A 57,671-nucleotide genomic window follows, 5' to 3' on the forward strand; every position below is an offset into this window, starting at 1 on the left:
TCGCTGCCGGTCTCGGCACTGCGGCTGCGAATTGCCGCCATCTTCAGTACGCCGCTAATCAGTTTGGCGACCGTCTGTCCGAAGCTGTCCTCCACTTTTTTCAGCGGCAGCCGTTTCTCCCGCACAGCGCGATAAAGTATCGCGGCGCACAGGGCCTCACCATCGATTTGCAGATCGGCGAGAATCTCTGCCATTTCCAGGCCGGTGGCAAAACTGCTGGCACCTTCCGCCCAGATATTCTCCGCCGCTATCGCCCGCTTCTCCGCCTCGGCACTCACTTCCGCGGCCCGGCGCAGAGTAACCAGAGTCCCGCCATCCAGCTGCGCCAGCCGCTGCATGTGACGCAACCAGGATTCCAGGTCCAGGGTCCCGTCGCCATCGACTGAATGGTGTTTTCTGACCTGTACCATCTAGTCCCCAATTTATTGCGGCGCTTACTCGTTAAAAAGCCCGGATGAAAGGTACCTGTCGCCGCGGTCACAAACGATGGCGACGATGGTGGCATTCTCCAGCTCTGACGACAACCGCAGTGCAGCGGCCACCGCCCCCCCGGAGGAGACACCGCAGAAAATGCCTTCGTCACGGGCCAGCTGTCTCGCCATCTGTTCGGCCTGGCGCTGATCCATGTCGATCACCCTGTCCACCTCTTCGGGCACAAAGATACTGGGCAGATAAGCCTGGGGCCAGCGCCGGATTCCGGGGATACTCGAGCCTTCGGTAGGCTGAAGCCCGACAATCTCTATCCCGGGATTGCACTCTTTCAAATAGCGTCCACAGCCCATAATGGTGCCTGTGGTGCCCATGGATGAAACCAAATGGGTAATACGGCCGCCTGTCTGATGCCAGAGCTCCGGTCCGGTGCCCTCATAGTGCGCCCGGGGGTTGTCGTCGTTGGAGAATTGGTTCAGCACCAGTCCCCTGCCATCGGCCTGCATTTGCAGGGCCAGGTCCCGCGCTCCCTCCATACCCTCTTCAGCACTGACCAGCACCAGCTCGGCGCCATAGGCCGACATGGCCGCCTTGCGCTCATCGGTGGCGCTTTCGGGCATGATCAGGATCATGCGATAGCCCTTGATGGCGGCGGCCATGGCAAGTGCTATGCCAGTGTTGCCACTGGTGGCTTCGATCAGCGTATCGCCGGGCGCTATCTGACCCCGGGCCTCGGCCTGATTGACCATCGATAGAGCCGGGCGGTCCTTGACCGAACCGGCCGGGTTGTTTCCCTCCAGCTTCAGTAAAATCGTGTTGCTCGTCTCCCCCTGCAGGCGTTGCAGTCTGACCAGCGGAGTCGCGCCGACACAGTCAGCAATAGTGGGATAGTCCATGGTACTCCAGTCCCCGGCAAATTGCGGAGCGACATTCTACCTATCCGGCCGCGCTCCTGCGAGCTTCGACCGGACCGCTGCGCAATAGTGCCATATGCCCCCGACAGCGCTAAAATCGCGTTAAAAAATAGAATCCCAATTGGGCTCCACACCATGGCCGTACCCAAACCAACAGGGCTGCCGGCGGGCTCGCCGCGCAAGATAAGGTCCCTTCGGGCGATACTGTTCAGATTCACTCTCACGCCGGCGATAGCACTAGCGCTGTTGCTGGCACTGGTGTTCGCCCTGCAGCAAATGGAGGACCGCCGCCAGTTACTGCTCAGTCACGGTCGCGCCAGCGCCGAGCAATTAGCCGAATTGATCGAACTGAGCGGTGGCCAGCCACTGGAGCTGCGCCTCGAATGGCTGCGCCGCAGCCTGCTGGCGCTGATGCTGGAAAAGGACATGGTGCGTTCAGTTCAGATTTATTCAAGGGAGGGGGAAATCGACCCCGACACCGGCCTGCGTCTGCTGGCCAGCGCCGGTCCGCGCGCGCGGGCTGCGGTAACCGCCGAGGACCTGCATACCCAGCAGCCGTTCATTCAGGAAACCGACAGCAACCTGGCGGTGCTCTATCCCCTCAATGGTGAAGACATCACCTGCTGGATCGCCATTGAGCTCCACCGGCCCTATTTTACCGTCGGTACCTATCAGGTAATGCTGGCAGGTTTACTGGGCCTCATATTTTGCGCCCCGGCCGCATTGATCTGGTCGGCTTTTCTGGCCGAGCGCTTCGCGCAGCGGCTCTCCCGTATCGGCGACAGCCTGGACGAGCTGGGACAGGGACGTTTCACAACCCGGGTGGCGCGCAGCCAGGTTCGCGAACTGGACTGGCTGGGTAAACGGGTCAACAAAATGGCCGCTGGTCTGGCTGACCATCGGGTCGATTTCGAGACTTCGTTAAAACAGTCGATGGAGGACTTGAGGGAATCCCTCGACAGCATGGAAGAGCAGAATGTCGCGATGGACCTGGCCCGGAAAAAGGCGGTGGAGGCGAGCCGGATCAAGTCGGCATTTTTGGCCAATACCAGCCACGAAATCCGCACACCTCTGAACGGCATTATCGGGTTTACCAATCTGCTGCTGAAAACCGATGTCAACGAGCTGCAACAGGATTATCTGCGCACCATTTTGCGGTCATCGGAAAACCTCTTGACCACAATCAACGATATCCTCGATTTTTCACGCATCGAATCCGGCAATCTGGTCCTCGACCATATTCCCATGAACCTGGGCCAGCTGCTTGAGGAGACACTGCAGATCCTTGCCCCATTCGCGTATGAACACAACCTGGAGCTGGTGCCTCTGATCGACAACCAGCTGCCGCACACGCAGATCGGCGATCCACTGCGTATCAAGCAGATTCTCACCAATCTGGTCGGCAACGCCGTGCGCAGTTCCAAGAACGGCAATATACCTGTGCATATCGGCGTGCAAAATGTCAGGGAGTCGGAGCTGGTGGTTCAGATCAGTGTGAGCGACCTGGGCAATCGCATCGACGACCGGGCGCGGCGCGAACAGCGGCAACTGCTGGAGAATTCGGCCCCGGCACAGGGGCAACAGATCAACAGCAGCAACCTGGGCCTGGCCATAGCGCGCAGCCTTCTGGACCGCATGCGCGGCTCTATTGGCTTCGACGATACCAATGGCGCTGGCTCCACTCTTTCCGTGCAGATACCTTTACGCCTGGAGCGAAACAGCACGCCGCCCGTGCGGGAGGGGTTTCCGCACTGCCGGCTGCTGATCGCCGATCCCAACCCTATGACCCGGACACAGGTCGCACAATTACTGGCGCACTGGCAGGTGGAACCGATCGAACTTGGGGACACGGCGACACTGGAACCCGCTATCGAACAGATGTGGCGACACGATGCGCTGCCGGATGCAATCATCGTCGACACCGGGATTGCAAACCGGGAGTTCGACCCTTTTATCGCCACGGTACAGCAACTTGTGGACACTTATCAGTGCCGTATCATTCTACAGGGGTCGCCGGTGGAACTGCGGCGTTGCTACGAATCGCTGCGCACCCGGGTGCTTTCTTTTCTGGGCAAGCCGGTGGCCCGTGACAACCTCCTGCGGGCACTGCGACGGACCCTTCCGCAGCAAAATCAGGCTCGCGTCAACGGCGACTCCCCACCTCTGCCCTGGCCCAGCACACCCAGGGTTCTGGCGGTAGACGACTACGAAGCCAACCGCACCCTGGTCGCCGAACTGCTGCGCACCCAGGGCATCGAACCGGTGGTCGCAGCCAGTGGAGAGGAGGCTATCGATTTGTGCCACCAGCAGACTTTCGACCTGATTTTCATGGATATCCAGATGCCGGGCATAAACGGGATTGAAGCCACCAGCCGGATTCGCAAACGGGAAACCAGCGGGCGCACACCGATCATTGCGTTAACCGCCCACGCAGGCAGCGAGGAAAAAGCGCGATTGCTGTCCGCCGGCCTGGACGACTATATGAGTAAACCGGTCACCGAGGCTCAGCTCACCCATACCATCAAACGCTGGATGAATATCCTGGTGCCGCAAAGCCCTAACGGTGAACTCCTGTGCGATCCACATCTGGTGGATATTGCGGAAAGTCTCAGTCTCAGTAATAACGATGCTGGCCTGGCCAGGGATATGCTGCAGATGCTGATCAAGGGTCTGGTGGAGGACGAGCAGGAACTGCACCGTCTGCGCAGTGCCGGCGACCACCGCGGTCTGTTTGAATTAATCCACCGCCTGCATGGCGGTTGCTGCTACTGCGGGGTTTCACGCTTGCGAGAGGCCACACGCCTGCTGCAGGAACACCTGCGCCCACTGCAAGAGCAGCCGGAATCCACTATCGACGCCGGCAAAATCGAGATAGTAGCGCGGGAGATCCGCGCCCTGCGGGAATGGGCCTCGGAACAAAACCTGGATGCTCTATTTGGGCTGCAGGAGACCACTGGCTAACGGTAATCCCGCCCCTGGCCCTCAAACACCACAAACGCCAGGGCGAAATCTTTTTCGTCCGACAGCGTCAGGTGAATCCGCTCTACGCCCATTCGGTCTGCGCGGCTGCGCGCCTGCCCCGACAGATACACCTCCGGGGCCTTGCCACAGCGGCGGCGAACCTCGATGTGCTGCCAGGAAATCCCCGCACCGATACCGCTACCCAGCGCTTTGCCCAACGCCTCCTTGGCTGCGAATCGCTTACACAGATAGGCGGCGCGGTTGGAGACCGCCAGCGCTGAAAAAGCCGCCCGCTCCCCGGGGCAGAGTACTCGCGCGACAAAACGATCGCCAAAACGATGCCAGGACGCCTCTATCCGGGCCAGACTGCAGATGTCCGTGCCGATACTAATGATCATGGTAAACCTGCCTGAACAATTCGCGACTGCGCAGCGGCTTTTCCCCCAGCAGTGGGGTTAGTAACAGGCGCGTGAGCTGCCTGGCGGATGCCGGCAGCTCGCAACCGCTAGCGCCGCCGCGCATCAGCAGGTCCATTGCCAGGAGATCGGCACCGGTAAAAACACCCGCTGGCAGGCGCCGTGCAGCGCTTTGAACAACCGGCACCAGTCCGGTTTCATTCTCCAGCCGATACAGACCCGCCGCATCAACTTCCCCCCCGCTGTGGGTACAGTGATTCAGCGGCGGGCAGCTGCCAAGCTCGCTCAGCAGTTGCAGTTCAAAACGCCGCAGGGGTGCCTCCAGCGGTGCGGCAGAGCCCCCGTCGAGCTGTGCCAGCGACTGCAGTAACGTCTGGTAGCCGGCAAAAGCCCTGTAGTGGGTTTCACCCGCCGGCAACAGGCGCACCAGCAATTCGTTGGCGTAGAACCCCGCGTAAACCGCCCGCCCCTGCAGGCGCAGAGCCGCACCGGCGCTCTCCACGGCCCCGAGGTTCTTCAGCTCACCCCGCCCCAGCAGCGAAACCAGCAGCGGGGTAAACGGCTGCAAAGCCCGCTGGCGGCGCTGCTTGCTACGCCTGGCCCCCCGGGCGACACAGGCGATCCGCCCCCACTCCGGCGTCAGGAGATCCAGTAGGAGGCTCGAATCCCTAAAAGGTCGCGTGTGCAGTATGTACGCCGGCTGGGGGGGCTGTGGTGTCATAAGGTCAGTGAGTATAAGGGTTGCCACGACTAGTCGTCTCGGTAGCCGAGACTGCGCAGTGCGCGCTCGTCGTCGGACCAGCCGGATTTCACTTTCACCCACAGGTTGAGCATCACTTTGCTGTCCAGCAACCGTTCGATATCCTCCCGCGCCTGGCTGCCAATCTGTTTGATGCGCTCACCCTTGTTGCCGATGATAATCCGCTTCTGTCCGGAACGCTCCACCAGAATGGCGGCGCTGATGTGCAGGATATTACCTTCCTGAACGAACTCTTCCACTTCCACGTTCACCTGGTAGGGAATTTCTGCACCCAACTGCCGGGTAACCTTTTCCCGCACTATTTCCGCGGCCAGAAAACGGGAACTGCGGTCAGTAATCTGATCTGCGGGGAAAAAATGCTGCCCCTGGGGCAGATGCCGCACTATCACACTTTCCAGGGCGTCCAGATTGACACCGCGCAGGGCGGAAACCGGCACGATCTCGGCATTCGGGTGCCGGTCGGCCAGTGCCTGCAGCTGCGGTAGTAGCTCGGCCTTGTCCTCGAGCTGGTCCACTTTGTTGACGGCTATCACCAGCGGACACTTGAGCCCCTGTAATCTATCCGCGACCAGCTGGTCTCCCTCGGTCCAGCGAGCGCGTTCCACAACGAACACCACCAGATCCACATCCCGCACCGCGCCACTCGCGGCCCGGTTCATGTAACGGTTGATCGCCCTGTCGGCATCCGCGTGCAGTCCCGGTGTGTCGACAAAAATAATCTGGTCGCTGCCCACGGTTTTGATACCCAGCATATTGTGCCGGGTCGTCTGCGGCTTGCGCGACGTGATCGCCAGCTTCTGGCCCAGCAGGTGGTTTAGCAGCGTGGACTTGCCCACATTGGGGCGGCCCACTATGGCCACATAGCCACAGCGGTGGGGTTGAGAGGAAACCGTGTCGTTCAAATACTTTCTCCAGATAGGCGAATGTCTGCCTCGACGTTTGCAGTTTAAGCTGTAATGGCACCGATGGCGCCCTGAATGTACAAAGGTTGTGGCACCGCTAGGTGGGGGTCAGGCGCCGCCGGTCAGGCGCCGATAGGCCACTGATGCGGCGAGTTTTTCCGCTGCCCGGCGACTGCCGGCCTCGCCTCTCGCCGGTTCCGACAGGCCGTTGACTCGACACTCCACGATAAATCGCTGGGCGTGTTCCTCTCCGGCGATATTGACCACCCTGTATTCGGGCAGTGGCCGCTTGCGGGCCTGCAGCCATTCCTGCAGCTGCGTCTTGGCATCCTTGGTATTTTCTGGGGACAGTGACTGCAGACGGGAGGCAAACCAGATCAGTACCCGCTCCCGCGCCCTCTCCAGCCCCGCGTCCAGGTAGATGGCACCGATCAAAGCTTCCAGCGCGTCGGCGAGGATGGACGCACGGCGAAAGCCGCCACTTTTCATTTCCCCATCCCCTAGGCGCAGGCACTCGCCCACTTCCATCTCCCTGGCCAGATCCGCCAATGTCTCACCGCTGACCAGCTGCGCACGCAGCCGGCTGAGCTGCCCCTCCCGCCCCTGGGGAAACTGCTCAAACAGTGCCGCACCGATGATGAAGCCGAGAATGGAATCGCCGAGAAATTCCAGCCGCTCATTGTTGCGACTACCGTGGGAACGGTGGGTGAGCGCCAGCTCCAGCAGATCCCGGCGCGCAAAGGAGTGTCCCAGCCGCTGACTGAGACGGTCGAGTAATAGGTCAGTCACTTTTGCGAAATTGCTTCAGGTCCACCAGGGGCTCGCAGCAGAGGTCCGCCTTGGCGGTATTCAACTGTTTATTGAATTTCATCACCACATCGACATTGTAGATCAGCGGCTGGCGCAGTTCGTACTCAACGCTCACCAATTTACTGTCGGCGCCACTGATCACCCGCAACGCCTTGGTGGGCTCGCCACGGACATTATTGAGGAGGAAAAAGCGATCCAATTCAGTTCTGATCTGACCCTTGGTCATAGTCTCCAGGTCCGGGTTTTGCGCCAGTTTGCGCAGTCCTTCATCGACATAATAAGCGTCGATGTATGCGGGCCCCATCCGGGAGACGCAGGTCAGTACAAACCCAAACACCGCTATTACCAGTAGCAGCCCCCAGTAACTCAAGCCGCGCTGCTGCCGCAGGGAAACCCTTAACTGCTTGCCCATTGCCAAATCCTCGACTGATTTTAATTATTGGATCGAGCCCACGCGTTTAAAACTCGGCAGGCTAAACAGATTGTCCCAGTGCATCCAGATCGCGAACGCCTTGCCGACCACATCCTGCTCGGGCACGAAACCCCACTTGCGGCTGTCGAGGCTGTTGTCGCGGTTGTCCCCCATCATAAAGTAGTGACCCTCGGGCACCACTCCGCTGTAGTTGCTGTACAGACTGGGAGCCACATGCCGCGCCATCAGGTGGCGGCGACCGTAGATCTCCTCCCACTTGACCTCCAGCTGCGGATTCCCCGGGGGCAACGCCTGGATCAGTTCCTGTGGCGCCCGCTCACCATTGATAAACAATACATTGTCCCTGAGCTCCACTTTATCGCCGGGCAGACCGATAACCCGCTTGATGAAGTAAGTGTCGTTCATGTGCGGGGGGAAAAACACCATCACATCGCCGCGCTGGGGCTCGCCGATATCGATCACCTTGGTGCGCGCGACCGGCAGGCGCAGGCCGTAGGCGTATTTGTTCACCAGAATAAAGTCCCCCACCTGCAGTGTCGGCACCATCGACCGGGATGGAATCTGAAAAGGCTCCACCACAAAGGAGCGCAGAATAAAGATAATCGCCAGTACGGGGAAAAAAGACTTGGCGTACTCCACGACCAGGGGCTCAGCGGCATCCTGAGCGCGGCGACGGGCAAAAAACAGACTGTCCACCAGCCAGATACCGCCGCTGCCGACTACCAACCACAGGAGGATCAGGGGAAAGTTAATATCCATGCTCGTTTCTCTAGCTTCGTTTGCACAACCGGCGGGACCGCCCTACTGATCCACCTTGAGTACCGCCAGAAATGCCTCCTGCGGCACTTCGACCCGACCCAACTGTTTCATGCGGCGCTTGCCCTCTTTCTGTTTCTCCAGCAGCTTCTTTTTCCGCGTCACATCACCGCCGTAACACTTGGCGGTAACATTCTTGCGCAGTGCCTTCACTGTGGTGCGCGCTACCACCTGGCCCCCTATAGCCGCCTGTATGGCTACGTCGAACATTTGCCGCGGGATCAATTCTTTCATCTTCTCCGCCATAGCGCGGCCCTTGTGGTGGGCATTGTCGCGGTGCACGATCAACGCCAGCGCATCCACCCGGTCGCCGTTGATAAGGATATCGAGGCGAACCAGCTTTGCCGCGTCGAAGCGCACAAATCCGTAATCCAGCGATGCAAAGCCCCGGCTCACGGACTTGAGGCGGTCGAAAAAGTCCATCACCACTTCGCTCATGGGCAGCTCGTAGCGCAGGGACACCTGGTTGCCCAGGTACTGCATATCCCTCTGCACCCCCCTTTTTTCCACACACAGGGTAATCACGTTACCCAGGTACTCCTGCGGCACCAGAATATTGACCTCGGCGATGGGCTCGCGCATTTCGGCGATGGAGCCGAGGTCCGGCAACCGCGAGGGGTTGTCCACGGTGACCACACTACCATCGTTCAGCGCCACTTCGTAGACCACAGTGGGCGCCGTGGTAATCAGATCCAGGTCGTACTCGCGCTCCAATCGCTCCTGAATGATTTCCATATGCAGCATGCCGAGAAAGCCACAGCGGAAACCGAAACCGAGCGCATCGGAGGTCTCGGGCTCATAGAACAGGGAGGCATCATTCAGGGACAGCTTCTCCAGCGCATCGCGAAACGCCTCATAGTCGTCGGAGCTGACCGGAAACAGGCCTGCGTACACCTGTGGCTTGACCCGCTGGAAACCCGGCAGCATGTCCACCTCTTGCGCACCCTTGGCATGGGTCAGCGTATCCCCCACCGGTGCGCCGTGGATATCCTTGATACCCGCCACCACAAAGCCCACTTCACCAGCGCGCAATACACCGGTTTCATTGCGCTTGGGGGTAAAGGTGCCGACACTGTCCACCACATGGGCACGGCCAATGGACTTGGTCACTATCTTGTCTTTTACCTTGAGGGTGCCCTGCACCACGCGTACCAGAGAGACCACCCCCAGATAGCTGTCGAACCAGGAATCGATAATCAGTGCCTGCAGCGGCGCATCCACATCGCCCTGGGGTGGCGGCACCCGGCGCACCAGATCCTCCAGGACATCTTCGACAGCGAGTCCGGACTTGGCGCTGCAACGTGTCGCTTCAGTGGCATCTATGCCGATAATGTCCTCGATCTCCTCCGCCACCTTGTCCGGATCCGCCTGGGGCAGATCCATCTTGTTGAGTACCGGAATCACCTCCAAGCCCTGCTCGATGGCGGTGTAGCAGTTGGCCACCGACTGGGCTTCCACCCCCTGGGCCGCATCCACCACCAGCAGGGCGCCCTCACAGGCGGCGAGGGAACGGGATACCTCGTAGGAGAAATCCACGTGGCCCGGGGTATCGATGAAGTTCAACTGGTAGGTCTCACCGTCTCGGGCCGTATAATCCAGGGTCACGCTCTGGGCCTTGATGGTGATACCGCGCTCCCGCTCTAGGTCCATACTATCGAGCACCTGCTCGGCCATTTCGCGATCACTGAGGCCGCCACACACCTGGATAAAGCGGTCGGCCAGGGTCGATTTGCCGTGATCGATATGGGCAATGATGGAAAAGTTGCGGATATGGGACAGATCTGTTGCCACTGGGGAATAGAAACCCTTGCAAAATCAAAATGTTAACCAGGCCCGGGGCCTGCGGCGAGGCGCAAGTCTAGCAGAAGGCGGCGGCTGCTGGGCAGTACCGAGCTGATAAAACGACAGCGGCGGCCGGTTTTCACCGGCCGCCGCCAGGGCTAATGTCCGGGGCCGATTTCTCAGCCGTCTATCTGGATAGTGCGGAAAGTGGGCTGTCCACCGCGGAAGAAGCGGATCGGCAGCAACTCTCCCTGGGGCAGGTCCTTGGAAATCTTGACGTAGTCTTTCAGGTTGCGCACTTCGTCAAACCCCAGCTGCGCCACTATATCGCCACTCCGCAGGCCAGCCTTGGCACCGGGTTTACCCGGCACCACCTGCCGAACCACAACGCCACCATCCACGTTCCAGCGCTGTTTCAGGGTATCGGGGATATCCTCCACCACCAGACCCAGGCGCCCTCCCTCCGCACTGGCGGGGCCTACGGAAGTTTGCAGGGCATCGTTCGCTTCAGTGTCCAGGGTACCGACAACCACACTGACATTCTTCGACTCACCCTTGCGCATCAGCTGCACTGTGACTTCACTACCGGGCCTGGTCCGTCCCACCACATGGGGCAGGTCGCCGGACTCCGAGATTTTTTCACCGTCGAAGCGCAGAATAATGTCACCGGCCATGATTCCGGCCTGGGCCGCGGGCGCACCGGACTCCACCTGGGCCACCAGGGCGCCACTGGGTGTGCCCAGGCCCATAGCCTCCGCCATCTTGCGGTCCACATTCTGGATGCCGACACCGAGCCAGCCGCGGTCCACGCGCCCCTTTTCCTTCAACTGCGCCACCACGTCCCGGGCGAGGTCCGAGGGGATGGCGAACGACAAGCCGATAGAGCCGCCGCTGCGGGTGTATATCTGCGAGTTGATACCCACCACCTCACCATCCAGGTTGAACAGTGGGCCACCGGAGTTGCCCGGATTAATTGCCACGTCAGTCTGGATGAAAGGCACATAGTTCTCGCGGCTTTCGTTGGGAATACTGCGGCCCTTGGCACTGATGATCCCGGCGCTGGCGGAATAGTCGAGACCGAACGGCGAACCGATGGCGACCACCCATTCGCCCACTTCCAGATTGTCCGACTCACCCCATTCCACTGCCGGCAGGTCGTCGGCCTCTATTTTCAACAGGGCCAGGTCTGATGCCACATCCGTGCCTATGACCGTGGCGTCGTATTCACGCCGGTCCGTCAGGGTCACCACCACCTTGTCAGCGCCGTCCACCACATGGTTGTTGGTCACTACATAGCCGTCGTCCGAAATGATGAAGCCCGAGCCCATGGTGGCGGTGGGGCGCGGCTGGCCGCGGCGCGGATCCAGCAACTGGCGGAAAATATCCGGGATGTCCCCGCGGAACTGCGGCGGTTCGTTACCGCGGACCCTGCGACTGGTCTCCATAGTGTTGATCTTCACCACTGCGGGAGAATTTTCCTTGATGAGGTCGGTCAGTTCCGGCAGCCCCCTGGCGAAGGCGGATGTCGAAATCAAGAGACACAGGATCACAAGACACTGCACACTGCGCTTTACCATCGATTTGTTACCTTTGGTTATTCCTTCTAGTATCCTATAGGACAATCAACTTGGCAGTCACCCTCGGCCGCCCTTCGCCCATATTGGGGGCTTAGCCGCCGGCGACCATGGGTTTCCGGTAACGATTAGTGGCGTTTTGGCCGCAAAAGTTCGCCCCCATAGTGTAAATCAGTGTTAAGTCCAGCTTGAGCCAACATGGGAAAGGGTTCTCAATCGAGTCAACTATGACCAGGCCTCGCCCCCGCTCCGAACGGGGCCGCTTCTGCCATCCGCGCCGTCAGTACGGACACTCCGAACTGGGCGCTCCTTTACTGTATTTTCCGGCCCAGAACCTGGACGACAGTCGCGCTCAGCCGAGCATCGTCATGGCCGGCACCCACGGCGATGAGACGGCCTCCGTAGTGGCACTGTCATGCGCCCTGCGCAGCCTGCCTGCGGACCAGCTGCGCCACCATGTAATCCTTGCCGTAAACCCCGACGGCTGCCAGCTGGGTTTGCGGGCCAATGCCCGCGGGGTCGACCTCAACCGCAACTTCGCAACCGCCAACTGGACTCCTGACGGCAGTGTCTATCGCTGGTCCAGTACTGCGCAAGAACGCGATGTGAAGCTGGCCACCGGCGCCTGTGGCGGCTCGGAAGCGGAAACCGCAGCCCTGTGCCAACTGATCGAACAGCTCGCCCCTCCCTGGGTGGTATCCATCCACGAGCCACTGGCCTGTATCGAGGACGCCGGCAACTCTCCACTAGGGCAGTGGCTGGCGGGTGGCATGGAACTGCCACTGGTGGCAGGGCTGGACTACGAAACGCCCGGCTCCTTCGGCAGCTGGTGCGCCGAACGGGCACTGCCCTGTATCACCGTTGAGCTGCCGCCGATTTCCGCTGACGCCGCCTGCGAGCAATATCTGCAGACACTGCTGGGTCTACTGACCTGGAGCGGCTGATTTCAGGCCCAGTAAACCATACCCGCACCGTATCTCACCGGCGGATCCACATCCCGGGCGAGCCAGGAAGGCCCATCCAGGTCCAGCAGCGGTACCCGCTCTCCCAGCGGCCAGACAGCGCGAATTGCCCGGGATGTGCACAACATGCAACCCAGCATCAACGCAAAGCCTTCGGCCCGGGCGGCCTCGGCCAGTGCCAGAGCCTCGGTGATACCGCCGCTCTTATCCAGTTTGATGTTGAGCATTTCGTAGCGCCCCCGCAAGCGCGGCAGGTCGTCCCGGGAATGGCAGCTCTCATCGGCACAAATCGGCAGCGGATGAGCAAAAGAAGACAGGTGGGCGTCATCGCCGGCGGGCAGCGGTTGCTCCAGCATCGCGACTTCCAATTCCGCCAATTGGTGACAGCGGGCTTCCAGATTTGCAACCGGCCAGGATTCATTGGCATCGATCACCAGCCGGGTGTCCGGCACCGCATCGCGCACTGCCCGCACCCGCTCAATCACCTGCTGGTCGTCGAGTTTGAGTTTCAGTGTGGCCGCCCCCCCGCATACGGCCACCTGCGCCGCTGATGCCATGGCCTGCGGGGTATCGATGACCAGGGTCTGCACTGTGGGCAACTTTTCCACCCCGGGAAGGGACTTCCCTGCCTTTCGCGCCTGCCAATCCGCCAGTGCACAGTCCAGCGCGTTGCGCGCCGCCCCGGCTGGCAGGCGCGACTGCAATTGCCGCTGGCTGAGCCCGCAACCAATATCCGTCAGCACCGGCGTCAGCTGCTGAATGACCGACTCCACCGACTCCCCGTAGCGGGCGTAGGGTGTGCATTCCCCAACCCCGGTAACCCCGCCCCCCTGCACTTCGACCACCACCACCTGCACCTCTGTACGGGCGCCGCGGGAAATGACAAATGCCGTTCGCAACGGCCAGCTCTCCCTATAGCAGTGGGCACGCATGGAGAATCTCCTGTAGTCGCTGGAAAATCAGGCGGGAGGGGCACAATGACACTCGGGAACCCGATAGATGGTCACTCACCAGCCGGATCTTTACCTTTGAAATCCAGTGTAATTACACGATATGGCTTGGCGGCAAACTCCTGCGTCGACCTGTCCGTGTCCTGTCAGCGAGTTAATACCAGTTTAGCGGGGGGACTTCAGTCCGGCTGGTGGGATTCGATACGCAGCAACAGTGGTGTGTAGGAGGGATTGGTTCGATTGCGGCGACTGTGCCAGTGCACCAGTGCGGCGCCCAAAACCAGCCCGCCAGCCGCCCCTATAATGGCGCCCCTCTCGCCGGCCAGCGCCTCGCCCACCAGTGCCGCCAGCATCAGGCAAGCCAGGGGTAACAGATAGACCAGCATGGCGGCGGCAGTCAGCGTATGCTCGGGGATACCGATCACTGCCTTGTCATTGAGGGAAAGGTCCCTGGGATTCCAGCTGTTCAGATCGACCCGGATCCGCGACTTCCCCGCCAGATAGTCACTCAACAAACCGGTGCCGCAGCCGGATCTGGCCACACAGCCGTGGCAACCCTGCTGCCCCGTGGCCTCCACCCAGATGGCATCGGCCTCGATCGCAACTACACGACCCTGCTGTTCCACCATCACGGTCACCTCAGGGCTGGGTGCCTACGGCCCGTGCCACCAGTTGCGCGGTGGCGCCGGGGATCTCCCCCACCACTGTGACCGTATAATTGACACCATCCACTTCCATTTGGTCCATATAGGCAACCGTGGCACCGCGGATAGCGCGGCCTTTGAAGTTCAGTTCTGGCCCGAGACGCTGCACAAAGACCGTAAAAACACTGAGCCCGTCGCTGAACGCCAGCATGTCACCATCGGCCAGTGTGCGCACCGCCACCAGCTTGTAGCCATCCGGCAGCCAGCGCACCTGCCAGCGACTCTGCGCGGACTCACAGCCACCACTCTGGTCAATCTGACGTGCCCCGGGCGACTGCGGCTTGAGATCTGTATCATCTATAGGGCCCAGATCCAGTTGTACAAACTGGTAGCGCTCCAGAATTTTGCCATCCGCGCCAAACAGGATCGACTTCAGCGGCAATCCCGTTTCCCGGTCCAGATTCACCAGCATACCCAGGCGGTGATGGTCCCGCGGGCGGGCCTCGATCACCACTGTGTCCCGATCCGCGACCCGCTCTTCGCCGCGCAGCAAAAAATGATAGGCATTCTGTGCACCGTCGCGAGCGGCGCTGCCCCACAGCGACACCCGTGCCAGTGGACCCATTCTATCGCCGCAGTTCCCAGGGTGGCCCCGGCTGATCAGCTCGCGCGGCTGGCCGCTCAGGTAGCGCACCCGCTCCACCTGCTCCCCGGCGCGCACGGCGTGGACCACCTGCAAGGTTTCCAGTGTGCCCATGTGCTCGAAAGTCACCAGGCCGCGATAGTCCAGCCCGTCCACTGCCGCAGAGAGCTTGTCGAGCCAGTAATCAATCCGCTCCGAGGCTTGCGAATCCCCATCCGAACCGCCGGTGCCGGGTTGCTCTAATCCGTCTGCCGGCTGTTGCAAACCTAGGTCTGCCAGGGCCGAACCGATCGCTGGTCCGCTCGCGCCCACAGGGGAAGCCATGAACAACAAAGCCAACAGCAGGCTGTTGGCTTGTGGATTGAAGCGGGAAAAGGCTGTGCGCAAGACTAATTTCCACCCTGTTCGGCAAAAGTGGCCCGCACAAAGGGTACCATGCCCTGATTACCCAACTCTGCAGCCTGCTCCGAATGCTCAACCATAACCCGGTTGAGGTGTCGCATCAGCTCCGGGGTGGTAAGCTGCTGGACAAACGCCTGGCCGGGACCGTCCCCCTGGCGCTCAGGAACCAGTCGCGGCATGGCCGTACTCACTGCGCGGGCAGTGGGCGCCGGCACATAGAAACCACTGGGCTGCTGGACCGACTGCACCGGCGGCTGAACCGGCCGCTCCGCAGTCGCCACCAGTTCCGCACTGCCGGGAGATTCGGGCAGCTGCTGCACACCCAAAATGGCCGCGAAGGCGACAGTCGCAGCCACCGCACCCCGGGTCAGCATACGGCGGGTGCGCCGGTAACCGGTATCCCCGACGGCAATACCATCGCTCGCCGCCTGCGCGGAAAGCGGCAATTCCCGCTCCAGTGCCATGGAAACACCGGCGGCGAGACCCGGATTCACTTTGGCGATCCGTTCGCGACGCATTACGCTGGCCGCCAACTGGTAACGCGACCAGCGCTCACCTATCTCTGCGGAGGTGGCGCTCGCCTTCAGCAGACGTTGTAATTCCAGCTCACTGGCCTCACCGTCCACCAGTGCGGACAGCGATTCGTTAAGCCGATTCTGATGATCCCCGTTAGTCATACGGGTATACCCTCTCTGTGCGGTTGAATGCCCGGCCGTTACCCCTACCGGCGTTTGAATTTTTCTATGCTGACCGGTGAATGCCCCGGTCATGCTCTGAGACCCTCAATGCGGCGAATCGTTTCCCTGCTGCGGCAAATAATTCGTACAATTTTCCGCCAGTCTGCCCGGGGCCAGTGGCGCCTCCATCAACCTCGGTCGCCGACTATTTCAGGCTCTCCAGCCATTACCGCCTGAACTGCCCGGTCGATCGCCTCCCGGGCGCGAAAAATGCGCGATCGCACAGTGCCAACCGGGCAGCTCATGACCTCGGCGATCTCCTCGTAACTGAGCCCCTCCATCTCCCGCAAAGTCACCGCGGAGCGCAAATCCTCCGGCAGCGCGCGAATAGCTGCGTGCACCGCTGTTTCCAACTGGTCGCGGAACAGCTGATTTTCCGGTGTGTCATTGTCCCGCAGGAGATCCGCACCGGAATAGTACTCAGCGTCCTCGAGATCCACATCGGAAGATGGTGGACGCCTGCCGCGGGCCACCAGGTGATTCTTGGCGGTATTGATCGCAATGCGATACATCCAGGTGTAAAAGGCGCTTTCACCGCGAAAATTTGCCAGCGCCCGGTAGGCCTTGATAAATGCCTCCTGGGTGACGTCCTGGACTTCGCTGTGGTCCTTGATAAAGCGGCTCACCACCGCCAGGATCTTGTGTTGGTACTTCAATACCAATAGGTCAAAGGCGCGCTTATCCCCTTTTTGTACCCGCTCCACCAGCTGGCTGTCACTCGGTGACGCCTGATGCGCTGTCATCCCCTACTCCCGTAAACCACTGCCCCACGCCCGCAGCCTTCTCCCAGGCCGCCGCGCGAAGCTTTCGTTATGTGGTGGTGAGGACACTCGAGAGACGACATAAGTTCCGGACCAAATCGACGAATGAACGGTAGGCGCTATACTACGCGACCCCTCAACACATTGAAAATTATGACTACTCAGGCGAATTACGACATCCTGGTAATCGGCAGCGGCGCGGCCGGCCTGACTCTGGCCCTGCACCTGGCCTCCCGCTTTCGCGTCGCCCTGCTGTCCAAACAGCGGCTGCGGGACGGCTCAACCTGGTTCGCCCAGGGCGGTATAGCGGCGGTGCTGGACAACGCCGATTCTATTGAATCACATATAGCCGACACCTTAGATGCAGGTGCCGGTCTCTGCCACCCGGATGCAGTGCGGCAGACAGTCGAAAATAGCGCCGCTACCATCCAGTGGCTGATCGAGCAGGGGGTGGACTTCGATCGCGAAGACAGTGGTTACCACCTAACCAAGGAGGGCGGACACAGCCACCGCCGCATAGTGCACAGCGCCGACGCCACCGGCCGTGCCGTACACAGCTCCCTGCTGGAGAGGGTGCGCGAGGCGGAAAATATCCACTGTTTCGAGCACCATATCGCCCTCGACCTGGTGCGCCAACCCGACCCCTCCAGAGGTCGCTTCCGCTGTGCCGGCGTCTATGTACTCGACCGGCACTCCGAACAGGTAGAGCTGTTCCAGGGCCGGGCCGTTGTGCTGGCCACCGGCGGCGCCAGCAAGGCCTACCTGTACACCAGCAATCCGGATGGCGCCAGTGGCGACGGCATCGCCATGGCCTGGCGCGCCGGCTGCCGGGTGGCGAATATGGAATTCAACCAGTTTCACCCCACCTGCCTGTACCACCCGGAGGCCAAGGCGCTGCTGGTAACCGAGGCGCTGCGGGGCGAGGGCGCCCGGCTGAAGCTGCCGGATGGCAGCCGCTTTATGCACCGCTTCGACGATCGCGGTGAGCTGGCGCCGCGCGACATAGTTGCACGCGCCATCGACCATGAGATGAAACGCCTCGGCGCTGACTGCCTGTATCTGGATATCTCTCACCAGGACGCGGACTTTGTCCGCAACCGTTTCCCCACCGTGTACAACAACTGCCGCCAGTACGGAATCGACATCACCAGTGAACCTATCCCGGTGGTACCCGCAGCCCACTACACCTGTGGCGGCGTTGTGGTCGACCGGCATGGCCGCACCGATCTGGATCAGCTGTATGCGGTGGGGGAAACCACCTTCACGGGGCTGCACGGAGCAAACCGGCTGGCCAGCAATTCACTGCTGGAATGCCTGGTCTATGCGCGCGCCGCCGCCATGGATATAGAGGCCACCCTGGATGGAGTAGCCCCGCCGCGCACCGCCCCCGCCTGGGATGCCTCCCGGGTCACCGACTCCGATGAGGATGTTGTCATCTCACACAACTGGGACGAATTGCGGCGGTTTATGTGGGATTACGTCGGCATAGTCCGCACCCGCAAGCGCCTGCTGCGGGCGGAGCACCGGGTGAGGATGTTACAGGGGGAAATTCGCGAGTTTTACGCCAATTACAAAATCACCAGCGACTTGATCGAACTGCGCAACCTGGCACTGGTTTCGGAGCTGATCATCCGCTCCGCCCTGGAGCGGCGCGAGAGCCGTGGACTGCACTACTCGCTGGACTACCCGGAGCTGCGGGAACTGGCGATGGACACAGTACTGGTACCGGAAAATTTCGCCAATCAACGCCAGTTTGTCTAGCAGGCTGTTGAAATTCAAAGAATTTTGACGCCTGCTACCGGAATATGGATGTTCCGGCAAAATCGGCGACGCCTAAGTCGTTGATTTTGGGAGAAAAGTGAAAATCACATTTTTCACTTTTCGTGTTTTGAAACAGGCAGGACGCCTTTTTCAACAACCTGCCAAGGTCTGTTCCGATCAGCGGGAGTATCGCAATGCCATCTGCAGACGTCGCCAGTGATCGCGACCGAGGCTGTCCCGTGCAAAGACCAGCCGCAGGCGCCGGCCTTTGGTGTCGCGACTGTTGATCACTATCAGCCAGGACCAGAGCACCAATTCGCCCTCAAAGGCAAACTCGCGCTCCCCGGCCGTTTCCGTGCGCCAAAACCAGCGCCGCTCCCGGGTCGACAAAACTCCGCAGCCAGCTCTGATCCGCCTCCACTCCACCCAGCAAATGGCAATCACCAGTGCGGACGCCAACAGGCTGACCGGCCACCAGAGCTGGCTCAGCCAGACCAGTGCCAGGGACTGGAGCCCAATTCCCAACAGGATCGCGGCCAGGAGGCGCGACGGTACCACAGGGCATTGCAGCCGGGCGCTGCGCTCAAAATTTGCCGCGCTAAAATTATTCCTGCAGGCCGGTATTGTCACGGATGATCTGCACTATGCGCAGCAATTCCGGGTCGTCCGGGTCGTTGCGATTCAGCAGCCAGGCAAACAGGTCCTGGTCTTCGCTATCCAGCAATTGGATATAGCGCTGCCTGTCCCCCTCCGGCAGGGTGTCGTAAACCTGCTCCAGAAACGGCAGCAGCACCAGATCCAGCTCCAGCATTCCCCGGCGACTGGCCCAAAAAAGGCGGTTGCGATCCACACTTCAATCCAACAGCGGTGAGTTTCGCGCAGTATACCGTAAACCGTGGCCGGAACCGCCGGCATATCCCCTCCTCAACCACTGTCCACGGGTTGAAAAAACATTGCGCCACCCTAAGGTAGTGCCGGTGGGCAAATTCAAACACGGGCGGCGATTATGGAGTTACAGCAGTGGCGGGATTTTCTAAGCGGGAGGGGCGCCACCTGGGACCGGGACCAGGCCCACTTCGCAGACACAGGTGGGGAGCTGCAGCTGATTGACCTGAGCCCCATGGGTGCGGTATCGATCACCGGGGCGGACAGCCAGAAGTTCCTTCAGGGGCAGCTCACCTGCGACCTGGTCAACCTGCCCGACCGCCACACGAGCCTCGGCGCCCACTGCAATCCCAAAGGCCGGGTGATCAGTGCCTTCTTCGCCCTAAAAGTTGCCAGAGACGATTTTGTACTCTGTATGCCACGGGATCTGGCAGCGGTGGCGACAGCGGCGCTGGCCAGGTACTCGGTCTTCTTCAAGGCGGACCTGTGTGATATCAGCGCTGACCACCAGTGGCTGGGCCTGCAGGGTGCGGAAGCGGTCCGGCATGCGGCTGAGCTACTGGGCCTGGAAGGCCTCGACAGCGGCACAGTAGTGCCCTTTGAGATCGACAGCAGCCGTGCACTGGCGTTTGCGGTATCCCCTCAGCAGGTTGCGATCCTGGTACCGCGGGCGCAAGCGGAGGAACTCTGGCAGCGGCTGGAGAGTCGCGCACAAGCTGCCAGCTACGGCAACTGGCTGGGTCAACAGATCGCCGCCGGCATACCGCAACTGCATGCAGACACCAGCGAGGCGTTTATTCCACAGATGTTGAACCTGCATGTCTTGGATGGCGTAAGTTTCAAAAAGGGCTGCTATACGGGTCAGGAGGTGGTGGCCCGGCTGCAATACCGGGGCGCCACCAAACGTCGCATGTTTCGCGCCCGTTGCGAACCCGGCCCTTTGCCGACTCCGGGTACGGACATCCGCATCGGCGAGCACAGGCCCGCAGGTGAAGTACTGACCGCCGCGCCCGTTGCGGGCGGCATTGAACTGCTGGCGGTACTCAACAATGCCCTGGTGGCGGTGGAAGATCCCCTCTGTCTCGGCGATGGCCGCGCCCTGGAACTGCTGGATCTGCCCTATGATGCGGACGCCGATCCATTAGCAGAACCCTGACGTGCACAACAGGGCGACTACACCTCCACCGCCACCCGACGCAGTGCAGCGGCCTCCGGCAGGGCCCACTCGATCGCCTGCTGGCCGTGTTGCAGCAGCCAGTCATTGGCTGAGGAAAAAGGCCGGGTGCCGAAGAAACCCCGATTTGCCGACAGGGGCGAAGGGTGCGGGGCGCTCAGCACCAAGTGGCGGCTGCGATCGATAACCGCGCCCTTTTTCTGTGCATAACTGCCCCAGAGAATAAATACCAGCCCTTCCCGCTGTTCCGCCAGAGCGCCTATAGCCGTGTCAGTGAACTGTTCCCAACCGCGCCCCTGATGTGCGCCGGCTCTGGAATCCTCGACGGTCAGGGTCGCATTCAGCAGCAACACCCCCTGCTCTGCCCACGGCTGCAAACAGCCGTGGCGCGCCGGCGCTATACCCAGATCCGAGTGCAGCTCCTTGTAAATATTTTGCAGCGACGGCGGAATACGCACCCCCGGCATCACGGAAAAACAGAGCCCGTGGGCCTGCCCCACCCCGTGGTAGGGATCCTGCCCCAGAATAACTACCTTAACCCGGTCGAAGGGGGTTGAATTAAAGGCGTTAAAAATCTGCGGGCCGGGGGGATAGATCCGCTTACCCGCCTGCTTTTCCAATCGCAGAAATTCCCGCAGTTCAGCCATATAAGGTTTGCGAAACTCGTCCTCCAACACTTTGAGCCAGGAGGGGTGAATCTTGATTTTATGCTCTGTATCCATAGTCATTAGCTAAGAATTTTCGCTACTTGACGCCGCAATCCCGGCACGACTTCCGCCTCGAACCAGGGACGCTGGCGCAGCCAGAGGGTATTGCGCGGACTGGGGTGCGGCAGGGGAAAATAACCCGCCGGCACAGCGTCGCGGAAGTGCCGCACATTTTCAGTAATACTGCCATACCAGTGCGGCAGGTAATAGCGCTGCGCATACTGGCCGATCAACAGTGTGAGTCGCAGCTGTGGCAGCTGCTGTAACAACCGGGCATGCCAGGCCGGTGCGCACTCCGGCCTCGGTGGCAGATCGCCGCCCGCACCGCGGCCGGGGTAACAGAATCCCATCGGGATTATGGCGATCCTTGAGTCATCGTAGAAAGCGTCCCGCTTAATATCGAGCCACCGCCGCAGGCGATCCCCGGAAGGGTCATTCCAGGAGATACCCGTTTCATGCATGCGGGTTCCGGGCGCCTGGCCGACAATTAGTAAACGGGCGGATTCCCCGGCGCGCACGACGGGATTTGGCCCCAAAGGCAGCAGCTCTTCACACAGGCGGCAGGCGCGCACCTCCTGCAACAGGGAAATCAATTCGCTCATGACAGTGGCAGATACTCAATCGCGAAAATTGTTGAACTGCAGCGGCTGCTCCAGCTCCCTGTCACGCAGCATGGCCATTACCTGCTGCAGGTCGTCGCGCTTCTTGCCGGTGACCCGCACCTGGTCGCCCTGAATGGCCGCCTGCACTTTCAGCTTTTCATCCTTGATCAACTTGACGATCTTCTTTGACAGATCTTTTTCCAGGCCGTTTTTCATCGTCACCGAGGCCTTGAGCTGTTTGCCGGACTGTTCCTTTTCCCCCACCTCCATCGCCAGGGGATCTATCTGATATTTGACCAGCGCCGCACGCAGCATATCCAACATCTGATCCAGCTGGATATCCGCCTCGGCGCGCACTACCAGGGAGAATTCATTTAACTCCACTTCCGCATCCACACCCTTAAAATCGAAGCGGTTGGCCACGGTGCGGTTTACCTGATCCACCGCATTGGTCAACTGGTGCTTGTCCACTTCGGACACTATGTCAAATGAAGGCATTGCTATCTCCTTGTTGTGTAGCTCGCGTAACTCCCAGGCCAAATGGGCGCCCTTCGGGTTGAGCCAATCGGCCCGACCCCGCGTGTTTTGAGTCTGTGACTCAGGGTTTTCGGATCTCCGCCACCAGCTCCGCACTGCGGTTTCCCGATCCAATCCAGATACGCCCGTCCTGCACAGTGACATGCAGATCCATATTGCGCTCCGCCATGGTTGCAAGTTGCGCACAGGCATCGGCATCCAGGTGGTAGACACACAGGTTTTCGTGGCGACCCAGAGCCTGCTCCTGTTTTTGCCACCAGACCTGCGCCGTGCGCCGCCCATAGCTGTATACCAGAACCCGATCTGCGCGATTGCAGGCCTTGCGCAACCGCTCGGGCCCCGGCAGCCCCACTTCGACCCAAAGTTCGATGGCTCCACTCAGCCCCAACTGCCAAAGGTCCGCTTCGTCTCCCAACGAAAGCCCCCGGGTAAATTCAAGCTGTGGCGACGCATTGTGGGCAAAAGCCAACAACCGCACCATCATCCGCTCATCGGTTTCGGAAGGGTGACGCGCCAGAGTCAATTGGTGTTCCCCATAATACTCCCGATCCATATCCGCCACCTGGAGCCGGACTTTGAAGATGGTTGCTTTTAATGCCATTAGAGTAGAACACCCCGGTGTTGACGGAATCCAGGCCCAGGCAAACCGCCCTGGCTATTACAGGCCTAGGAACAGCAGCATTGTGCGCCGGGATTATATCGCCGCCGGCTACTGCTACAACCCTTGGCCGGACACAAGAAGCCGCCGGCAACACCAGTGCAGACTTGAGTCGCAATAGCGCCAATCCAAGCCTCGCCATCTATACGACAGTGCCACTCCAAAGCCCGCGACAATACCGCGCCAGGCTGATTAGACAAAGGTCGCCGGCAGAAACGGCTAAATTTTCGTACACTACTATTTAACCCGGTACCCGGGATCAATCCCCAAGTACCAGAACAGATATAGAGAGTCGATTCACAATGAGAAGTGAAATACTCATCGCCGCCGCCGGTGTTCTCGCACTGGTTCCTGCCGCCTATATCGCTGCCGAACTAACCGGTAAAGCTTCAGCAAATCCCGCTTCGGCGGTTACCGACACCGCCAGCCTCGAACTCCGTGTAGCGCGCCTTGAATCCTCCCTGCAGCGCATCAACGACATCCAGGGCCGTCTGCTGGAACTGGTGGGTGATATCCAGGCCCAGGTCGATGGTACCGCCACTGCCGACCACGCCGACTCGGCCGCCCCCGACCGTCAGACCTCGGCAAGTCAGCCTCGATCGAGGCGCGACAGCCAGCAGCGTTTGCGCGACCACCAGCTCCAGCAACTGCTGCGCGCGGGCATGCATCGCGATCGGGCTGAATTAGTGCTGCGCAGACAGGAGCGCTTCAACTATGAACATATGTCTTTGTCCCACAGCTACCATCATCTGGCGGACAAGGGCTCCGCAGAAGCTCTGGCACTGCGGGAACAAATGGAACACTACAGAAATCCCCGCCGGGCACTGGCAGACGAACTGACGGATGCGGAGTTTGAAGCGTATCTGCAGGTGATCGGCGGGCCCGCCGATATGCAAGTACGCAAGGTGGTTATCGACACGCCAGCGGCGGCAGCGGGATTGCAGCCTGGTGACAGAATCGTTTCCTACAACGGACAGAGGATCTTCCACATGGGCGACCTGCGCCGGGAAATCTACAAGGTGCCCCCGGGAAAAAACGTGGCTATCGAAGTGAAGCGGGCCGAAACAGGGCAGAAGGACACGCTGTTTGTGCCCAGCGGACCACTGGGTATTCGCGGATAGGTCACGGCACAACCGGATAAGGGACTGCCCCACAAAGGCCGCTATTATCTGCACAAACCGAATATCGCATAGGGCAATCAAGCACCAGTTGTGGAATACGTCCTACCCCCGGTCTTAGGGCCTGTTCACACTAACTGAGATAGCCCTGCTGCCCCTGGTTTAGCGCCCTGCGGCGTTAGAAATTGCTCATGTGGGCCCACCACACTGCACAATTCCTGCCTTGCAGGCCACTAAACCAGGGGCAGCAGGGCTATCTCAGTTAGTGTGAACAGGCCCTAGCAGGCTGTTGAAACAGGGATGTGCGGGTGGCAAATTAGAGGGATAACTGCCTGGTTTGCCGTGGAGGGTTTGCGGACATGTGCCGCAAACCCCGGTTGATAAAAGCCTGGGAAGACTTTTCAGCAACCTGTTAGAGGCCGCGATAAACGCTACTCATTTCGTCCGCGCGGCTGGACTGCCCGGCGGTAAACTCGAACATGCAGGAGTCGTAGCTGTAGTCCATAAAATTATGGATCGGGTCTACACCCGGTGAACTCTTGCCTTTACAGGAATCGCGACCTATCGGGCAACCACTCGCCGGTGATCTCTCTGCCGGCGTATCGGCAACATAGTCACCGCTGCCCCGGCAACCACCCTGGAAAGTATGGTAGAGACCCAGCCAGTGCCCTACCTCGTGGGTCATGGTATCCCCTTCGTTATAGGGCGCAGCGCTACCACCGGGCAGTGAACCGGTCAGCACCACCACTCCATCGTCAATGGGGTTACCGGCATACCAGCTGGGGAAAGTCGCCCAGCCCAGCAGCCCGTTACCTATGTTGGCCACATAAATGTTCAGATCACTGGCATCACCCACGCGCAGAGCCGACTTCATGGCGGCTTCCGCCGGGGAGTCAGGGCTTACGTTGTACCAGGCATTGTTGGCGGTGCTGGTGGTGGATACCAGATTGAATGTGAAAGGCGTATCCGCAAAGGCGGCATTCAGGACGTTCATCTGATTGTTGATAACAGAATTTGAAACCGCGCCGTTATTGCTGCTATCAGTGATCACGTGAAAGTGCACATCGACACTGACAGACCCCGCGGAGCGCTCGGCATAGGCGGCGCTGGCGTCGGAGTCCGACGCTCTGACCCGCATATTCTTGAGATGTTCCTCCCTCAAAGCGGCCTCTTTATCCGTTGGGTGCTTGGTGCCACAGCGGAGAAAGTTGGCGTTGTCGCTGGCATGCCCGAATGCACTGTCGCTTTGCGCACTGGCAGCCATAGGGGTTGCGAGCACACAAAAAGCCAAAGCCTTACCAATGAGATTGGTTCGCAAAGAAAGTTGCATAGAAGAATTCCTTAGCATTTATTGTTGATTATTGTTTTACTTCAAATGAAGCCCGCATAAGATCGAGTTTTTCTTATATCACTGTCAACCTTAGGGGCCGCAATAATAATATATTGGCGCCCAAATTAACTACCGAAAAACCCAAAGAATCTACACCCAACAATTCCATTAACTGCAGCTTTACGCATAGGGAAAAACTTATCCCGAGCTCAAATTAAAATATCGCCAGAAAAGTTTTATGCCTTATTTTTTAGGGGAAAATTCGCCATCTTAAGCAGTATTGTTTGCCACCAAAAATGGGGTGTGGCTCACATTTCATATATACTTTTTTTGACAATCCCACCTGAAAATTATATTGATGAGTTACTGTGGAAACCGAATAAAAATAACTGAAATTCTCTACAGTTACGACTTGAATAGTAGCGCATATATGGTACTCCCCTGACCTTCCCAAACACGCAAAAAGTATTTATGGTCGCTTGGTCTCAACAGTCATCACTGCCAAATACTCAACAATGCCACCAAGTACACAGCCTTAAAAACTGAAGTCATATCAGAGCATGGCAATGCACCTACTGTTGTGGGAGCTTTAGTTTGATCGATAGATCTGCACCCAAATATCCGAGCCAGCCCTGTCCCGAATTGGGTATTATGGCTTTTGCGGTGCAGGATCTGTGTTTGCACAGTTGACTTGGCACGCGCAAATCCGTTCTGGGGTCAACGGAATCACACACCAGAACCCTCGCAAAAATCCACACTAAATTCAGGACAACACCAAACTCCCGTGCCCGGCCAGTATCTGCGCCTAAAGTAATCTGACCATTTACAGCCACAGCCAATACGCCGACGGTGTCCACATCCGGGCAACTTTGGCAGCCGGCGACTGCCCTGCCCCGCGGCCATAAGCCGCAATGGATACAACCGGAATTGGCTGCTTTTTCACTGTGATCAAGGCAACCATCCCCTCTCCCGTCGACTTCCCTCTCGTCTGGGCGCGGAATTACGACACTTCGCCGCAGGGGGAATCTGGCCGGAGAACACCCAAGCCCTTGACCACATTGGTTAAAGCCTTCCGCAAGCCGCAAATCCACCCACATTAAGTGGTTGATCGAAACTCACGCAATCACATAAAATACACCATGAATGGAATCGGCCTTCCCGCCACTTCAATATTCCCCGTGTTCGATTACAGCATCCGCACAGTCGGCCCTTATCGAGGTAGTCATGCTCAACAGGAAAATTCTCGCCGGTCTTCTGGCCGTATCCTCACTGCTCTCGGCCTGTAGCGAAGAGAGCGCGGTGCCCCCGGGAATGGCACCTCAGGTGACGGTCGTTACCCTCAAGTCCGAACCGGTCACTCTCACCAGGGAGCTGCCCGGACGCACGGCACCATTCAAGGTGGCGGAAGTCCGCCCGCAGGTTAACGGCATCGTAAAACAGCAGCTGTTTCGCGAGGGCGGACAGGTCGATAGCAACCAGCCGCTCTACCAACTGGACGACGCCATCTACCGCGCGGACCGGGACAGTGCCCAGGCCAATCTGCAGCGCGCAGAAGCCGCTATGAACATCGCCCGCCTGAAGGCCGAGCGCACCAAGGACCTAATTGGCAACGGCGCGGTAAGCGAGCAGGAGAACGACTCCGCCGAAGCGGACCTGCAGGAAGCCAGGGCCAATGTGGCAGCGGCCAGAGCGGAGCTGCAGAGGGCCAGGATTCAGCTGGACTATGCCCGGATTACATCGCCCATCAGCGGCCGCATCGGCAAGTCTGCGGTCACCCAAGGCGCACTGGTCACCGCCAACCAGAGTGCGGCGCTGGCAACGGTACAACAACTGGACCCGATTTATGTGGATGTCACCCAGTCCGCCGCGGAACTGCTGAGTCTGCGCAGGGCCCTGGATGCGGGTGCCCTGGCTGAAGCCAGCCACCTGCCGGTAAAGATTCTGCTGGAAGATGGCAGTGAGTTCGCGCACCCGGGCAAACTGGAATTTGCCGATGCCAGTGTGGACCCCTCCACCGGCAGTGTGTTGCTGCGGGTAGTGGTGCCCAACCCGGACCATATGCTGCTGCCGGGCATGTATGTGCGCGCGGTGGTGGGCAGCGGCGTGCGCGATAACGCTATTCTGGTACCTCAGCAGGGTATAGCCCGGGATCCCAAAGGCAACACATCGGCGATGGTAGTAACCCCGGAAAATGTAGTGGCACAGCGTTCCGTGCAAGTGAGCCGCACAGTGGGCAGCCGCTGGCTGGTGGAAGGCGGCCTGCAGGCCGGGGATCGGGTGGTAGTGGCCGGTCTGCAAAAGGTCCGCCCGGGTGCGCCAGTGCGTCCCACTGAAGCTACCGATGAACAACAGCCGGCTGCGACGGGGGATACCCAGGCCACCGAGCCGGGGGTTTAAGGACAGGGTTATGGCAAGTTTTTTTATTGACCGCCCAATCTTCGCCTGGGTTCTGGCCATCATCACCATGTTGGCAGGGGCTCTGTCCATCAGCAAACTGGCGGTGGAGCGCTACCCGAATATTGCACCACCCGCGGTGAATATCAGCGCGAATTACCCCGGCGCCTCGGCCAAGGTGGTGGAGGACTCGGTCACCCAGATTCTTGAGCAGAGCATGAAAGGCCTGGATGGCCTGATTTATATGTCTGCTACCAGCCAGTCCAATGGCAGTGCCTCCCTCTCCCTGACGTTTGCAAACGGCACCGATCCGGATACCGCCCAGGTGCAGGTGCAGAACAAGATGCAGCTGGCGTTGCCGCTGCTGCCGCAGGAAGTGCAGACCCAGGGGGTGAGCGTCAGCAAATCCCGCTCGGGCTTCCTGATGGTAGCCGGTTTCGTGTCGGAAGACGGCAGCATGAACCGCAACGATATCGCCGACTATATCAACTCCGCGGTGGTGGACCCCATCAGCCGGGTACCCGGCGTGGGCAATGTACAGGTGTTTGGCTCCAAGTACGCCATGCGTATCTGGCTGGATCCGAACAAGCTGCTCACCTACCGACTGTCGCCAGCGGATGTGGCGGCGGCAGTGCGGGCCCAGAATGCCCAGGTGGCGGTGGGCGACCTGGGTGGTGCACCCTCGGTACCGGGACAGCAACTCAACGCTTCCATCACCTCCCAGGGTCGTCTGCAGACGCCGGAGCAGTTTCGCCAGATCCTAGTACGGGCCAATGACGACGGCTCCCTGCTGCGCCTCGGCGACATTGCACGGGTGGAACTGGGGGCCGAAAACTACGAGTTTATCTCCCGCTACAACCGCCAGCCGGCGACCGGTATCGCAATCAACTTGGCCACCGGCGCCAATGCACTCGACACCGCGGAGGCGGTCAAGGCGAAACTGAAAGAGCTGGAGCCTTTCTTTCCCCGGGGCCTGGAGACAGTGGTGCCCTTCGATACCACGCCCTTCGTCAAGGTTTCCATAAAAGGGGTTATCAGCACCCTGATCGAGGCGGTCATCCTGGTTTTTCTGGTGATGTACCTGTTCCTGCAGAATTTCCGCGCGACCCTGATTCCCACCATCGCAGTGCCGGTGGTGCTGCTGGGGACCTTCGCCGTACTCGCCGCACTGGGTTTCTCGGTGAATATGCTCACCATGTTCGCCATGGTTCTGGCTATCGGCCTGCTGGTGGACGACGCCATTGTGGTGGTGGAAAACGTCGAACGGGTGATGAGCGAAGAGGGGTTGCCCCCCCGGGAGGCGACGAGAAAATCCATGCGACAGATAACCGCGGCCCTGGTGGGTATTGGCGTGGTGTTGTCGGCGGTGTTCGTGCCTATGGCGTTCCTGGATGGGGCCACCGGGGTAATTTACCGGCAGTTCTCCGCAACCATTGTCGCCGCCATGGCTCTGTCGGTGCTGGTGGCGATTATTCTGACCCCGGCCCTCTGTGCCACCCTGCTGAAACCTTTACCCAAGGGCGGCAGCCACGGACAGAAGGGCTTCTTCGGCTGGTTCAATCGCAATTTCGAGCGCGGCAATCAAAAGTACCAAACCGGGGTGAGTGCGATCCTGGCCCGCAGCGGCCGCTTTATGCTGCTTTTTGTGGGGCTCTCCGCGGTGATGGCACTGCTGTTCCTGCGCCTGCCCACGTCCTTCCTCCCCGATGAGGACCAGGGAATTCTGTTCGCCATGGTCCAGGCACCGGTGGGCGCCACTCAGGAGCGCACCATGGCCTCTATCCGCAAGGTGGAGGACCAGTTTCTGGACCAGGAACAGGGCACGGTAAAATCCGTGTTCGCGGTGCAGGGCTTCAGCTTCGCCGGCAGCGGCCAGAATACGGGGATCGCCTTTATCAATATGGAGGATTGGTCCCAGCGCGAGCAGCCGGCACAAAGTGTCAGCTCAGTGGCCATGCGGGCCATGGGCGCCTTCACGCAGATAAAGGACGCCCTGGCTTTCGCCTTCGCCCCGCCGCCACTGCCCGAACTGGGCACTTCCGGCGGCTTTGACTTTTACCTGAAGGACAACGGCAACCTGGGCCACGAGGCGCTGACTGCGGCCCGGAACCAGTTTCTGGGCATGGCCGGGCAGAACCCATTGCTCGCCAATGTCCGTCCCAACGGTCAGGAGGACACGCCGCAGTTTCGCGTCGAGATAGATACTGCCAGGGCGGCGACGCTGGGATTGTCCATCGCCGACATCAACAGCACCCTGAGTACCGCCTGGGGCAGCGCCTACATCGATGACTTTATCGACCGCGGCCGGGTCAAGCGGGTTTATCTGCAGGCGGATGCGCCCTACCGTATGGTGCCGGAGGATTTCCAGCTGTGGTCTGTACGCAACAACAAGGGCGACATGGTGCCGCTGTCCTCCTTCGCCAGCTTCTCCTGGGACTACGGCTCACCGCGCCTTGAGCGCTATAACGGTGTGCCCGCCATGCAGATCAATGGCCAGGCGGCACCAGGCGTCAGCTCCGGGGAGGCCATGCAGGAGGTGGAAAAACTGGTCGCGCAGCTGCCGGCGGGCATCGGTATGGAGTGGAGTGGCCTGTCGTATCAGGAGCGCGCCGCCGGCGCCCAGGCACCGCTGCTCTACACCTTGTCGCTGCTGATTGTGTTCCTGTGCCTGGCCGCACTCTATGAGAGCTGGACAGTACCCACGGCGGTGCTGCTGATGGCGCCCCTGGGGGTGCTGGGTGCGGTGCTTGCCAACACTTTGCGGGGCATGGAGCGCGATGTTTATTTTCAGGTGGCCATGCTCACCACTGTTGGCCTGACCAGTAAAAACGCCATCCTGATCGTGGAGTTTGCCAAGCAGAACCTGGAAAACGGCATGGCGGTGGTGGAAGCCACTATGCGCGCGGTGCGCGACCGCTTGCGCCCGATTCTGATGACCTCACTGGCGTTCGGCCTCGGCGTGCTGCCACTGGCCATCTCCACTGGAGCGGGATCCGGCGCCCAGCGCGCCATCGGCACCGGGGTACTGGGCGGCATGGTGGTGGGAACCCTGCTGGGCATCTTCTTTATCCCACTGTTTTTCGTCGTGGTGCAGCGGGTTTTTGGCCGTAAAAAAGTGCCGCAAAATTCCGGGCCGGCTCAGTTGGATGAGGTTGCCAGTGAAAAAGGGGAAAAAACACAAACAGCGGACGCCCTGTAAAACACCCCGGCTATTGCTCCGGGCTTTGCGGCTATATAAAGGCGGAAGAAAGTAGATCCGGGCAGGAAACCCGCCCAAGGAGGATCTCAGTTGTCGCTGGAAGCGAGTCGGACAGGACTTGAGACCTAAGGCTGAAAAAAAACCGGCAACCTATTTGGTTGCCGGTTTTTTTTTATTTAGTGCCCTCAGTCAAAATCATACCGCGCGCGCATATAGTAGAAGGCGCCATTAAAACCCATCGGCGAGGTAGCCGGGTATCTGGAACCGGCAACACCACTCCACTCGTGCTCCGTCGGGTAATTATCCAGTATGTTCTCGGCACCGGCGATAAGGGAGAGCTGGTCGGTGAAGTTGTAACCCACCTCCACATCCAGTGTCACCTCGGACGGCGCGTCGATCGGCAGTGCCTCAGCCTCCAGGTGCGGCTCCCAGAAGGCACCGAAGTAGTTGACTCGCGCCAGGGCACGCCAATTGTCCTCCGCATGCCTCAGGGAGATGTTGCCACGGGTATTTGGCAAATTGTCCTCTATCTGGCGAATCCGCAGGCTACTCATAGTGTCGGGATTGAAATCCTCAATCTCGGTCTCGGTCCAGTTGAAGGCCAGACTCAGGTCAGTGCTACCGCCCATCAGGTCCAGCGGATAGGTTGCCACCAGATCGAGCCCCCGGGTGTTGGTATCGAAGTCGTTGGTATAAAACTTGAACGAGTCCAGTGATTCCGCCCCGGTAATGCCGGCGGCCACCAGCTCCGCGCGCTCCTCGTCGCTCAATTCCCGATCCGCCGACTGCGACAACCGGCCCTCGACATCGATATTGAAGTAATCCAGTGTCACGTCCAGGTCACCGATATTGAACACGGCGCCGAAGGTGTAGTTGGTGGACTCTTCAGGCTCCAGCTGCCTGCCCCCGTAGACCAACGCCACCGGACTGGTGGGCGGGATGGTGCCCTGGTTCACCAATTCTCCTTCCACAAAAACAGTGGAGACCGCGTTGATATTGGACTGGCCTGGAGTGGGTGCGCGGAAGCCTGTAGAGGTGGTGGCGCGCAGCGCCAGGCTGTCGACAACCTGGTAGTGGGCGGAGAGCTTATAGTTGCTGGTGGAACCAAAGTCACTGAAATCCTCCCAGCGCAAAGCCGCCCCCAGCAACAGACTGTCGGTGAGTTCCGCCTCCACATCGGAATAAAGAGCGACATTCTGGCGATCGAAGGTGCCGGCCACCTGCGGGCCGAAGCCGGGAAAACCGTTGGAGCCAATGGAGAAACCCTGGTCCACCAGGGGGCCCACTTCCCAGGAAGCCTGATCCCCAATCTGCGCCTCAAACTGTTCTTCCCGCCACTCGAAACCGGTGGCAAAGTAAACGGTGGTACCGCTCAGGTCCAGCTGCCGGTTCAGGTCCAGGTTGAAATTCTGTTCCGTCTGGATATAGGTGCCGGGATTAAAACTGGTGGGGGAGGCGGAACCCAGGGAGGCATTGACGGTGTTGTAGATAAAGAACTCCACCTCACTCCGGCCCACCCCCAGGCTTACATCGTAGCCCCAGCCATTGTCCATCTCCCCGCGCACACCGGCCACCCCGGCCAGGTCCACCACATCGCCGCCAAAGCGGGGGGTGAAGCCTCCGGGAAAAATTTCCGTAAAGGAGAAACACTCATCGCTGCTGGCGGCGTCCGCATGACTGAAGCCGACACAGTCGTCGAGCCCATTGCTGGGATCCTCGTCACCGACCAGTGGCGTATCAACGTCGCCGTCTTCATCGGTATCTATCGCAAATACCGCCGGGCGGTTGTCCGGGTTACGGAAATAGAAGCCGCCGTCCACCGTCTTGGTGGCGTAGTTACCAAAAGCGTAGGCTTCAGCACCGTCGCCCAGTTCCAGACCGAGGTTGGCGAATACTTTTACATCGTCCTTCACCTCCGGCTGGCCCCAGACCTGCGCCGGGTCGGCCACGGCAGTGTTACCGGCGGCAATCAGGCCTGCGGCGTCATCGCGCTGCACACTGCGGCTGGTGGCGTCCTGTTGGCGGTATTCATAGCTGAAATTGGCAAAGCCGGCAGCGGTCAGCGGCATGCCGATATTGCCGGATACCATATACTGGTCGCCGTCGCCCTCGGCAGTGGTGCCCCACTTGGTCTCGATGCTGCCGCCGTCACTGGCGTCTTTCAGCTGGAAGTTAACCACCCCGGCAATGGCGTCGGAGCCATACTGGGCCGCCGCACCGTCGCGCAAAACCTCCACCTGCTTGAGGGCTATGGCGGGAATCACAGAGATATCCGGGCCCTGGGCACCATCTGCCAGGCCGCCGCCGAGAAAAGAGATTACCGCCGAGCGGTGGCGGCGCTTTCCGTTCACCAGCACCAGCGTGTGGTCCGAAGACAGGCCACGCAGGTTGGCCGGCCTGGCTATGGTCGCCGCGTCGCTGATGGGCTGGGCATTGACGTTGTAGGAGGGGACCACGTTGCGCAGCAGATTGGACATGTCGCCATCGCCCTGATTGACGAACTCCTCTGCGGAAATCACATCCACCGGCGCGGCTGAGTCCGACGCGGAGCGCCCCTCCACCCGGGTGCCGATGGTAATGACCTCTTCGATAATCTCCTCTTGCGCAGTGCTGGAACCCGCCGCAACAGCGACCGCCACGGCCAGCAAGCTGGGGCTCATTTTTTTTACTTTGATTTGCATACGTCCTGTTTCCTTTATTGTTATCTCTTAAATGTGCCGGATGATCAACCTGACTAGGCTCGCACCCGCTTTAAATCCCTAACGGGCTATATTCGCAGCAGCAATCTTGCCAGAAATTCCGCAGTCTTGCCCCCTAAAAATTGTTTCCAGAAAATAAAAAGAATTTAGCGCCCAAGTGAAATATTACTCCCAGGTGGCATTGATCGAACTGGTGTTACCTGACCTGGGACTATCTACTAAACAGCTTCGCGCAAACCTCTAAAATTTTGCCAACCCCATCATATTAAATTCAGTTTGGCGCACAATACAACGCAATAAAGTTCTATAAGGCATGTCATGCAGAATGGCGGATTGTTCGGGGGATTACTTTCAAAAATTAAAAGCGTTTCGCACCTAAATAGAATATTTATCCCAAGAGAGACTTACCGATCTATTGTTACCCGACTTGGGACTTCCTACTGAATGGCTTCGCTCAAACCTCTCAAACTTTGTGAACCCGATCACAACATATTTAGGTTGGCACTTAATACAACGCGATAAAGTCTCTTATGGCACGTCATTCAAAGTGCCAGATTGTTCGTGTAACAGCGGGCTGCTATTTTGACAACGGTGTCATTTTTGCGCTGGCGGTATTTAACCCCGCATCCAATAGATGATCCCTCATCGATTGGATGGCCGCCTTTAAAAATCGGGCAATTACGCGGTGTCGCCTGCTTTTCCAGGGCTTGCGTCGGTCTCCACCCGGCGGCGCATCCTCGTACCGCATTTACCCGGCAACTTATTGCATTGTCGGATGAATAAAGTACCGCTACGCCAAACACCGATAAAAATAACGACTGCAAGGTGAAAACTATGAACAAACCGATTGCGCTCGGCGCGCTACTGGCGGGCATGATCGCCGCCACCTCTGCCTACGGAGTGGATCGTGCGCCACTGCCAAACTGGGACGCTGCGACCGCCTATACCGGCGGCGCCCAGGTACAGCACAATGCCAACGCCTATCAAGCCAACTGGTGGACACGAAACCAGGATCCCGAACAGTACTCCGGCCAGTATCAGGAGTGGACACTGCTGGGCAACTGCGATGGCGGCAGCCAGGATCTCCCACCCCAGGGGAATTTTGCCAGCCCTGCCAATGGAGCTTCTTTCAACCAGAATGACAGCGTTATCATCTCCATCGATGCCAGTGACGACAATGGTGTAGCCTCAGTGGAGTTTTTCATTGACGGCGCCGCTATTGGAACCGACAGCAGCGCCCCTTTTTCCATTACCTGGATCGCCGCAGCCGGCTCGCCGACCCTGGGGGCAAGGATTGTGGATACCGCCGGCCAGGCGACCCTGGTGAGCGAAATTCAGGTCAATGTCGGTGACGGCAGCCCCCTGCCGCCGCAACTCAGCCTGGATAGCCCCGGTGCAAATGCCACCTTCTCCACAGGCGATGCTGTGCAGCTCAGCGCCTCCGCAAGCGATGCGGATGGCACCATTGCAACGGTGGAGTTTTTTGTGGACGGCGGCACTATCGGCAGCGACAGCAACGCACCCTTCACCGCCAGCTGGACCGCCACTGCCGGCAATCACACCCTGACTGCCAGGGCTATCGACAACGATGGCCTGACCGCGGAAGACAGCATTTCCATCGCGGTTGAGGATGACGATCCGGTGGTATCGGAACACCCGTGCCGACCCGACGGGCTGTTTACCACCAGCGGCACCGCACCCAACTACTGTGCCATTTATACCGCCCAGGGCCGGGAGCAAATGGGAGCCGATCTCCCGCGTCGGGTGATCGGCTATTTCACCAGTTGGCGCAATGGTGCCAACGGTCAGCCCAGCTATCTGGTCAAGGACATCCCCTGGAGCAAGGTCACCCATATCAACTACGCCTTCGCACATATCGGTGACGACAACCGGCTGTCGGTGGGCAATACCGCGGATCCGGACAACCCCGCCACCGGTATGACCTGGCCCGCCATCCCCGGCGCGGAAATGGATGATGACTTTTCCTACCAGGGCCATTTCAATCTGCTGAGCAAGTTCAAAAAGCAGTTTCCACAGGTCAAGACACTGATCTCCGTCGGCGGCTGGGCCGAGACCGGCGGCTACTTCAATGAGTCCGGTGATCGCGTCGCCAACGGTGGTTTTTACACCATGACCACTAATGGCGACGGCAGTATCAATCGCGCCGACATCGAAACTTTTGCCGATTCCGCCGTGGCATTTATCCGCCGCTACGGCTTCGACGGTGTCGACATAGACTACGAATATCCCACCTCGATGAACGATGCCGGCAACCCGCTCGATTTCGGCGTCGCCAATCCGCTCCGCGCCGCGCTGATGAATTCCTATGTGGAGCTGATGCGGGTGCTGCGGGAAAAGCTGGACATCGCCGGGGCACAGGACAACACCCACTACCTGCTCACTATCGCCTCGCCTTCGTCCGGATACCTCCTGCGCGGTATGGAAACCATGCAAATCACCCGCTACCTGGATTACGTCAACGTCATGACCTATGACCTCCACGGCGCCTGGAATGAGTATGTGGGCCATAATTCAGCCCTGTTCGACAATGGTGCCGACCCGGAGCTGGCGGCGGCGGGCATCTACAGTACGTCCCAGTACGGCGGACTCGGTTACCTCAATATCGACTGGGCGGTGAAGTACTTCCGCGGCAGCCTGCCCCCGGGCCGGATCAATATCGGCATTCCCTACTACACCCGCGGCTGGCAGGGCGTCACCGGCGGCAACCAGGGTCTCGGCGGCACTGCCCCACTGCCGGACCAGACACAGTGCCCAGTAGGCACCGGCGGCTGGGCCAAGTGCGGCTACGGCGCCATTGGCATCGACAATATGTGGCACGACCTGGATGAAAACGGCAGCGAGGTGGGGGCCGGGTCCAACCCCATGTGGCACGCCAAGAATCTGGAAAACGGTATCCTGGGTTCCTACCTCTCCGCCTATGGCCTGGATCCGGCGGGGGATCCGGATGATGCTCTGGTGGGGGTTTACGCGCGCAACTACGACAGCGTGTCCCGGTCACCCTGGCTGTGGAACCAGACCAAGAAGGTTTTTCTGTCCACCGAAGATAACCAGTCCATGGCCGCCAAGGTGCAGTATGTCAGCGACCAGGGACTGGGCGGTATCATGTTCTGGGAGCTGGCGGGGGACTACGACTGGGATGCGGGCAAAGGCGAATACACCATGGGCTCCACCCTGACCAGCCTGGCCTATGACACATTCCGCACGGCCGCGCCTTATCGCCAACAGCGCAGCGAGCGCCCGCTGCCGGCCGAAGCGCTGGATATCGCCATGGAAGTTACCGGCTTCAAGGTCGGCGATCAGAACTACCCGCTGAACCCCAAGCTCTACGTCACCAACAACACCGGCGAAACACTACCCGGCGGTACTGTATTCGAGTTCGACATGCCCACCTCTACCTCCAATCTCATCTCCGACCAGAGCGGTGCCGGCCTGGCGGTGATCGAGAATGGCGCCAATGCCGGCGGCGGCAATGTGGGGGGGCTGGAAAACGAATTTCACCGGGTGCGCTTTGCTTTGCCCGGGTGGCTGAACCTGGCCGCCGGTCAGACCTGGGACATGACGCTCAATTACTATCTGCCGGTGTCGGGCCCACAGGCCTATACCGCCACCATCAACGGCTCCAGTTACGCCCTCGCGTTTGAGTATCCGGAACTGCCGCTGGGTTCCGTGGACAGCGGCCCGGGGGGCGGTGGCAACGGCGATAACTGCGACGACCTGGGTGTAGATACCAGCGGCCTGGTCACCTATCCGGTTTGGCCGGCGGGCGACCACGCCAATGGCGGTGACCGGATCATCCACGACGGCAGCGTATACCAGGCCAACTGGTGGACCAACTCGGTGCCGGGAACCGCCGACGGCAGCTGGACTCTGATCTGCTCCATCGACTGACCGGCATTTCGAATGTAAACCTGTGTCAACCCCCGCGCGAGGCTTTGCGGGGGTTGCTTTCAACCTGCCGCAACGCTCTCCGGATCCCCTTGCATCCACCATTGCTGCCGCGGTTCCGCGCAAAATACCTTCAGCCAAATAACTCCAGCATCAGGTTGACCACGAACGCATTGGCAATATCGATAAAAAAAGCACCCACCAGCGGCACCACCAGGAAAGCCTGGGGCGCCGGGCCGTGTCGCGCCGTGACCGCCGTCATATTGGCCAGGGCGGTGGGCGTTGCGCCCAGCCCCAGGCCCACATAGCCGGACGACATCACCGCCGCATCGTAGCTACGCCCCATAACCGGAAACAGCACCAGCACTACGTAAAGGGTAATCGCCAGCACCTGGCCCACCAGCAGCATCACTATGGGGCCGGCGAGATCCAGAATGGTCCACAACTGCAGGCTCATCAGCGACATGGCCAGAAACAGGCCCAGACTCAAATCGGAAATCAGCGCCAATATGGGCGTGCCGCTGGGCCAGTTGAGCTGTTTGAACAGCACTGGAACCGTATTGGTCAGCAGGATACCCGCGAACAGGCAGCTCACAAACAACGGCATATTGATGTCGAGGCGTCCCAGCAGTGCGTGAAACTGCAGCCCCATACCCAGCGCGATACAGATCACCAGCAGCGCATTGAGCACCGAATCCACCGAGATCTGCTCATCCGTGTCCCCCTGGGGAATACCCACTGCGAGATACTCTTCGCTGGTGGAACTCAACTGGTGTCGGGCTATCAGGAATCTGGCGATAGGGCCGCCGATAACACCGCCGAGCACCAGGCCAAAGGTCGCGCAGGCGACCCCGATTTCCAGGGCCCCGGCGACACCGTAATGCTCCTTCAGGATAGGCGCCCACGCAATTGCCGTACCATGGCCGCCACTGAGGGAAATGCTGCCGCCCAGGATACCGACAGCCGGCTCCAGACCGCTGAACCTGGCAATAATGACACCGATCAAATTTTGCAGAAACAACATGCCCACTGCCAGCAACAGCAGTTTGAACAGGGTTCTGCCACCCGCAAGCAGACTGCTGATGCGCGAAGACAAGCCGATACAGGTAAAGAAAACCGTGAGGAAAGTGTCCCGCCCGTGCAGGTCGAACACAAGGGTCCGGTCGGCGGTGAAATAAAGAACACTGATCAGGAGCGACGCCAGTACTCCGCCGGTCACCGGCTCGGGAATATTGTAACGGCGCAGAAAGGCTGCTTTGGAATTTAAATACTTACCCAGGAACAAGACCAGAATCGAAACGATCAGCGTCTGCCTGGGGTCCATTGCATAAGTCATGGCCCGTCGAAGTTCCAAAAAGTCAGATTAAAAAATACCGCTACTGCCAGTCCACCTATGTTCTCCCGCTGGATTCGAGGTGACTTCATTGCGAGCACAAGAGAAACTTTCCACCACTGCTTTCAATTTGAACGTAATCGTATAAGCAGAAAATTCCCGTAAAAATGAGTATTTATTCACTCATAGGCCTAGTCCCGCATTCCATGACAATTGTAGCAGCCCGATATCTGATCATTGCACTTGGATTTAAAATAAGCGAAGCTTTTGCAGCCTAAAAACCAATGCTGGAAAACTAACAAATATAAAGCGGTTTTTACTTCTATCTTATCTGGCGCTTTTTCCATCACTCGCTTTTTCAAATAGCTGTAATTTGAGGCCAGGTATTTAACGCTTCTCGCGGTATATATCAGCCAGGAAGAGATTCAATTGAGGGTAATAGAGGGGACAGACCCCTGTAAACTGGAATATGTCAGGTTGAGCCGCTAAGCATCAACTCGCTCTTTCCTGCCCGTCGAAACTGGGGAATGGAATCACACCCAGTTATAGCCAACGCGACACAGTGAAGTTTTCAAACCCGGTTGAGCGCCGTCTTTACTGCAGGGAAACCACCTTCACTGTGTCCCTGTCCGTATAGCGCCACTGCAGATTAAACCCGCATAACCGCATACCGTAGATACGCTCTGGTTCCGGTTGCTGGTAGGCGGGCTTGGGATTTTGGGCCAGCACCTGTTCTATGAGCCGGGGCAGATCGGTGCCCCAGTCGTCGCGATAGGCGGCAGCCTTTGCACGTACTTCCGCAGGAATGTCCACATCGACCACTGCGGGCGCCCTGTCCGCAAAAGCGCTGTGCGCCCCCTCCAGCGCATCGGCATAGGGAATATAGGGTTTGATATCCAGCACCGGGGTGCCGTCCACCAGATCGATACCACCGACGATCAACATCACCTTCGGCGAGGTTCGCACTTGCAACAGGCGCACCACTGACAGGCCGATGTTGTTGGGGCGAAAGGGGGAGCGGGTGGCCAGCACCCCCAGCTTCCTGTTACCGCCGAGGCGCGGTGGGCGCACCTTTGTCGACCATTGTCCGGCCGCCTGGTGAAACTGGAAGATAACCCATAGATGGGAGTGCGCCTCCAGCCCGGCCACCGCGTCGCTCACGTTCAGTGGCGGCAGCAGTTCTATGGCCGCCCGGCTGGCATCCGCCAGCAACGACTGGCGCGGCACCCCGAACTTCTCCCCGAAGCAGGAGTGCACTTGAGCAATGGGCTCGAGGTTCATCCTCTGCGGCAGTCGCCAATGCGGCTAGCGATCGATCCCCCCCAGGCAGAGATATTTGATCTCCAGATAATCATCGAGGCCGTATTTGGAGCCCTCGCGACCGATTCCGGATTCCTTTACCCCACCGAAGGGCGCCATCTCGTTGGAGATGATACCTTCGTTGACTCCTACCATGCCGTATTCCAGCTTTTCGCCGACACGCCAGATGCGCCCTATGTCGCGGGAGTAGAAATAGGAGGCCAGCCCGTATTCGGTATCGTTGGCCAGCTGAATCACCTCCTCCTCGGTGGAGAATTTATAGAGTGGCGCCACCGGACCGAAAATCTCCTCGCGGAAGAGTCGCATTGTATTGTCGACGCCGGTGAGCACCGCGGGTGCATAGAAGCAGCCGCCCATCTCACTGGGGCCACCAATCACCGGGGCCCTGGCACCCTTGGCCAGCGCGTCCTCCACCAGCGCCTGTACGTCCTTCACCGCCTTGGCGTTGATCATGGGCCCCACTTCGACACCCGCCTCTGCGCCGTTGCCCAGGGTAAGCGCCTGTACCGCCAAACTGAATTTGCGCGCGAATTCGTCGTATACGCCTTCCTGCACAAATATGCGGTTGGCGCACACGCAGGTCTGGCCGGCATTGCGGTATTTGCAGATGATGGCACCTTTGACGGCCGCATCCACGTCGGCATCGTCAAAGACAATGAAGGGCGCATTGCCACCCAGCTCCATGGAGGTTTTCTTGATGGTTTCGGCACACTGGGCCTGTAACTTCTTGCCCACTGCAGTGGAGCCGGTAAAAGTAAACTTGCGCACCAGCGGATTGGAAGTCATCTCCTCGCCGATTTCGCGCGCACTGCTGCCGGCTACAACGTTGAACACACCGGCGGGGATACCGGCCTCTTCTGCCAGTACCGCCAGTGCCAGCGCCGATAGCGGCGTCTCCGAGGCGGGCTTGCTGACAAAAGGACAGCCGGCTGCCAGCGCCGGTGCCACCTTGCGGGCGATCATGGCGCTGGGGAAATTCCACGGCGTCACCGAGCAGGTAACCCCGACGGGCTGTTTGACCACTAAAATACGCTTGTCGTTGGAGGGCGGTGCCACCACATCGCCGTAAGCGCGCTTGGCCTCCTCGGAAAACCATTCGATATAGTTGGCGCCATAAATAATTTCGGTCCTGGCCTCCGCCAGGGGCTTGCCCTGCTCCGCCGTGAGGATCTTCGCCAGGTCGTCCAGGTTTTCAATGATCAGGTCATACCAGCGGCGCAGGATTTTTGCCCGCTCTTTGACAGTAGTATTGCGCCATGCGGGCCAGGCCACATCCGCAGCTTCAATGGCGCGACGGGTTTCCGCAGCACCACAACTCACGATGGTTGCCACCAACTCCCCGGTGGCCGGATTGGCAACATCCAGTGTGGCTCCGGAATCGGCGTCGATCCACTGCCCATTGACAAAGGACTGTGTGCGCAACAGTGCAGGTTTACTCAATTCCAACATGACTTTCTCCTCGTGTCTGGCCTTGTCCGGGACCTATGCACCGGCCGGGCGCGATACCAGCCGGCGACGACTTTACTTTTTCTTTTTTACAAATTTCATCAAGCGGCGCTTCTTCGCCTTCTGACGATCCGTCAGTTTGTTTTTCTTTCCGGCGTAGGGGTTTTCACCTGTGCGGAATTCAATTTTCACCGGTGTTCCGTGCAACTCCAATGCGTTGCGAAAGGTTTTTTCAAGGTAGCGCACATAGTGCGCCGGTACCTGGTCCGTTTGGTTGCCGTGAATCACCACCACCGGGGGATTCTGGCCGCCTGCGTGGGCGTAGCGCAACTTGATGCGGTGGCCGCGGACCAGTGGCGGCTGATGTTCGCTCACCGCCCACTGCAGGATACGGGTCAGGTGGCTGGTGGACAGTTTGTCCGTCGCCGCCCGGTAGGCCGCCTCGATGGATTGGTATAAATGCCCCACGCCGGTTCCGTGCAGAGCGGAAATAAAGTGCACATCCGCAAAGTCCACAAAACGCAGGCGCCGCTCCAGCTCCGCTCTGACAAATTCCCGGTGGTCCGCCTCCAGGCCGTCCCACTTGTTGAGCGCCACCACCAACGCGCGCCCGGCCTGAATCACGCTGCCCATCAGGTGCAGGTCCTGATCCACCAGGCCCTCGCGTGCGTCGATCACCAGCACCACCACATTGGCGTCTTCCACTGCCTGCAGGGTTTTGACGATGGAGAACTTTTCCACCGACTCCTTGATATTCTTGCGCCGGCGGATTCCCGCGGTGTCAATCAGTGTATAGGGCTTTTCGTCCCGCTGATAATTGATGTAGATGCTGTCCCGCGTGGTGCCGGGCTGATCGTAGACCACCACCCGGTCTTCACCCAGGAGGCGGTTTACCAGCGTGGACTTGCCCACATTGGGGCGCCCGACGATGGCGATCTTGATCCCGGTCGCCAGCTCTTCCTGCTCCGGCGCCTCTGCCGCAGGCAGATCCGCGACCACACGCTCCAGCAGCGTGCGCACGCCCCGGCCGTGGGTGGCGGTGATCGGAAACAGGTCGCCGATACCCAGCTCGTAAAAGGGTGCCAGGGCGATATCGGGATTGACGCCATCCACTTTGTTGGCCACCAGCAGGGTGGTTTTGGAGCCAGTGCGCAGACGCCGGGCGATGATTTCATCCGCCGGCGTCAACCCAGCGCGACAATCCACCAGAAACAGCACCAGGTCCGCCTCTTCAATGGCCTGCAGGGATTGCTCCGCCATGGCCGCATCTATGCCTTCCTCATCGCCACTGATGCCGCCGGTGTCCACGAGGATCACCTTGCGGCCGTCGATTTCCGCTTCACCGTACTTGCGGTCGCGGGTGAGGCCGGCATAGTTGGCCACCAGCGCATCGCGACTCTTGGTGAGCCGGTTGAACAGGGTGGATTTGCCCACATTGGGGCGTCCGACCAGGGCTATTACAGGCAACATGGAATTGTTTGGTACTCTCGATGGCCGACTTGGGCCGCCACTTTCTCTATCGCGGCGGAGAACCCGGACCCGCGGCTAAAACGCCAACGCCCGCGGGGTGCGGGCGCTGAAACCGGTGGGCGCGGATACTGCAAAAATCCGCCGCCCGTTACTGGGTATTACTGGATGCGCTCCAGGCGCAAGGCAGCCAGCTCACCGCCGTCGGACAGGGCAAACAACAGGTCCCCATCCACCAGCATGGGAATGCGTATCCGGTCCCCGTCTATGCGCTCCCGACCGATAATGGCCCCGGTGGCCGGATCCAGCACATGCAGGTATCCCTCCAGGTCGCCCACCACCACGCTGTTGGCAAAATAGGCCGGGCCGCTCAATTCGCGGCGCAACAGGTCGCCGTTGTTCCACTGGATCTGTCCGGAACCCACGTCGTAGGCGTAGACGCTACCGCCGGCATCGCTCAAGTATACATTGCCTCCCCCTACCGCGACGCTGTGATAAGTGGAGGCATCCCGCGCCCACAGGCCGCGACCCTCGTCGCGGGACAGTGCCGCTACACGGCCCTGGTAACTGGCGGCAAATACCAGATCACCGCGCACCACTGGCGCGCCGTCAATATCCACCACCCGCTCCAACTCCGCCGCTCCCTGTGGAATCGCCACACGCTGTTCCCAGCGCGCTATGCCGTCCGCGGCATCCAGTGCGATTACTTTGCCATTGTCCAGACCCGCAAATACGATACCGGCGGAAATCACCGGTGCCGCAGTGCCGCGCAGCGTCAATACCGGCAATACCGTGCTGTGGCTCCAGCGCTCACTGCCGCTGTCACCGTCGAGACCGATCAGTTTGCCATCCACGGTCTGCACCACCACTACACCGGCACCGACCGCCGGGGTGGACACCACTTCGGCGGAAACCTGGTGGGACCAGCGCTCGGACCCGTCGTCCAGGTTCAGCGCAATGACCCGTCCGCGGTAGTCCGACACCACCGCCAGCCCCTGGCCGACACCAACCCCGCCGCTGATGGGCACATCCAGTTCGGTTCTCCAGCGGCGCTTGCCGCTGTTGCGATCCAGGGCGGTGACATCGCCGTCGCTACTGGTGGCGACAATCATGCCGCTGCCGATGCCCGGCGTCAGCATTGCGTAGAGTGTGCTGTCGATATCACCGATATTGGCGGACCAGACTTCCCGCAGCTGGACACTCGCGGAGATATCAACCAGTTCCACCGGGTCCGTGTCTTCCTTTTCCTCGTTCGACGCACAGGCGGCCACTACCAAGGCCATCGCCAAAGCGACGGCGCCATAGATGGCGCGGGTTAGGGATTTCATTGCTCGTCACTCTCCTGCTGCGGCTGACCCGCCTCCTCTTCAGAAGCCTCTGCAGGCTCAAGGTTCCCAGCTGGGGATTCCTCTGCGGCGTCCTCCGGCGCAGCGGCGATACTGTCCGCCTTTAGGCGCAACAGCTGGGCGCTGGCGGCCTGCTCCGGCAGCAGCTCGTCGATCGCCTGCTCATAGGCCAGCCTGGCCGCCTCTTCATCGCCCTGTTGCAACAGAATATCACCGCGGGTTTCCGCATAGAGTGCGGCAAAGGCATCGGGGATATCGCCACCCAGCATTGCCAGTGCCTCATCGGGCTGACCCCGTGCGGACACAACCGCGGCCAGGCGGCGGGTCGCGAGTAATTTCAGGGTATCCTCTCCAGTGTTGGCCAGTACCCACTGCAACTGCTCCGTCGCAGCCTCCAGGTCATTGTCAGCCGCCGCCAGGGCCGCGACACGCAGGGCTGCCTGACTGGCGTAAATGCGGCTGCCGTACTCGTCCTTCAGCTGTTGCGCGAGACTCCTGGCTGTTGTCATCTGCTTGTCGTCCGGCTGACCCTCGTTGGCAGTCACCGCCGCCACAAAGCTCTGGTATAAATTGGAGGCGCCTTCCGCCGAGCTGCGCTCGGAGTTCTGCCACCACTGGTAGCCGAAATAACCGGCCAGCGCCAGCGTTATGCCGGTCACAATGCCTCTGCCGTTTTCCGCCCACCAGCGCTTCAGCGTTTCTATTTGTTCTTCTTCGGTAAGATGGTCAGCCATTGGGTAAATCGCCCTTCCGGTAATTGTAAATTCATGCAAATGAGGCGGCCGCAGCCGCTCATACTTATCGGCAGTGTCTGGCGGCCCGCTAACTCTGTAGCAGTGCCGGCAGTTCCGCCAGTGCCAGCGTCTGCTGCGGTTCGCCGGAGCGTAAGTCCTTCACCGTCACCCGCCCCGTCGCAGCCTCGTCCTGGCCGATAATCAGTGCATAGTCAGCACCGCTTTTGTCGGCCTTCTTCATCTGGCTTTTCAGGCTGCCGCCACCGCAATGGGTCTGCAGACGCAGCCACGGCAGCTCATCGCGCAGCTTTTCCGCCGCCGCCAGGGCGGCTGATTGTACCTCACCTGCGACCACAAGGTAGGCGTCTACCTGCTGGTGAAGGGATTCGGGCAGCGCCTGCAGGGTTTCCAGCATCAGCACCAGACGCTCGACACCCAGGCCAAAGCCCACTGCAGCAACCGGTTTGCCGCCCATCTGCTCCACCAGGCCATCGTAGCGGCCGCCGGCGCAGACAGTGCCCTGCGCGCCCAGGCAGTTTGTGACCCACTCGAATACCGTCTTGCCGTAGTAGTCGAGACCACGCACCAGGCGCGGGTTGATCTCATACTCGACGCCGGCGGCGTCCAGCAACCGGCGCAGATCGGCAAAATGCGCCGCAGATTCCCGGTCGAGAAAATCCAGTAGACAGGGGGCAGCTTGCAGCAGTTCCTGGGTCCGGTCATTTTTGCTGTCGAGGATTCGCAGTGGATTGCGCTCCAGCCGCCGCTGGCTGTCCTCGTCCAGCTGCTCCCGACGCTCGCTGAGGTAGTCTACCAACGCTGCGCGATAGGCTGCGCGACTGGCGCTGTCGCCGAGTGAATTGATCTGTAGCCTGAGGTTGTCAGCAATGCCCAGTTGGCGCCACAGGCGCGCGGTCATGACCAGAATTTCGGCATCGATATCCGGGCCCGCAATGCCGAAGACTTCAACGCCAAACTGGTGGAACTGGCGCAAGCGGCCCTTCTGGGGGCGCTCGTAGCGAAACATGGGGCCAAAGTACCAGAGTCGCTGGGGTTGATTCAGCAGATTGTTCTGGATCGCCGCACGCACTGTGCCGGCAGTACCCTCCGGGCGCAGAGTGACACTGTCGCCGCTCTTGTCATCGAAGGTGTACATTTCCTTTTCAACGATATCCGTCGCCTCTCCCACCGCGCGACTGAACAGCTGCGTGGCCTCCAGATAAGGGGTGCGGATTTCGCTGTAGCCGTAGCGGCCAAAGAGTTCACTGAGGGTGGTTTCCACATACTGCCACACCGGTGACTGGTCTGGCAGCAGGTCGTTCATGCCGCGGATTGCGCGAAGCTGTTTCAACGGTGTTTCCCAATTCTTATGTTGCAATAAATCCGGTTGCCGGGGCCAAACGATTAACCCGGCAACCTTGATTACCGGGTTAGTGAGTACCATGCCACCGGCGCCTGGCCAATGGTCGGTGTCTTCAGGCCTTGGCGATAATGTCCGCTTCCCGCTCGGCCTTGGCCGCGGCTTTTTCGCGGATCAGGCGCTCCAGATCGTCCACCAGGTCATCGTTGTTAAATTTCCGGCTGGGCTGGCCGTCGACGTAGACAGCGTGACTGGGGGCGCCGCCGGCCAAACCGATATCGGCCTCTCTGGCTTCGCCGGGACCGTTGACGATGCAGCCGATCACCGCCACGTCCAGGGGCGCGGTTATGTCCTCCAGTCGCGTCTCCAACTGGTTGACCGTTTGCACCACATCAAAATTCTGGCGCGAACAACTGGGGCAGGCGATGAAGTTGATACCCCTGGTGCGCAGGCGCAGACTCTTCAGCAAGTCCCAGCCCACCTTGACTTCCTCCACCGGATCCGCCGCCAGCGACACCCGCAGGGTATCCCCGATGCCGTCCAGCAACAGTGCCCCCAGGCCGATTGCCGACTTGACGGTGCCGGAGCGCAGACCGCCCGCCTCGGTGATACCCAGGTGCAACGGCTGTTCTATCTGCTGGGCCAAAGCCCGGTAGGCAGCCGTGGCCATAAAGATATCCGAAGCCTTGACGCTGACTTTGAAATTGTGGAAATCCAGGCTGTTGAGAATCTCCACATGCCGCAGGGCTGACTCCACCAGCGCATCCGGGGTGGGTTCACGGTATTTTTTCTGCAGATCCTTTTCCAGCGACCCGGCATTGACGCCGATCCTAATCGGGATATTCAGGTCCCGGGCCTTGTCCACCACAGCGCGGATCCGCCTCTCGCGGCCGATATTGCCGGGGTTGATGCGCAGACAGTCGACCCCCAGGTCGGCCACCCGCAGGGCGATACGGTAATCGAAGTGGATATCCGCCACCAGCGGTACTTCCACCTGCCGCTTGATTGCACCAAAGGCCTCAGCGGCATCCATGGTCGGCACGGATACACGCACTATATCCGCTCCCGCCTGTTCCAGGCGCTGAATCTGTCCCACAGTGGCAGCCACATCACAGGTATCTGTGTTGGTCATGCTCTGCACCGATATGGGGGCGCCGCCGCCAACGGGCACCTTGCCCACCATTATCTGGCTCGACACGCGGCGGACAATAGGTGACTCAAATTGCATAGGCTTTTCACCCGGCGGTTTACGGACTGGATTTTTGCGGGGGGAATTATAGGGCCTGTCGGCATGAAATTCGATGGCCGCCGCCACCGGTGGCAGCGGCTGGCGGCCTGGGCCCAGGCGACAGGGGACCAGCTACTCCCCTACAGTCAGCCGGCGGGTACGACGGCCGCCGATGGGGTCACTGGCAATCAGCTCACCGAGATAGCGCACCTCGGTGGCGGCGGCATTGCCCAGCATCAGTTGGAACGGCGGCGTGCCCTGGAGGCTCAAGCGGGAACCGGCGGCCTGCAACTTGGCCAGCAGCACGGCACCGGTGGCGTCCCTGACCTCTATCCACGCCTCTTCGGCAAATCTCAACTGCAGGGGTCCGACCTCCCCCGATTCCGCCCCGGCAGGCGGAGCTAACCGCGCCTCTGTGGACGCCGGCGCCGGCAAGTCTTCGGCGGACGTGGATGTCACCGGCAAAACGGCACTCTCCGGCTCGTCCGGCAGCGGCGGCTGCGCCTGCCCGCCGGGCACAGTCCCAGTATCCGGCTCCGCCAAGGGTCTGTCTGTTGATGCCACAACCGCTGTAGAGGCTTCAGGGCTGTCGCGTTGGGGGAGAGTCGCCGATGGGCCGGGTTCCGCCGGCGCGGCGCCGAACTCCCCCTGCAGGTCGCTGACGGCCTCCACAGCGTAACCGGCATCCGGTGCCATATCGCGGCCGTAAAACCAGTAAATGGCACCCGCTACCAATAGCAGCGGCAACCAGGTTAGGTGGCTCTTGCGCGTCTCCACCACCGGCCCGCGCCGCACGTGCTCGACGATTGCACGACTCTGCTGCTCGGCGGCGCTATAACCGGAGTAGGCCTGCAAGACCGGCCCGGGATCGATACCTAGCTCCTTGGAGGCATTGCGGATATAGCCGCGCACATAGATGGGCGCGGGCAACAGCTCATACTCATCCCGCTCTAGCCACTCCAGTTTGTCACAGGTCATGCACAGGCGGCGGGCCAGCTCCGGCAGGCTTATCCCCGCCTGCTCGCGCGCGCGGCGCAACTGGCTGCCGGGGGAATTGTCCAGCGTGGGTGTGGTGCCGCTGGCGGCCTGACTTTGCTCTGTATCTGCAATCTTATCCGTCATTGGCGGTCATCTTCTGGTATTCCAGCGCCTCCGCAGAATAGGGATAGAGGTTTTTCAACGCCAGCGCGTAACTCCGCTCTTTGTCCCTGTTGCCGAAGATTTTTTCGATACGCACGCCCAACCACAGAGACTGGGGCACCTGGCGATGGTGGGCACTGTAGCGGTCCAGAAACTTCTTGGCCTCGGGGTAGTTGCCGCTGTCAAACCTGAGTTCTGCCAGTTCCAGCAGCGCCTGGGGCAGATCCGGATCCAGTCCCAGCGCGCGGGAAAACGCCGATTCGGCCGCCACCACATCGCCGAGGCTCAGCGACGCGCGACCGAGATTGGTCAGTGCGTAGGAGCGCCGGTTGTAGGTGAGATCCTCAGAGGCTATCTGAAACTGCTCGCGGGCTTCGCGAAAGCGCCCCTGCTGATAGAGAAACACCCCGTAGTTGGTCCGCGCCATGGAAAAGTGCGAGTCGTAGCGCAGGGCTTTCTTGAAATGGGACTCGGCCACCGCCAGTTCGCCGTCGGCCTGATACAGCAGCGCCAGGCCGTGGTGCGCCTGGGGATTGCGTTTGCCCAACTCCAGGGCCTTGTTGAAATGATAGCGGGCGACTTCACGGTTATCGCCACTTTGCAAATAGCGCAAACCCAACTGCACATGGGTTTTCAGGGCCTTGTCCAGGTCCACTTCGCGCTCCGGCAACCCGGTGGTCACACAGCCACCCAGGTAGGCACTGAGCAATACTAATATCAGGGCGGGGGGACAGATCTTGGCTAACACTGCTGCATCACCTTAATTATTAATCCGGCGACCAAACAGCCTGTCCCTGTTCTGTTTGATTGGTGTTGTTGTATAGCGGCACAGCATGCCCGCATTTTCGGCATTCGCGGTGGCGACACTAGGGCCTGTTCACACTAACTGAGATAGCCCTGCTGCTTCAGGTTTTGTGGCCTGCAAGGCAGGTATTGCGCAGTGTGGTGGGTCCACATAAGCAATTTCTAACACCGCAGGGCGCGAAACCAGGGGCAGCCCTTCGGGTTGTACCGGAAAAGGCGCCACTCTTCGTTGCTCGTCGCTCATTTGGAACAACCAAACCGCGCTCCTCTTGCCTCGATTGGCACCTTTTCTGTCACAACAGGGCCAACTCCGTTAGTGTGAACAGGCCCTAGCACTACACTGACGCTACGGCCTCTGCCGGGTGCAGAGACCGCCTCCCTCCGGTATTGCCCCAGTCCTAGCCCAGGATACGGACCGGTTGCTCAGTGTTGCGGTAGCGCTCTGAGCGGCGCGTGCGGTCGTTCACATTGCCGGCCAACTGGCCACAGGCCGCCGCTATATCGTCACCGCGGGTGGTGCGCACAGTTACGGTATAACCTTTGTCCAGCAAAATCTGTTGAAAGCGTCGCAAAGCGTTGTTCCCGACCCGCTGGTAGTCGGACAGCTCGAATGGATTGAAGGGTATCAGATTTATCTTGACGGGCACATCTCGCAACAGCTCCGCCAGCTGCTGGGCGTGCTCGGGGCGGTCGTTGACCTCCCGCATCAGCGTGTATTCGATGGTCATTTTGCGATGGGTGTCGGGCATGCGCTCAATGTAGCGCTTGGCACTGTCCAACAGCATGGCTATGGGATATCTGCGATTGATGGGCACCAGTTGATCGCGCAGTGCATCGTTGGGCGCGTGCAGGGAGATGGCCAGACTCACATCGGTGACATCCGCCAGTTTATCCAGCGCCGGTACCACCCCGGAGGTACTCAGGGTCACACGACGCTTGGAAATCCCGTAGGCATTGTCCTCCATCATCAGGTTCATGGCGTCGACCACATTGTCGAAATTGAGCAGTGGCTCACCCATGCCCATCATCACCACATTGGTCACCTTGCGCGGCCCGCCGGGCTGCAACTGACCGAAGGATTTGCAGGCAATCCACACCTGACCGATGATCTCCGCCGCACTCAGGTCGCGGTTGAAACCCTGCTTGCCGGTGGCGCAGAAACTGCAGTCCAGCGCACAGCCCACCTGCGAGGAAACGCACAGGGTGCCGCGGTCACCATCGGGGATATAGACGGTCTCCACCGCATTGCCACCCTCAACCCCGATCAACCACTTGCGCGTGCCATCGGCAGAATCCCACTGCCCCAATACTTCGGGCGCGCGAATTTCGGCCACCTGGGCCAGCCTGTGACGCAAGGCCTTGCTGACATTGGTCATCTCGGCAAAGTCGTCGACGCCACTCTGATGCATCCACTTCAGCAGCTGTACAGCGCGGAAGCGCTTTTCCCCCAGGGACACGCAAAATTCTGCCAGCTTATCCAGCGACAGGCCCAGCAAATTGGTTCTTTCCGCTTGTGCTTCGTTCATGCAGTCACCTCGGGGGCGAATCGCACCGGCTCAGACAAGCCGGTGCTCAGGCGCCTCTAGCCGCGCGGGCAAACCTCATCGGCGGCGAAAAAATAGCTCACCTCCCGCGCCGCCGACTCGGCGGAATCGGAGCCGTGCACTGCGTTGGCGTCAATGCTCTGGGCAAAGTCGGCGCGGATGGTGCCCGGCGCAGCTTCTTTGGGGTTGGTCGCGCCCATCAGGTCGCGGTTTGCCGCAATCGCATTCTCACCTTCCAGAACCTGGACCACCACCGGTCCGGAAGTCATAAAGTCCACCAGATCCCCGAAAAAGGGGCGCTCCTTGTGCTCAGCGTAAAAGCCCTCAGCCTTCTCCCGCGACAGATGCAGCATTTTCATGGCGACGATTCGCAGGCCCGCCTTTTCAAAGCGGCTTTCAATCTCACCAATTACGTTCTTGGCGACCGCATCGGGCTTGATGATGGAAAGAGTGCGTTGCAGGGCCATGTTGATCTCCGATTAATAGGTTGCAAGTACAAAAAGAGCAACCGCAGTTGCTCTCGTTGGAATTCTGTGTGCGCATTGAACCGTCCGGTTTGGTACCGGGGACAGTCCGCCGCCAGTTACGGACGGCGGATTATACGCCCTAGTGCACGAAGTTTGTACTATTGCCCCGCGGGGGCCGGTGAAACAATGGGGCCGTCACTTGAGCGCCGGGGGTGCGCACTGCCCCCCCCAGATTAACGGCACAAGGCGGAAGAGCAGCTTACTCGGCCTCCTCGATCCAGGCCGCCTGGATCGCTTCGAGGATCTTCTCACCACAGCGGTCGGGGTCATCATCGAATCCGGGCAGGGCCATGACCCAGGCGCGCAGGTCAACGAAATTGACCGCCAGCGGATCTGTGTCCGGACGGGTCTCCACCAGCTCTATGGCGATTTCGTTGATATCTGTCCATTTCATCGTGAACTCCTCGGCAGTTCCGGCAGCCTGTCACTCAATGTTTTTCCGACACCTGGTTGATCGTGTACTTGGGAATCTCCACCACCAGGTCCTCTCCTTCCACTATGGCCTGGCAGGAAAGACGCGAATCCGGCTCCAATCCCCAGGCTTTGTCCAGCAGATCCTCCTCCAACTCGTCCGGCTCTTCCATGGAATCGAATCCCTCGCGCACTATCACATGGCAGGTGGTGCAGGCACAGGACTTCTCACAGGCGTGCTCAATCTCTATCCCATTGGCCAGGGCGGCATCACAGATACTCACGCCACTGTCCACCTCGATCACCTTGCCCTCTGGGCAGATCTCCGCATGGGGCAAAAACACTATCTTCGGCATAGGCTTCCGACTCTCTCAGGTCACTCTGCGGAGGCGGGCTCCGCACCACTTATTGGTCAAATTCATCCAGCGTATGGCCCCGCATGGCGCGCTTGATCGATGTGTCCATACGCCGCGCCGCGAAGACTTCAGACACCTGATTCAGCGCCTCAATGCGTCGGCGGATCTCCTCCGCATCGCTGCCCCGGTGAGCCAGCCGCAGGGCTTCCATATCCCGCTCGAGGCGCCCTATCTCCTCCTCCTGAAGCAGTTCGGCGCCGTTTTCCCGCAGCGCCGCCAGCAGGGCCTCCAGGGCCCGCTCCGCCTCCACTCGCGCCTCGCGCAGGGCCCGCTCCGCCACATCCTCCTGGGCATGCCGGTAGGAGTCCCGCAACATGCGGGAAATGTCGGCGTCCTGCAGACCATAGGACGGCTTGACCGCAATATCGGCGCTGACCCCACTGCTCTTTTCCACAGCGGTGACGGACAGGAGACCGTCGGCGTCCACCTGGTAGGTCACGCGGACATGGGCCGCACCGGCTACCATGGGCGGAATTCCCCGCAACTCGAACCGCGCCAGTGAACGGCAGTCCTCCACCAGTTCGCGCTCGCCCTGCACCACATGAATGGACATGGCGGTCTGGCCGTCCCTGAAGGTGGTGAATTCCTGCGCTTTGGCCACCGGGATAGTGGTATTGCGGGGGATCAGCTTTTCCGTCAGGCCACCCATGGTCTCTATGCCCAGGGCCAGCGGGATAACATCCAGCAGCAACAGATCGTCGTTGGATTTATTGCCCACCAGCACATCCGCCTGCAGTGCGGCGCCGATGGCCACAACCCGGTCCGGGTCAATATCCAGGTGTGGGGCGCGGCCAAAGAACTCCTCCACCCGCTCGCGTACTCTCACAGTACGGGTGGACCCTCCCACCAGCACCACCTCCTGTACTGCACCGGGCCCGATCCCGGCATCGCGGAGCGCGCGCTTGCAGGCGCGCAGTGTCCGGTCGATCATGGGGTCCAGCATTGCCGCCAGTTCACTGCGGTTCAGGACACCGCGCCACTGGCCATAGTCGATCTCCACCTGCTCGCGCTGGGCCAGTGCCTCTTTGGCGGCACAGGCACAGTCCAGCAGGGCCCGCTGGGCGAGAGCGTCGCAATCCGTTTCCAGACCGGCCTGCCCGGCAATCCAGTCGGCGATGGTGCGGTCAAAATCATCCCCCCCAAGGGCGGTGTCACCACCGGTGGCCAACACCTCGAAAATGCCGCGGGAAAGGCGCAAGACGGAGATGTCAAAAGTGCCGCCGCCCAGGTCGTACACCGCGATCACCCCTTCCTGCCCTTTGTCCAGACCGTAGGCAACCGCGGCGGCGGTGGGCTCGTTCAGCAGGCGCAGCACATGCAACCCCGCCAGCTGCGCCGCATCCTTGGTGGCCTGGCGCTGGGCGTCATCAAAATAGGCCGGGACAGTGATCACAGCACCATCCAGGGCACCACCCAGCGCCTCGCAGCCGCGGGCTGCCAGCACACGCAGAATTTCTGCGGAAACCTGCACCGGGTTGACGGTGCCGGCGGCGGTCTCGATCGCCACCATACCGCCCTCTGTGTCAGCCAATTGATAGGGTGACCGGTCGCCGAGGCTCTGCAGGTCCTCCCGGCCACGCCCCATCAATCGCTTGACCGACAGCAGGGTGTTGCGGGGGTCGCTGGCCGCGCCCCGGCGCGCCGACGCGCCCACTGTGGTGGTGCCGTCGCCGGCGTAGTGCACTGCGGACGGCAGAATGACACTGCCATCGGTGGCCGCAATGGCCTCGGCATCGCCATTGCGCACTGTCGCCACCAGCGAATTGGTGGTGCCCAGGTCAATGCCGACCGCGCGCTTGTGCTGGTGGGGTTCCGGGGTCTGGCCGGGCTCGGAAATCTGCAGTAGTGCCATCGTCAATCCAGTAAATCCTCTTCCAACTCCTCCACCTGCCGCTGCAGCTTGGCGAGAAACTGCAATCGCAGCAGGGACTCCCTCGCCGCCGGCAAGTCGCCGTCGCTGTATCCCCGTGCAAAGCATTCCTCATCGGCTGCGCGCAGTGTTTGCACCTCTTGCTCCAGTGCCCGCAGCGCAGCTGCGGGGTCCGGTGCCGCAGCTATCTCTTCGAGCCGCTCCCGCAGCGCCATTTGCTGCATCAGGAAAGCGGCATCTGAGGTGGTCTGATCGGGCCCCATCTCCACCCCTGCCAGTTGCAGCAGATAGGCGGCGCGCGCTACGGGATCGCGCAATGTGTTGTGGGCCTCGTTGATCCGCGCCGCATATTGCATGGCCAGCATTTGTTCCCGGTCCGAGTGCGCCGCATACTTGTCCGGATGGAATTGTCGCTGAAGCTCCCGGTAACGTGCAGCGAGCCTTGAGCAGTCCACCGCAAAGCCCGGCCGCAGACCAAATATCTCGAAAAAATTCTGTTGAAGGCCCATCAGTCCACCCATCCAAGTGCTGGTCAAAACCCCGCCCCAGACGACTTTTACCGCGTCGGTGCACCGTACAAAAAAGGCCGGCATGCTCCCTCGCACCCGGCCCGGCAACCTGGAACATCGAGTTTCACACGTGGAAACTCTCGCCGCATCCGCACTCATTTTTCACGTTTGGATTGGAGAAGGTAAACCCCTCGTTCAAACCCTCTTTGACAAAATCCAGCTCGGTGCCGTCGATATAAGCGAGGCTTTTGGGGTCCACAATCAGCTGCACCCCCTCCTGCTCAAAGATCACATCTTCGCTGTTGGTCTCGTCCACAAATTCGAGCACATAGGCGAGCCCGGAGCACCCGGCGGTTTTTACCCCGACGCGAATTCCGATACCTCTGCCGCGTTTGCTGAGCTGGCGCTGGATATGCACCCGCGCCGCCTCCGTCATAGTCACTGCCATGGTGCGCCTTGCTTAACCGGCTTCGGACTGCTTTGTCTTGGTGTCGCGCTTTTCGCGCACATCCCGCACCGCCGCCTTGATCGCATCCTCTGCCAGTACCGAGCAGTGAATTTTCACCGGCGGCAACGCCAGCTCCTCGGCAATGGCCGTGTTCTTGATCTGCTCGGCCTCGTCGATACTCTTGCCTTTTACCCACTCGGTGAGCAGTGAGCTGGAGGCGATCGCGGAACCACAACCGTATGTCTTGAACTTGGCATCCTCGATAATGCCGTCTTCGCTTACCTGAATCTGCAGCCGCATGACGTCCCCGCAGGCGGGGGCACCCACCATACCGGTACCCACATTGTCCGCTTGGTCATCCAGGCGGCCGACGTTGCGCGGATGCTCATAGTGATCGATTACTTTATCGCTGTATGCCATGGCTTTTCTCCAAAATCTCTACGCGTTTAGTGCGCCGCCCATTCAATGGTACTCAGATCGACACCATCTTTGTACATATCCCAAAGCGGCGACAGCTCGCGCAGTTTCTCCACTGCCTTGCGCACTTCCGCAGCCGCGGTATCCACATCCTGCTCACTGGTAAAACGTCCGAAACTGAAGCGCAGTGAACTGTGGGCCAATTCATCATCGACACCCAGAGCCCGCAGGACGTAACTGGGCTCCAGACTGGCAGAAGTACAGGCGGAACCCGAGGAGACGGCCAGATCCTTCAGGGACATGATCAGACTTTCGCCTTCCACGAAGGCGAAACTCACATTCAGGTTGCCGGCTACGCGCTGCTGCAGGGAACCGTTTACATGCACCTCTTCCATATCCTTGATCTGATCCCAGAAGCGGCCACGCAGGCGCAGCAAACGCTCACGCTCTTGCACCATCTCCTCTTTGGCGATGCGGAATGCCTTGCCCATACCGACAATCTGGTGCGTGGGCAGGGTACCTGAACGCATCCCCCGCTCGTGCCCCCCACCGTGCATCTGCGCTTCGAGACGCACCCGCGGCTTGCGGCGCACATAGAGGGCACCGATACCTTTGGGGCCGTATATCTTGTGCGCGGAAAATGACATCAGGTCCACTGGCATTGTAGCCAGATCAATCGGCACCTTACCGGCACTCTGGGCCGCATCCACATGAAACACGACCTTGCGCGCCCGGCAGATTTCTCCGATTGCGGCTATGTCGTTGATGACCCCGATTTCGTTGTTGACGTGCATCAGGCTCACCAGAATGGTGTCTTCGCGCAGCGCCGCCTCCACCTGCTCCGGGTGGACTATGCCGTCGGCGCGCGGGCTCAGGTAATCGACTTCGAACCCCTCCCGCTCCAGTTGCCGACAGGTGTCCAGCACCGCCTTGTGCTCGACCTTGGAGGTAATGATGTGCTTGCCCCTGCCCTGGTAAAAATGGGCGGCCCCCTTGATCGCCAGATTGTCCGCCTCGGTGGCGCCGCTGGTCCATACGATCTCGCGGGGGTCGGCGTTGATCAGCTCGGCCACATGGCGGCGCGCGTCCTCTACCGCCTCTTCGGCTTTCCAGCCATAAATATGCGAGCGGGAAGCGGGGTTGCCGAAGTTACCTTCCATAGTGAGCTGTTGCGCCATCTTTTGGGCGACCCGGGGGTCCACGGGACAGGTGGAGGAATAATCCAGATAGATGGGAAGCTTCATAGATATCTCTCTCCGCGCACTTTAGCGGCGGTTTCAATGTGCTCTCGATTGCAAACTTTCAACGCGGGGCCGGCGCGCAACTTACTGCAGACTGCCAATCACCGCCACCCTCTCTTCCGGCGTCTCATCGCGCTTGTCCTGCCGGCGCGCAACTTCCTGCACGTCGGAGCGGGCCACCAGGTCCGCGAGGCTGATACCACTGAGGAAACTGTGGATCTGCTCGCTCAGATCAAACCAGAGA

General features: G+C 60.0%; 51 protein-coding genes (2 of these 51 cut by a window edge). 8 read left to right on the forward strand and 43 right to left on the reverse strand.

Going from position 1 to position 57,671, the window contains the following annotated elements:
• Both relA and cysM read right to left on the reverse strand, forming a co-directional pair.
• Nucleotides 1–410, reverse strand: partial view of a GTP diphosphokinase gene (relA, locus tag AB1S50_RS00920; RefSeq protein ID WP_367148482.1) — the 5' portion only. 1,846 nt of this gene lie to the left of the window's left edge; 410 of the gene's 2,256 nt are visible here — the first part of the coding sequence; it begins with the start codon at nucleotides 408–410; its stop codon lies beyond the left edge, outside the window.
• A 24-nt stretch (nucleotides 411–434) separates the two neighbouring features.
• A complete protein-coding gene (gene cysM / locus AB1S50_RS00925; protein ID WP_367148483.1) occupies nucleotides 435–1,325 on the reverse strand; it encodes a cysteine synthase CysM in 891 nt (296 codons plus the stop codon).
• 153 nt (nucleotides 1,326–1,478) lie between these two features.
• Here cysM and AB1S50_RS00930 point away from each other — a divergent pair, with 153 nt between their 5' ends.
• On the forward strand, nucleotides 1,479–4,304 hold the full coding sequence (locus AB1S50_RS00930; protein ID WP_367148484.1) for a response regulator: 2,826 nt from the start codon (nucleotides 1,479–1,481) through the stop codon (nucleotides 4,302–4,304).
• Here AB1S50_RS00930 and acpS read toward each other — a convergent pair.
• The 8 genes from acpS to AB1S50_RS00970 all read right to left on the reverse strand — a co-directional run bounded on the left by acpS (nucleotide 4,301) and on the right by AB1S50_RS00970 (nucleotide 11,800).
• Nucleotides 4,301–4,702: a holo-ACP synthase gene (gene acpS / locus AB1S50_RS00935; protein WP_367148485.1), complete on the reverse strand. Its 402-nt coding sequence runs from the start codon at nucleotides 4,700–4,702 to the stop codon at nucleotides 4,301–4,303. The two genes, AB1S50_RS00930 and acpS, sit on opposite strands and share 4 nt — an antisense overlap.
• Complete coding sequence (gene recO / locus AB1S50_RS00940) at nucleotides 4,692–5,441, reverse strand: DNA repair protein RecO (protein WP_367148486.1); 750 nt, start codon at nucleotides 5,439–5,441, stop codon at nucleotides 4,692–4,694. The genes acpS and recO overlap by 11 nt, the downstream gene beginning before the upstream one ends.
• A gap of 29 nt (nucleotides 5,442–5,470) precedes the next feature.
• Nucleotides 5,471–6,382, reverse strand: coding sequence for a GTPase Era (gene era, locus AB1S50_RS00945; RefSeq protein WP_367148487.1), 912 nt, complete (start codon nucleotides 6,380–6,382; stop codon nucleotides 5,471–5,473).
• 108 nt (nucleotides 6,383–6,490) lie between these two features.
• Nucleotides 6,491–7,171, reverse strand: a complete 681-nt coding sequence (gene rnc / locus AB1S50_RS00950) for a ribonuclease III (RefSeq protein WP_367148488.1) — start codon at nucleotides 7,169–7,171, stop codon at nucleotides 6,491–6,493.
• Nucleotides 7,164–7,604, reverse strand: a complete 441-nt coding sequence (locus AB1S50_RS00955; RefSeq protein ID WP_367148489.1) for a DUF4845 domain-containing protein — start codon at nucleotides 7,602–7,604, stop codon at nucleotides 7,164–7,166. The genes rnc and AB1S50_RS00955 overlap by 8 nt, the downstream gene beginning before the upstream one ends.
• A gap of 24 nt (nucleotides 7,605–7,628) precedes the next feature.
• The gene (gene lepB, locus AB1S50_RS00960) at nucleotides 7,629–8,384 is read right to left on the reverse strand and encodes a signal peptidase I (protein WP_367148490.1); all 756 of its coding nucleotides are present in this window, start codon (nucleotides 8,382–8,384) and stop codon (nucleotides 7,629–7,631) included.
• A gap of 42 nt (nucleotides 8,385–8,426) precedes the next feature.
• Nucleotides 8,427–10,232 (reverse strand): translation elongation factor 4, encoded by a 1,806-nt coding sequence (gene lepA / locus AB1S50_RS00965; RefSeq protein ID WP_367148491.1) that lies wholly within the window; start codon nucleotides 10,230–10,232, stop codon nucleotides 8,427–8,429.
• A 170-nt stretch (nucleotides 10,233–10,402) separates the two neighbouring features.
• A complete protein-coding gene (locus tag AB1S50_RS00970; protein ID WP_367148492.1) occupies nucleotides 10,403–11,800 on the reverse strand; it encodes a Do family serine endopeptidase in 1,398 nt (465 codons plus the stop codon).
• 224 nt (nucleotides 11,801–12,024) lie between these two features.
• Between AB1S50_RS00970 and mpaA the strand changes: the two genes are divergently transcribed.
• A complete protein-coding gene (gene mpaA / locus AB1S50_RS00975) occupies nucleotides 12,025–12,741 on the forward strand; it encodes a murein tripeptide amidase MpaA (protein WP_367148493.1) in 717 nt (238 codons plus the stop codon).
• Nucleotides 12,742–12,743: 2 nt separating this feature from the next.
• Here the strand turns inward: mpaA and ycjG are convergent, their stop codons facing one another.
• The 5 genes from ycjG to rpoE form a co-directional block, all read right to left on the reverse strand.
• Nucleotides 12,744–13,691 (reverse strand): L-Ala-D/L-Glu epimerase, encoded by a 948-nt coding sequence (ycjG, locus tag AB1S50_RS00980; protein WP_367148494.1) that lies wholly within the window; start codon nucleotides 13,689–13,691, stop codon nucleotides 12,744–12,746.
• 197 nt (nucleotides 13,692–13,888) lie between these two features.
• Nucleotides 13,889–14,338, reverse strand: a complete 450-nt coding sequence (locus AB1S50_RS00985; RefSeq protein ID WP_367148495.1) for a SoxR reducing system RseC family protein — start codon at nucleotides 14,336–14,338, stop codon at nucleotides 13,889–13,891.
• Nucleotides 14,339–14,348: 10 nt separating this feature from the next.
• Nucleotides 14,349–15,383 (reverse strand): MucB/RseB C-terminal domain-containing protein, encoded by a 1,035-nt coding sequence (locus AB1S50_RS00990; RefSeq protein WP_367148496.1) that lies wholly within the window; start codon nucleotides 15,381–15,383, stop codon nucleotides 14,349–14,351.
• A gap of 2 nt (nucleotides 15,384–15,385) precedes the next feature.
• Nucleotides 15,386–16,075 (reverse strand): sigma-E factor negative regulatory protein, encoded by a 690-nt coding sequence (locus AB1S50_RS00995; protein WP_367148497.1) that lies wholly within the window; start codon nucleotides 16,073–16,075, stop codon nucleotides 15,386–15,388.
• Nucleotides 16,076–16,263: 188 nt separating this feature from the next.
• The gene (gene rpoE, locus AB1S50_RS01000) at nucleotides 16,264–16,878 is read right to left on the reverse strand and encodes an RNA polymerase sigma factor RpoE (protein ID WP_367148498.1); all 615 of its coding nucleotides are present in this window, start codon (nucleotides 16,876–16,878) and stop codon (nucleotides 16,264–16,266) included.
• A gap of 171 nt (nucleotides 16,879–17,049) precedes the next feature.
• On the opposite strand from rpoE, the gene nadB reads away from it, so the two are divergent.
• Nucleotides 17,050–18,657 carry an L-aspartate oxidase gene (nadB, locus tag AB1S50_RS01005; RefSeq protein ID WP_367148499.1) on the forward strand — a complete coding sequence of 536 codons (1,608 nt, stop codon included), beginning with the start codon at nucleotides 17,050–17,052 and terminating at the stop codon, nucleotides 18,655–18,657.
• 177 nt (nucleotides 18,658–18,834) lie between these two features.
• On the opposite strand, the gene AB1S50_RS01010 is transcribed toward nadB, so the two are convergent.
• Nucleotides 18,835–19,287 (reverse strand): protein YgfX, encoded by a 453-nt coding sequence (locus AB1S50_RS01010; RefSeq protein WP_367148500.1) that lies wholly within the window; start codon nucleotides 19,285–19,287, stop codon nucleotides 18,835–18,837.
• Nucleotides 19,262–19,507, reverse strand: coding sequence for an FAD assembly factor SdhE (locus AB1S50_RS01015; protein WP_367148501.1), 246 nt, complete (start codon nucleotides 19,505–19,507; stop codon nucleotides 19,262–19,264). The genes AB1S50_RS01010 and AB1S50_RS01015 overlap by 26 nt, the downstream gene beginning before the upstream one ends.
• Before the next feature lie 156 nt (nucleotides 19,508–19,663).
• Between AB1S50_RS01015 and ygfZ the strand changes: the two genes are divergently transcribed.
• Nucleotides 19,664–20,698, forward strand: a complete 1,035-nt coding sequence (ygfZ, locus tag AB1S50_RS01020) for a CAF17-like 4Fe-4S cluster assembly/insertion protein YgfZ (protein ID WP_367148502.1) — start codon at nucleotides 19,664–19,666, stop codon at nucleotides 20,696–20,698.
• Between the two features lie 17 nt (nucleotides 20,699–20,715).
• On the opposite strand, the gene ung is transcribed toward ygfZ, so the two are convergent.
• The 4 genes from ung to AB1S50_RS01040 form a co-directional block, all read right to left on the reverse strand.
• Nucleotides 20,716–21,438, reverse strand: a complete 723-nt coding sequence (gene ung, locus AB1S50_RS01025; protein ID WP_367148503.1) for a uracil-DNA glycosylase — start codon at nucleotides 21,436–21,438, stop codon at nucleotides 20,716–20,718.
• 5 nt (nucleotides 21,439–21,443) lie between these two features.
• Nucleotides 21,444–22,025, reverse strand: coding sequence for a uracil-DNA glycosylase family protein (locus AB1S50_RS01030; protein WP_367148504.1), 582 nt, complete (start codon nucleotides 22,023–22,025; stop codon nucleotides 21,444–21,446).
• Nucleotides 22,026–22,040: 15 nt separating this feature from the next.
• On the reverse strand, nucleotides 22,041–22,523 hold the full coding sequence (locus tag AB1S50_RS01035) for a YajQ family cyclic di-GMP-binding protein (RefSeq protein WP_367148505.1): 483 nt from the start codon (nucleotides 22,521–22,523) through the stop codon (nucleotides 22,041–22,043).
• 100 nt (nucleotides 22,524–22,623) lie between these two features.
• The gene (locus AB1S50_RS01040; protein ID WP_367148506.1) at nucleotides 22,624–23,163 is read right to left on the reverse strand and encodes a YaeQ family protein; all 540 of its coding nucleotides are present in this window, start codon (nucleotides 23,161–23,163) and stop codon (nucleotides 22,624–22,626) included.
• Between the two features lie 359 nt (nucleotides 23,164–23,522).
• Here AB1S50_RS01040 and AB1S50_RS01045 point away from each other — a divergent pair, with 359 nt between their 5' ends.
• Complete coding sequence (locus AB1S50_RS01045) at nucleotides 23,523–24,341, forward strand: PDZ domain-containing protein (protein WP_367148507.1); 819 nt, start codon at nucleotides 23,523–23,525, stop codon at nucleotides 24,339–24,341.
• 409 nt (nucleotides 24,342–24,750) lie between these two features.
• Here the strand turns inward: AB1S50_RS01045 and AB1S50_RS01050 are convergent, their stop codons facing one another.
• Nucleotides 24,751–25,668 carry a zinc metalloprotease gene (locus AB1S50_RS01050; protein WP_367148508.1) on the reverse strand — a complete coding sequence of 306 codons (918 nt, stop codon included), beginning with the start codon at nucleotides 25,666–25,668 and terminating at the stop codon, nucleotides 24,751–24,753.
• 1,224 nt (nucleotides 25,669–26,892) lie between these two features.
• On the opposite strand from AB1S50_RS01050, the gene AB1S50_RS01055 reads away from it, so the two are divergent.
• Both AB1S50_RS01055 and AB1S50_RS01060 read left to right on the forward strand, forming a co-directional pair.
• Nucleotides 26,893–28,065 (forward strand): efflux RND transporter periplasmic adaptor subunit, encoded by a 1,173-nt coding sequence (locus AB1S50_RS01055; RefSeq protein ID WP_367148509.1) that lies wholly within the window; start codon nucleotides 26,893–26,895, stop codon nucleotides 28,063–28,065.
• 10 nt (nucleotides 28,066–28,075) lie between these two features.
• On the forward strand, nucleotides 28,076–31,261 hold the full coding sequence (locus tag AB1S50_RS01060; RefSeq protein ID WP_367148510.1) for an efflux RND transporter permease subunit: 3,186 nt from the start codon (nucleotides 28,076–28,078) through the stop codon (nucleotides 31,259–31,261).
• 185 nt (nucleotides 31,262–31,446) lie between these two features.
• Here AB1S50_RS01060 and AB1S50_RS01065 read toward each other — a convergent pair whose 3' ends face one another.
• On the reverse strand, nucleotides 31,447–33,942 hold the full coding sequence (locus AB1S50_RS01065) for a TonB-dependent receptor plug domain-containing protein (RefSeq protein ID WP_367148511.1): 2,496 nt from the start codon (nucleotides 33,940–33,942) through the stop codon (nucleotides 31,447–31,449).
• Between the two features lie 852 nt (nucleotides 33,943–34,794).
• Here AB1S50_RS01065 and AB1S50_RS01070 point away from each other — a divergent pair.
• Nucleotides 34,795–37,869 (forward strand): chitinase C-terminal domain-containing protein, encoded by a 3,075-nt coding sequence (locus AB1S50_RS01070; RefSeq protein ID WP_367148512.1) that lies wholly within the window; start codon nucleotides 34,795–34,797, stop codon nucleotides 37,867–37,869.
• Between the two features lie 130 nt (nucleotides 37,870–37,999).
• Here the strand turns inward: AB1S50_RS01070 and gltS are convergent, their stop codons facing one another.
• From gltS to iscR, 20 genes are all read right to left on the reverse strand, one after another.
• Complete coding sequence (gene gltS, locus AB1S50_RS01075; protein WP_367148513.1) at nucleotides 38,000–39,202, reverse strand: sodium/glutamate symporter; 1,203 nt, start codon at nucleotides 39,200–39,202, stop codon at nucleotides 38,000–38,002.
• Between the two features lie 591 nt (nucleotides 39,203–39,793).
• Complete coding sequence (gene tsaA / locus AB1S50_RS01080; protein WP_367148514.1) at nucleotides 39,794–40,480, reverse strand: tRNA (N6-threonylcarbamoyladenosine(37)-N6)-methyltransferase TrmO; 687 nt, start codon at nucleotides 40,478–40,480, stop codon at nucleotides 39,794–39,796.
• Nucleotides 40,481–40,504: 24 nt separating this feature from the next.
• A complete protein-coding gene (locus tag AB1S50_RS01085) occupies nucleotides 40,505–41,968 on the reverse strand; it encodes an NAD-dependent succinate-semialdehyde dehydrogenase (RefSeq protein ID WP_367148515.1) in 1,464 nt (487 codons plus the stop codon).
• Between the two features lie 72 nt (nucleotides 41,969–42,040).
• Entirely contained in the window at nucleotides 42,041–43,435 is a 1,395-nt protein-coding gene (gene der / locus AB1S50_RS01090; protein ID WP_367148516.1) for a ribosome biogenesis GTPase Der, read from the reverse strand.
• 158 nt (nucleotides 43,436–43,593) lie between these two features.
• The gene (gene bamB / locus AB1S50_RS01095; protein WP_367148517.1) at nucleotides 43,594–44,760 is read right to left on the reverse strand and encodes an outer membrane protein assembly factor BamB; all 1,167 of its coding nucleotides are present in this window, start codon (nucleotides 44,758–44,760) and stop codon (nucleotides 43,594–43,596) included.
• Entirely contained in the window at nucleotides 44,757–45,512 is a 756-nt protein-coding gene (locus tag AB1S50_RS01100) for a YfgM family protein (protein WP_367148518.1), read from the reverse strand. Before AB1S50_RS01100 ends, bamB begins: the two co-directional genes overlap by 4 nt.
• Before the next feature lie 88 nt (nucleotides 45,513–45,600).
• Complete coding sequence (hisS, locus tag AB1S50_RS01105; protein WP_367148519.1) at nucleotides 45,601–46,863, reverse strand: histidine--tRNA ligase; 1,263 nt, start codon at nucleotides 46,861–46,863, stop codon at nucleotides 45,601–45,603.
• Between the two features lie 124 nt (nucleotides 46,864–46,987).
• A complete protein-coding gene (gene ispG, locus AB1S50_RS01110) occupies nucleotides 46,988–48,100 on the reverse strand; it encodes a flavodoxin-dependent (E)-4-hydroxy-3-methylbut-2-enyl-diphosphate synthase (protein ID WP_367148520.1) in 1,113 nt (370 codons plus the stop codon).
• Nucleotides 48,101–48,232: 132 nt separating this feature from the next.
• On the reverse strand, nucleotides 48,233–49,222 hold the full coding sequence (locus tag AB1S50_RS01115; RefSeq protein ID WP_367148521.1) for a RodZ domain-containing protein: 990 nt from the start codon (nucleotides 49,220–49,222) through the stop codon (nucleotides 48,233–48,235).
• A complete protein-coding gene (pilW, locus tag AB1S50_RS01120) occupies nucleotides 49,212–49,988 on the reverse strand; it encodes a type IV pilus biogenesis/stability protein PilW (protein ID WP_367148522.1) in 777 nt (258 codons plus the stop codon). Before pilW ends, AB1S50_RS01115 begins: the two co-directional genes overlap by 11 nt.
• 454 nt (nucleotides 49,989–50,442) lie before the next feature.
• Nucleotides 50,443–51,570, reverse strand: coding sequence for a 23S rRNA (adenine(2503)-C(2))-methyltransferase RlmN (gene rlmN, locus AB1S50_RS01125; protein WP_367148523.1), 1,128 nt, complete (start codon nucleotides 51,568–51,570; stop codon nucleotides 50,443–50,445).
• Nucleotides 51,571–51,626: 56 nt separating this feature from the next.
• Nucleotides 51,627–52,055 carry a nucleoside-diphosphate kinase gene (gene ndk / locus AB1S50_RS01130; protein WP_367148524.1) on the reverse strand — a complete coding sequence of 143 codons (429 nt, stop codon included), beginning with the start codon at nucleotides 52,053–52,055 and terminating at the stop codon, nucleotides 51,627–51,629.
• A 259-nt stretch (nucleotides 52,056–52,314) separates the two neighbouring features.
• On the reverse strand, nucleotides 52,315–52,509 hold the full coding sequence (iscX, locus tag AB1S50_RS01135) for a Fe-S cluster assembly protein IscX (protein ID WP_367148525.1): 195 nt from the start codon (nucleotides 52,507–52,509) through the stop codon (nucleotides 52,315–52,317).
• Between the two features lie 34 nt (nucleotides 52,510–52,543).
• The gene (fdx, locus tag AB1S50_RS01140; RefSeq protein WP_367148526.1) at nucleotides 52,544–52,882 is read right to left on the reverse strand and encodes an ISC system 2Fe-2S type ferredoxin; all 339 of its coding nucleotides are present in this window, start codon (nucleotides 52,880–52,882) and stop codon (nucleotides 52,544–52,546) included.
• Between the two features lie 49 nt (nucleotides 52,883–52,931).
• Nucleotides 52,932–54,794: a Fe-S protein assembly chaperone HscA gene (hscA, locus tag AB1S50_RS01145; RefSeq protein ID WP_367148527.1), complete on the reverse strand. Its 1,863-nt coding sequence runs from the start codon at nucleotides 54,792–54,794 to the stop codon at nucleotides 52,932–52,934.
• A 2-nt stretch (nucleotides 54,795–54,796) separates the two neighbouring features.
• Nucleotides 54,797–55,321, reverse strand: coding sequence for a Fe-S protein assembly co-chaperone HscB (gene hscB, locus AB1S50_RS01150; protein ID WP_367148528.1), 525 nt, complete (start codon nucleotides 55,319–55,321; stop codon nucleotides 54,797–54,799).
• 124 nt (nucleotides 55,322–55,445) lie between these two features.
• Nucleotides 55,446–55,769, reverse strand: coding sequence for an iron-sulfur cluster assembly protein IscA (iscA, locus tag AB1S50_RS01155; protein WP_367148529.1), 324 nt, complete (start codon nucleotides 55,767–55,769; stop codon nucleotides 55,446–55,448).
• 12 nt (nucleotides 55,770–55,781) lie between these two features.
• Nucleotides 55,782–56,189: a Fe-S cluster assembly scaffold IscU gene (iscU, locus tag AB1S50_RS01160; protein WP_367148530.1), complete on the reverse strand. Its 408-nt coding sequence runs from the start codon at nucleotides 56,187–56,189 to the stop codon at nucleotides 55,782–55,784.
• Between the two features lie 26 nt (nucleotides 56,190–56,215).
• Nucleotides 56,216–57,430 (reverse strand): IscS subfamily cysteine desulfurase, encoded by a 1,215-nt coding sequence (locus AB1S50_RS01165; protein WP_367148531.1) that lies wholly within the window; start codon nucleotides 57,428–57,430, stop codon nucleotides 56,216–56,218.
• Between the two features lie 81 nt (nucleotides 57,431–57,511).
• A protein-coding gene (gene iscR, locus AB1S50_RS01170) for a Fe-S cluster assembly transcriptional regulator IscR (RefSeq protein ID WP_367148532.1) crosses the window boundary here: on the reverse strand, nucleotides 57,512–57,671 show its final stretch. Its footprint extends 323 nt past the window's final position; 160 of the gene's 483 nt are visible here — the last part of the coding sequence; its start codon lies off the right edge, out of view; it ends in the stop codon at nucleotides 57,512–57,514.

Source organism: Microbulbifer discodermiae (genome assembly GCF_040742695.1).
In the GTDB taxonomy this organism is placed as follows: domain Bacteria; phylum Pseudomonadota; class Gammaproteobacteria; order Pseudomonadales; family Cellvibrionaceae; genus Microbulbifer.

What these genes read in the sequence shown, in the direction of transcription:
- cysM (WP_367148483.1), bottom strand. Translation starts at nt 1,325, where the DNA reads ATGGACTATCCCACTATTGCTGACTGTGTCGGCGCGACTCCGCTGGTC.
- AB1S50_RS00930 (WP_367148484.1), top strand. Translation starts at nt 1,479, where the DNA reads ATGGCCGTACCCAAACCAACAGGGCTGCCGGCGGGCTCGCCGCGCAAG.
- acpS (WP_367148485.1), bottom strand. Translation starts at nt 4,702, where the DNA reads ATGATCATTAGTATCGGCACGGACATCTGCAGTCTGGCCCGGATAGAG.
- recO (WP_367148486.1), bottom strand. Translation starts at nt 5,441, where the DNA reads ATGACACCACAGCCCCCCCAGCCGGCGTACATACTGCACACGCGACCT.
- AB1S50_RS00955 (WP_367148489.1), bottom strand. Translation starts at nt 7,604, where the DNA reads ATGGGCAAGCAGTTAAGGGTTTCCCTGCGGCAGCAGCGCGGCTTGAGT.
- lepB (WP_367148490.1), bottom strand. Translation starts at nt 8,384, where the DNA reads ATGGATATTAACTTTCCCCTGATCCTCCTGTGGTTGGTAGTCGGCAGC.
- AB1S50_RS00970 (WP_367148492.1), bottom strand. Translation starts at nt 11,800, where the DNA reads ATGGTAAAGCGCAGTGTGCAGTGTCTTGTGATCCTGTGTCTCTTGATT.
- mpaA (WP_367148493.1), top strand. Translation starts at nt 12,025, where the DNA reads ATGACCAGGCCTCGCCCCCGCTCCGAACGGGGCCGCTTCTGCCATCCG.
- ycjG (WP_367148494.1), bottom strand. Translation starts at nt 13,691, where the DNA reads ATGCGTGCCCACTGCTATAGGGAGAGCTGGCCGTTGCGAACGGCATTT.
- AB1S50_RS00985 (WP_367148495.1), bottom strand. Translation starts at nt 14,338, where the DNA reads ATGGTGGAACAGCAGGGTCGTGTAGTTGCGATCGAGGCCGATGCCATC.
- AB1S50_RS00995 (WP_367148497.1), bottom strand. Translation starts at nt 16,075, where the DNA reads ATGACTAACGGGGATCATCAGAATCGGCTTAACGAATCGCTGTCCGCA.
- rpoE (WP_367148498.1), bottom strand. Translation starts at nt 16,878, where the DNA reads ATGACAGCGCATCAGGCGTCACCGAGTGACAGCCAGCTGGTGGAGCGG.
- nadB (WP_367148499.1), top strand. Translation starts at nt 17,050, where the DNA reads ATGACTACTCAGGCGAATTACGACATCCTGGTAATCGGCAGCGGCGCG.
- ygfZ (WP_367148502.1), top strand. Translation starts at nt 19,664, where the DNA reads ATGGAGTTACAGCAGTGGCGGGATTTTCTAAGCGGGAGGGGCGCCACC.
- ung (WP_367148503.1), bottom strand. Translation starts at nt 21,438, where the DNA reads ATGGATACAGAGCATAAAATCAAGATTCACCCCTCCTGGCTCAAAGTG.
- AB1S50_RS01030 (WP_367148504.1), bottom strand. Translation starts at nt 22,025, where the DNA reads ATGAGCGAATTGATTTCCCTGTTGCAGGAGGTGCGCGCCTGCCGCCTG.
- AB1S50_RS01035 (WP_367148505.1), bottom strand. Translation starts at nt 22,523, where the DNA reads ATGCCTTCATTTGACATAGTGTCCGAAGTGGACAAGCACCAGTTGACC.
- AB1S50_RS01040 (WP_367148506.1), bottom strand. Translation starts at nt 23,163, where the DNA reads ATGGCATTAAAAGCAACCATCTTCAAAGTCCGGCTCCAGGTGGCGGAT.
- AB1S50_RS01045 (WP_367148507.1), top strand. Translation starts at nt 23,523, where the DNA reads ATGAGAAGTGAAATACTCATCGCCGCCGCCGGTGTTCTCGCACTGGTT.
- AB1S50_RS01050 (WP_367148508.1), bottom strand. Translation starts at nt 25,668, where the DNA reads ATGCAACTTTCTTTGCGAACCAATCTCATTGGTAAGGCTTTGGCTTTT.
- AB1S50_RS01055 (WP_367148509.1), top strand. Translation starts at nt 26,893, where the DNA reads ATGCTCAACAGGAAAATTCTCGCCGGTCTTCTGGCCGTATCCTCACTG.
- AB1S50_RS01060 (WP_367148510.1), top strand. Translation starts at nt 28,076, where the DNA reads ATGGCAAGTTTTTTTATTGACCGCCCAATCTTCGCCTGGGTTCTGGCC.
- AB1S50_RS01065 (WP_367148511.1), bottom strand. Translation starts at nt 33,942, where the DNA reads ATGCAAATCAAAGTAAAAAAAATGAGCCCCAGCTTGCTGGCCGTGGCG.
- AB1S50_RS01070 (WP_367148512.1), top strand. Translation starts at nt 34,795, where the DNA reads ATGAACAAACCGATTGCGCTCGGCGCGCTACTGGCGGGCATGATCGCC.
- gltS (WP_367148513.1), bottom strand. Translation starts at nt 39,202, where the DNA reads ATGACTTATGCAATGGACCCCAGGCAGACGCTGATCGTTTCGATTCTG.
- tsaA (WP_367148514.1), bottom strand. Translation starts at nt 40,480, where the DNA reads ATGAACCTCGAGCCCATTGCTCAAGTGCACTCCTGCTTCGGGGAGAAG.
- AB1S50_RS01085 (WP_367148515.1), bottom strand. Translation starts at nt 41,968, where the DNA reads ATGTTGGAATTGAGTAAACCTGCACTGTTGCGCACACAGTCCTTTGTC.
- der (WP_367148516.1), bottom strand. Translation starts at nt 43,435, where the DNA reads ATGTTGCCTGTAATAGCCCTGGTCGGACGCCCCAATGTGGGCAAATCC.
- bamB (WP_367148517.1), bottom strand. Translation starts at nt 44,760, where the DNA reads ATGAAATCCCTAACCCGCGCCATCTATGGCGCCGTCGCTTTGGCGATG.
- AB1S50_RS01100 (WP_367148518.1), bottom strand. Translation starts at nt 45,512, where the DNA reads ATGGCTGACCATCTTACCGAAGAAGAACAAATAGAAACGCTGAAGCGC.
- ispG (WP_367148520.1), bottom strand. Translation starts at nt 48,100, where the DNA reads ATGCAATTTGAGTCACCTATTGTCCGCCGCGTGTCGAGCCAGATAATG.
- AB1S50_RS01115 (WP_367148521.1), bottom strand. Translation starts at nt 49,222, where the DNA reads ATGACGGATAAGATTGCAGATACAGAGCAAAGTCAGGCCGCCAGCGGC.
- rlmN (WP_367148523.1), bottom strand. Translation starts at nt 51,570, where the DNA reads ATGAACGAAGCACAAGCGGAAAGAACCAATTTGCTGGGCCTGTCGCTG.
- ndk (WP_367148524.1), bottom strand. Translation starts at nt 52,055, where the DNA reads ATGGCCCTGCAACGCACTCTTTCCATCATCAAGCCCGATGCGGTCGCC.
- iscX (WP_367148525.1), bottom strand. Translation starts at nt 52,509, where the DNA reads ATGAAATGGACAGATATCAACGAAATCGCCATAGAGCTGGTGGAGACC.
- fdx (WP_367148526.1), bottom strand. Translation starts at nt 52,882, where the DNA reads ATGCCGAAGATAGTGTTTTTGCCCCATGCGGAGATCTGCCCAGAGGGC.
- hscA (WP_367148527.1), bottom strand. Translation starts at nt 54,794, where the DNA reads ATGGCACTACTGCAGATTTCCGAGCCCGGCCAGACCCCGGAACCCCAC.
- hscB (WP_367148528.1), bottom strand. Translation starts at nt 55,321, where the DNA reads ATGGGCCTTCAACAGAATTTTTTCGAGATATTTGGTCTGCGGCCGGGC.
- iscA (WP_367148529.1), bottom strand. Translation starts at nt 55,769, where the DNA reads ATGGCAGTGACTATGACGGAGGCGGCGCGGGTGCATATCCAGCGCCAG.
- iscU (WP_367148530.1), bottom strand. Translation starts at nt 56,189, where the DNA reads ATGGCATACAGCGATAAAGTAATCGATCACTATGAGCATCCGCGCAAC.
- AB1S50_RS01165 (WP_367148531.1), bottom strand. Translation starts at nt 57,430, where the DNA reads ATGAAGCTTCCCATCTATCTGGATTATTCCTCCACCTGTCCCGTGGAC.